37 protein-coding genes and 2 pseudogenes are annotated in these 40,520 nt (G+C 67.8%); 29 read left to right on the forward strand and 10 right to left on the reverse strand.

Annotation, left to right across the window (positions count from 1 at the left end):
• The first annotated feature begins 365 nt into the window (after positions 1-365).
• Positions 366-596, forward strand: coding sequence for a DUF5133 domain-containing protein (locus JHN63_RS11960; RefSeq protein ID WP_200679545.1), 231 nt, complete (start codon positions 366-368; stop codon positions 594-596).
• A gap of 22 nt (positions 597-618) precedes the next feature.
• Here JHN63_RS11960 and JHN63_RS11965 read toward each other — a convergent pair whose 3' ends face one another.
• The 4 genes from JHN63_RS11965 to JHN63_RS11980 form a co-directional block, all read right to left on the reverse strand.
• On the reverse strand, positions 619-1,305 hold the full coding sequence (locus JHN63_RS11965) for an HAD family hydrolase (RefSeq protein WP_200679547.1): 687 nt from the start codon (positions 1,303-1,305) through the stop codon (positions 619-621).
• A gap of 7 nt (positions 1,306-1,312) precedes the next feature.
• Positions 1,313-2,278, reverse strand: coding sequence for an LLM class F420-dependent oxidoreductase (locus JHN63_RS11970; protein WP_200679548.1), 966 nt, complete (start codon positions 2,276-2,278; stop codon positions 1,313-1,315).
• Between the two features lie 67 nt (positions 2,279-2,345).
• Positions 2,346-2,690: a hypothetical protein gene (locus JHN63_RS11975; RefSeq protein WP_200679549.1), complete on the reverse strand. Its 345-nt coding sequence runs from the start codon at positions 2,688-2,690 to the stop codon at positions 2,346-2,348.
• 530 nt (positions 2,691-3,220) lie between these two features.
• Complete coding sequence (locus JHN63_RS11980; RefSeq protein ID WP_200679550.1) at positions 3,221-3,571, reverse strand: PRC-barrel domain containing protein; 351 nt, start codon at positions 3,569-3,571, stop codon at positions 3,221-3,223.
• 311 nt (positions 3,572-3,882) lie between these two features.
• On the opposite strand from JHN63_RS11980, the gene JHN63_RS11985 reads away from it, so the two are divergent.
• The 7 genes from JHN63_RS11985 to JHN63_RS12015 all read left to right on the forward strand — a co-directional run bounded on the left by JHN63_RS11985 (position 3,883) and on the right by JHN63_RS12015 (position 10,358).
• Positions 3,883-5,466: an FMN-binding glutamate synthase family protein gene (locus tag JHN63_RS11985; RefSeq protein WP_200679551.1), complete on the forward strand. Its 1,584-nt coding sequence runs from the start codon at positions 3,883-3,885 to the stop codon at positions 5,464-5,466.
• A gap of 35 nt (positions 5,467-5,501) precedes the next feature.
• Positions 5,502-7,241 (forward strand): thiamine pyrophosphate-dependent enzyme, encoded by a 1,740-nt coding sequence (locus tag JHN63_RS11990; RefSeq protein ID WP_200679552.1) that lies wholly within the window; start codon positions 5,502-5,504, stop codon positions 7,239-7,241.
• 503 nt (positions 7,242-7,744) lie between these two features.
• Complete coding sequence (locus JHN63_RS11995; RefSeq protein WP_200679553.1) at positions 7,745-8,164, forward strand: phage holin family protein; 420 nt, start codon at positions 7,745-7,747, stop codon at positions 8,162-8,164.
• Positions 8,161-8,631 carry a DUF3618 domain-containing protein gene (locus JHN63_RS12000; RefSeq protein ID WP_200679554.1) on the forward strand — a complete coding sequence of 157 codons (471 nt, stop codon included), beginning with the start codon at positions 8,161-8,163 and terminating at the stop codon, positions 8,629-8,631. Before JHN63_RS11995 ends, JHN63_RS12000 begins: the two co-directional genes overlap by 4 nt.
• Positions 8,628-8,894 carry a DUF4235 domain-containing protein gene (locus tag JHN63_RS12005; protein WP_200679555.1) on the forward strand — a complete coding sequence of 89 codons (267 nt, stop codon included), beginning with the start codon at positions 8,628-8,630 and terminating at the stop codon, positions 8,892-8,894. The genes JHN63_RS12000 and JHN63_RS12005 overlap by 4 nt, the downstream gene beginning before the upstream one ends.
• 784 nt (positions 8,895-9,678) lie before the next feature.
• On the forward strand, positions 9,679-9,912 hold the full coding sequence (locus JHN63_RS12010) for a hypothetical protein (RefSeq protein ID WP_019070418.1): 234 nt from the start codon (positions 9,679-9,681) through the stop codon (positions 9,910-9,912).
• Positions 9,912-10,358, forward strand: a complete 447-nt coding sequence (locus JHN63_RS12015) for a type II toxin-antitoxin system VapC family toxin (protein WP_200679557.1) — start codon at positions 9,912-9,914, stop codon at positions 10,356-10,358. The genes JHN63_RS12010 and JHN63_RS12015 overlap by 1 nt, the downstream gene beginning before the upstream one ends.
• 999 nt (positions 10,359-11,357) lie before the next feature.
• Here JHN63_RS12015 and JHN63_RS12020 read toward each other — a convergent pair.
• Positions 11,358-12,128 (reverse strand): alpha/beta fold hydrolase, encoded by a 771-nt coding sequence (locus tag JHN63_RS12020; RefSeq protein WP_158697196.1) that lies wholly within the window; start codon positions 12,126-12,128, stop codon positions 11,358-11,360.
• Between the two features lie 510 nt (positions 12,129-12,638).
• Here JHN63_RS12020 and JHN63_RS52580 point away from each other — a divergent pair.
• Both JHN63_RS52580 and JHN63_RS54240 read left to right on the forward strand, forming a co-directional pair.
• Positions 12,639-13,193 (forward strand): annotated as a pseudogene (locus JHN63_RS52580) (hypothetical protein); the annotation flags it as partial.
• A 138-nt stretch (positions 13,194-13,331) separates the two neighbouring features.
• Entirely contained in the window at positions 13,332-14,708 is a 1,377-nt protein-coding gene (locus JHN63_RS54240) for an RICIN domain-containing protein (protein WP_200679560.1), read from the forward strand.
• Positions 14,709-15,074: 366 nt separating this feature from the next.
• Here JHN63_RS54240 and JHN63_RS12040 read toward each other — a convergent pair whose 3' ends face one another.
• Entirely contained in the window at positions 15,075-15,824 is a 750-nt protein-coding gene (locus JHN63_RS12040; RefSeq protein ID WP_200679561.1) for a hypothetical protein, read from the reverse strand.
• 600 nt (positions 15,825-16,424) lie between these two features.
• Between JHN63_RS12040 and JHN63_RS12045 the strand changes: the two genes are divergently transcribed.
• The 11 genes from JHN63_RS12045 (at position 16,425) to JHN63_RS12095 (ending at position 27,079) form a co-directional block, all read left to right on the forward strand.
• Positions 16,425-17,567 carry an MFS transporter gene (locus tag JHN63_RS12045; protein ID WP_200679562.1) on the forward strand — a complete coding sequence of 381 codons (1,143 nt, stop codon included), beginning with the start codon at positions 16,425-16,427 and terminating at the stop codon, positions 17,565-17,567.
• A gap of 32 nt (positions 17,568-17,599) precedes the next feature.
• Positions 17,600-18,382 carry a M15 family metallopeptidase gene (locus tag JHN63_RS12050; protein WP_200679563.1) on the forward strand — a complete coding sequence of 261 codons (783 nt, stop codon included), beginning with the start codon at positions 17,600-17,602 and terminating at the stop codon, positions 18,380-18,382.
• Positions 18,383-18,485: 103 nt separating this feature from the next.
• Entirely contained in the window at positions 18,486-19,628 is a 1,143-nt protein-coding gene (locus JHN63_RS12055) for a D-alanine--D-alanine ligase family protein (RefSeq protein WP_307781874.1), read from the forward strand.
• 264 nt (positions 19,629-19,892) lie between these two features.
• Entirely contained in the window at positions 19,893-20,765 is an 873-nt protein-coding gene (locus tag JHN63_RS12060) for a LysR family transcriptional regulator (RefSeq protein WP_026178816.1), read from the forward strand.
• A gap of 167 nt (positions 20,766-20,932) precedes the next feature.
• Entirely contained in the window at positions 20,933-21,871 is a 939-nt protein-coding gene (locus JHN63_RS12065) for a hypothetical protein (RefSeq protein ID WP_200679567.1), read from the forward strand.
• A 330-nt stretch (positions 21,872-22,201) separates the two neighbouring features.
• On the forward strand, positions 22,202-23,206 hold the full coding sequence (locus JHN63_RS12070; protein ID WP_200679569.1) for a DUF4331 family protein: 1,005 nt from the start codon (positions 22,202-22,204) through the stop codon (positions 23,204-23,206).
• 163 nt (positions 23,207-23,369) lie between these two features.
• Complete coding sequence (locus tag JHN63_RS12075) at positions 23,370-24,086, forward strand: hypothetical protein (protein ID WP_019070430.1); 717 nt, start codon at positions 23,370-23,372, stop codon at positions 24,084-24,086.
• Positions 24,083-24,673 carry a cytochrome c oxidase subunit 3 gene (locus JHN63_RS12080; RefSeq protein WP_200679571.1) on the forward strand — a complete coding sequence of 197 codons (591 nt, stop codon included), beginning with the start codon at positions 24,083-24,085 and terminating at the stop codon, positions 24,671-24,673. Before JHN63_RS12075 ends, JHN63_RS12080 begins: the two co-directional genes overlap by 4 nt.
• A 3-nt stretch (positions 24,674-24,676) precedes the next feature.
• On the forward strand, positions 24,677-24,913 hold the full coding sequence (locus JHN63_RS12085) for a cytochrome C oxidase subunit IV family protein (protein WP_019070432.1): 237 nt from the start codon (positions 24,677-24,679) through the stop codon (positions 24,911-24,913).
• A gap of 263 nt (positions 24,914-25,176) precedes the next feature.
• Complete coding sequence (locus tag JHN63_RS12090; protein ID WP_200679573.1) at positions 25,177-26,439, forward strand: MFS transporter; 1,263 nt, start codon at positions 25,177-25,179, stop codon at positions 26,437-26,439.
• A gap of 79 nt (positions 26,440-26,518) precedes the next feature.
• Positions 26,519-27,079, forward strand: coding sequence for a hypothetical protein (locus tag JHN63_RS12095; protein ID WP_200679575.1), 561 nt, complete (start codon positions 26,519-26,521; stop codon positions 27,077-27,079).
• 38 nt (positions 27,080-27,117) lie between these two features.
• On the opposite strand, the gene JHN63_RS12100 is transcribed toward JHN63_RS12095, so the two are convergent.
• Both JHN63_RS12100 and JHN63_RS12105 read right to left on the reverse strand, forming a co-directional pair.
• Positions 27,118-27,771, reverse strand: coding sequence for a response regulator transcription factor (locus JHN63_RS12100; protein ID WP_019070435.1), 654 nt, complete (start codon positions 27,769-27,771; stop codon positions 27,118-27,120).
• Positions 27,772-27,905: 134 nt separating this feature from the next.
• Positions 27,906-29,177 (reverse strand): CdaR family transcriptional regulator, encoded by a 1,272-nt coding sequence (locus JHN63_RS12105; protein WP_200679576.1) that lies wholly within the window; start codon positions 29,175-29,177, stop codon positions 27,906-27,908.
• 443 nt (positions 29,178-29,620) lie between these two features.
• Between JHN63_RS12105 and JHN63_RS12110 the strand changes: the two genes are divergently transcribed.
• From JHN63_RS12110 to JHN63_RS12140, 7 genes are all read left to right on the forward strand, one after another.
• Complete coding sequence (locus JHN63_RS12110) at positions 29,621-30,499, forward strand: LysR family transcriptional regulator (protein WP_200679577.1); 879 nt, start codon at positions 29,621-29,623, stop codon at positions 30,497-30,499.
• Positions 30,500-30,835: 336 nt separating this feature from the next.
• Complete coding sequence (locus JHN63_RS52590; RefSeq protein ID WP_234476479.1) at positions 30,836-32,359, forward strand: protein kinase; 1,524 nt, start codon at positions 30,836-30,838, stop codon at positions 32,357-32,359.
• A 647-nt stretch (positions 32,360-33,006) separates the two neighbouring features.
• Positions 33,007-33,240 (forward strand): hypothetical protein, encoded by a 234-nt coding sequence (locus tag JHN63_RS12120; RefSeq protein ID WP_200679578.1) that lies wholly within the window; start codon positions 33,007-33,009, stop codon positions 33,238-33,240.
• A complete protein-coding gene (locus JHN63_RS12125; protein WP_200679579.1) occupies positions 33,240-33,632 on the forward strand; it encodes a type II toxin-antitoxin system VapC family toxin in 393 nt (130 codons plus the stop codon). Before JHN63_RS12120 ends, JHN63_RS12125 begins: the two co-directional genes overlap by 1 nt.
• Positions 33,633-33,639: 7 nt before the next feature.
• Positions 33,640-34,455: an Lrp/AsnC family transcriptional regulator gene (locus JHN63_RS12130; protein ID WP_200679580.1), complete on the forward strand. Its 816-nt coding sequence runs from the start codon at positions 33,640-33,642 to the stop codon at positions 34,453-34,455.
• Positions 34,456-34,589: 134 nt separating this feature from the next.
• Positions 34,590-36,197 (forward strand): restriction endonuclease, encoded by a 1,608-nt coding sequence (locus JHN63_RS12135; protein ID WP_234476480.1) that lies wholly within the window; start codon positions 34,590-34,592, stop codon positions 36,195-36,197.
• A 457-nt stretch (positions 36,198-36,654) separates the two neighbouring features.
• Positions 36,655-37,449 (forward strand): hypothetical protein, encoded by a 795-nt coding sequence (locus JHN63_RS12140; RefSeq protein ID WP_200679582.1) that lies wholly within the window; start codon positions 36,655-36,657, stop codon positions 37,447-37,449.
• A gap of 220 nt (positions 37,450-37,669) precedes the next feature.
• On the opposite strand, the pseudogene JHN63_RS12145 reads toward JHN63_RS12140, so the two are convergent.
• Both JHN63_RS12145 and JHN63_RS12150 read right to left on the reverse strand, forming a co-directional pair.
• Positions 37,670-38,585: pseudogene (locus JHN63_RS12145) on the reverse strand (family 1 glycosylhydrolase).
• Positions 38,542-39,882, reverse strand: coding sequence for a mucin-1 (locus JHN63_RS12150; protein ID WP_200679584.1), 1,341 nt, complete (start codon positions 39,880-39,882; stop codon positions 38,542-38,544). Before JHN63_RS12150 ends, JHN63_RS12145 begins: the two are co-directional and overlap by 44 nt.
• Before the next feature lie 180 nt (positions 39,883-40,062).
• Here JHN63_RS12150 and JHN63_RS12155 point away from each other — a divergent pair.
• A partial coding sequence (locus tag JHN63_RS12155; protein ID WP_200679586.1) for a LacI family DNA-binding transcriptional regulator occupies positions 40,063-40,520 on the forward strand: 458 nt, incomplete at its 3' end.

Below are 40,520 nucleotides of genomic sequence, written 5' to 3' on the forward strand. Positions count from 1 at the left end.
CGCGGACACGTCGATGGCCATCCGTCGGCCGGGCCCACGCAGACAGCGCGCGATGGCCGTACGCATCTGAGGGACGGACTCCAGATCGGCCTCGCCCCGCAACGCGACCGCCGGGCGGATCCAGCGTCCACGCCGCTCGGCGACCTCGAAGGGAACCACCGTCACGCACCTCGGCTCATCGGACCGGCTCATACGGAACTGGCAACACCAGGGGCTTGGGCGCGCTTGAAGGCTACTCCTGGCACGCCATCCGGGGCAGGGCGCGTCTACGCCCCGACCCGCGCATCGCGTGACCTCGCGGCATGGGCAAGCGGGTCGGGGGTATCCGCACCATCGATGACAGGTACACGCGAATGGAGACCCTGGTGCTCTTGGCTCACCCCGCGGTGTTGAAGGACCTGGTCGAGCGGTACGAGACCCTGTGCGCACGTCATACCGAGAACGGCGGCGCCACCGCACGGCGACAAATGGACGATGTCGCCTACACGCTCTGCGTGTCCACCGGCACCCGGACCGTCGAGGACGCCCTCGACGCCGCCCGCCGCCGCCTGCACGGCACCCGCTCGCAAGGCGACGCCGTGCTCACCGGCGGCTGACCTCTCGTTCGCACGCCTCCGCTCACTCCTTGTCGGCGAAGACGCCGGAGTCCAGGTGCGCGAGGAGGTCGGCGGCGTCGCGGTAGACGGCGCGGGCACCGGCGGCCTCCAGGTCCGCGCGGGGGATCCCGCCGGACAGGACCGCCACCGGGACCACTCCGTCCCGTACGGCGGCCTTCATGTCCCAGACGGTGTCGCCCACGAACACGGCCTGATCGCTGGGCACACCGGCGAGTTCCCTGGCCTGTCGGACGGGGTCGGGGGCGGGTTTGCCGTCGGCCACGTCGTCCGCGCTGGCCGCCCCGAGGATGACGTCGTCCGCGTCGATGGCCCGCCGTAGCGCGGCCAGTTCGGCGCCGCTCGCCGAGGTCGCCAGGACGATCGTCCAGCCCCGCCCGGCGAGCGCGCGCAGCAGGTCTCCCGCAGCGGCCAGCGCCGGCAGCCGCTCGAAGTACGTGGCGTAGAGGGCGTGATGGGCCGCAACGATTTGCTCGTCCTCGTCGGGGTCGCGGTCGCCGTCGCCGTCGCCGTCGCCGAGGATGTGGTCAAGCAGGTCGCCGCCACTGAGGCCCACAGCCCGGTGGATCTCCCGCATGGGGACCTGGTGGCCCGTCTGCCGGAACGCCTCCCACCAGGTGACGACGTGCAGGTGGTTGGTGTCGACGAGTGTCCCGTCGACATCGAAGATCGCGGCGCGTTCCGTGCTCATCGCGCGCTCACAGTGCTCGGAGGGCGGGCAGCAGTTTCTGCTCGGCCCATTCCAGGTACGGCTCCTGGTGGTCGCCGCCGATCTGGACCAGGGCGACCTCGGTGAACCCGGCGTCGGCGTAAGGGCGTACGGCCTCGACGACCGCGTCCACGTCGTCGCCGCAGGGGATGGACTCGGCGACGTCCTCGGGCCGTACGAACTGGGTGGCACCCGCGAACGAGGCAGGTCCGGGGAGTTCGGAGTTGACCGGCCAGCCGCCGCCGAACCAGCGGAACTGGTCGTGGGCGCGGGCGATCGCCGCGTCACGGTCGCTGTCGTAGCAGATGGGCAGTTGGCCAACCTTGGGCTTACCCGATCCGCCGTGGGCCTCGAACGCGGTGATCAGTTCCGGCCGGGGTTCCGTCGCGATCAGCAAGTCGGCCAGTCGGCCCGCGAGTTGGCAGGAGCGGTCGCCGGAGACGGCGACACCGATCTGCGGGGGCGCGTCGGGCAGATCCCACAACTTGGCGTTCTCCACGTCGAAATGGGCGCCGTGGTGGTTGACGTTCTCCCCCGCGAGGAGCGAGCGGATGATCTCCACGGCCTCCTCCAGCCGCTCCAGACGGACATGCGCGGCGGGCCAACCACCGCCCACCACATGCTCGTTGAGGTTTTCCCCCGAGCCCAGGCCGAGGCGGAACCGTCCCTGGGAGAGGAGTTGCACCGTGGCGGCCTTCTGGGCGACGACCGCCGGGTGGTAGCGGGTCGTCGGGCACGTCACGTACGTCATCAAGGGAATGCGTTCGGTGGCCTGCGCGGCGGCACCGAGCACGCTCCACGCGTAGGAGGCGTGGCCCTGGGACTCCAGCCAGGGGAAGTAGTGGTCGGACGTGACCGAGAAGTCGAAGCCGGCGCGCTCGGCGGCGACCACATGGCGGACGAGTTCTCGCGGACCTGCCTGCTCGGTCATCATCGTGTAGCCGATCTGCACCATGCCGCTCGTCTCCTCGTGGGTCGGAGTCTCGTGGGTCGAGGTGTCGTGAGGACGGTTCCCCGTCCTGTCACCGCTTCGTCGTGAGCCGCAGGTCGACCTCCTTCTCCTGGTCTCCCGACGCCGCGCCCCAGTGGTCCACCGCGAACGCCGTGCTCAGGGCTTCGAACAGCTGGTCCACGGTGACGTAATCGCCCTGGAGCGTGGCGGAAACCGAGCCCTCCAAGGAGGTCGGATCAGTCGGAATCCGCTCCGGCGTCGGCTCGAACTCCGCGCTCCACACGGCGGAGTTGTCGCCCGGTTGCTCCTGGGGCACGTCGTCCGCGGAACGGTCGGTGGGGAACGCCGTCCGCAGGACGCCGAAGACCGTGGCGGCGTCCTCCTTGGTCGCTCCGGTGAGAGACACGGTGGCCATCAGGCTCACTCTCCTCGAACTTGAATACAGCGGGACGTGGATGATCGGACGCACCGTTCACGGGTGGCGGCGCCACATGGCCGGGCGGACCCCGCCCGGTTCCCCCGGCGCGGAGGTCAACCCGTCGATTCATCGGGCACGGGGTGCCCTGGACGTGTGCTGCCGGAATGCGTGGCGCCTTTCCGCCCGGTGCCGGCCTCGTCCGTGTCGGGGATCCTCGGATCGGAAACCTCCCGATCGCGCCCCTCCGGCTCGCGCTGTTCGTCGGCGCCGGCCTGCTGATCAGGCGGGTCCCTGGGGATCGGCTTGGGTTTCGGCCCCCCTCTGTCGGCGGGGGCTTCCGGGCGGCGCTCGCTCACGGTGTTCTCGCTTCCTCGCGAAGGGTCGGTGGGTGTCAGGCGCGGGTACCCCGAAGGCCGACGAAGATGCGGACTCCGGCGCTCCGGCCCCTGGGGTGCGGGACCGGGCACGGCGAAGGGCGGGCACCGGCAGAACGCCGGTGCCCGCCCCTGTGTGCCGCGGCGAGGCGGTCAGGCTCGGCGGTCTCCGTAGTAGCCGCCGACCTGCTCGTGGTAGCCGGCGTCACCGATGTGCTTGTCCTTGTCGAACTCGGGGGAGTTCTTGATCTCTTCCTTGGTACGGCCGACATGGACGGTCCGCTCGGCGACGTCGATGGTCGAGACGACACCGGCAGGGAGCAGAACCTGCTTGCCGAAGATCCACACTCCGGTGTCGACGACGATGTACGCGGCCCCGACGTCCTCGGAGTGCTTGTCGACCTTGCCGATCGAGCCGTCGCTCGCCTCGACCTTGAATCCGGTCAGATCCGTCCCCGTCTGGTGGCCCGACTCGGCCTGGTAACCCCACATGTTGTCCGTCATACAAAAACCTCCCCTTGCAGTACGTGAAATACCGAGGAAGCCCGTCCGGAAATTCGGTGGGCGACCCTCGGCAAGTCGAGTGCCCACCGTTTTCCGTCTCACACGACCACCCACCACAAAATATGGATCGAGAATCCTGCGTCACCCAAAAATCAGCGCGATAAGAAGTACAAGAATCAACACAACCATGCGCCGATTCCCCTTTTCCGAAAGGCCGCGGTGCCTCCTGTGCCGTATGACATGCGGGCCTTCTCAGCCAGGTCGACGCGGCCGGTCCGCATGACTCGGCGCGTGCGGGTTACTCGGGGATCGTGCTGAGAACCGGAATCGTCGCGGTGGTCGTGGGTGCCGCACTGGCAGTGGTCGGTGTGGCCGTCGTGGTGTCCCCCTGGTGGTGGACGGCGGCGGTGCCGCTGGCCGTGCTCGGTGCGATCGGTGTGTGGGACCTGATCCAGCGACGGCACTCGGTGCTGCGCAACTACCCGGTGATCGGACACGCCCGCTTCCTGCTGGAGCGCATCCGTCCCGAGCTCCAGCAGTACTTCGTCGAGCGGAACTTCGACGGCCGACCCTTCGACCGGGACATCCGCAGCATCGTCTACGAACGCGCGAAGGGCACCGCAGCCGAGGAGCCTTTCGGGACCGAGCGTGACGTGTACCAGGCGGGATACGAGTACCTGGTGCCCTCGATGGCACCGCACCCGGTGCCCGAACACCCGCCCCGCGTACGGATCGGCGGCCCCGACTGCACCCGGCCGTACGACATGGCCCTGCTGAACGTCTCCGCGATGAGCTTCGGCTCACTCTCCGCCAACGCCGTCCTGGCGCTCAACCGGGGTGCCGCGGCCGGGGGTTTCGCGCACGACACCGGTGAGGGCGGGCTCTCGGAGTACCACCTGCGCCCCGGTGGTGACCTGGTGTGGGAGATCGGCACCGGCTACTTCGGCTGCCGGACGGGCGACGGAGCGTTCGACGCCGGGGAGTTCGCCGAGAAGGCGTCCGGCGAGAGCGTGAAATGCGTGTCGCTGAAGCTGTCGCAGGGCGCCAAGCCCGGGATCGGCGGGGTGCTGCCCGGGGCCAAGGTGAACGCCGAGATCGCCAAGGTGCGGGACGTCCCCCAGGGGAGGACGGTCATCTCACCGCCGTACCACAGCGTGTTCTCCACACCCCGTGAACTCGTCCGATTCATCGCGCGGATGCGGGAGTTGTCCGGCGGCAAGCCGGCCGGCTTCAAGCTGTGCGTGGGGTCGCGGCGGCAGTTCCTCGCGGTGTGCAAGGCGATGATCGAGGAGGGCACCGCGCCGGACTTCATCATCGTCGACGGCGCGGAGGGCGGCACCGGTGCCGCACCGCTCGAATTCGCCGACCACATCGGCACACCGCTCACCGAGGGCCTGATGACCGTGCACAACGCGCTGGTCGGCGCGGGCCTGCGGGACCGGATCAGGATCGGCGCCAGCGGGAAGATCGCTACCGGGGCGGACCTCGTCAAACGACTGGCCCAGGGCGCGGACTACGGCAACGCGGCCCGCGCCATGATGTTCGCGGTCGGCTGCATCCAGGCCCAGCGCTGCCACACCAACACCTGCCCCGTCGGCGTCACCACCCAGGACCCGCGCCGGGCCCGCGCGCTGGACGTCGGCGACAAGGCCGAGCGGGTGCGCCGCCTCCAGGAGGCCACCGTCGGCAGCGCCCTCCAGATCATGGCGTCCATGGGCGTCACCGACCCCACACAGCTCCGCCCGCACATGCTGCGCCGACGCGTCGACCCGCAGACCGTGCGCTCCTACGACGACCTGTACGAGTGGCTCTCCCCCGGACAGCTGCTGGTCGAGCCGCCTGCCGACTGGGCCGCCGACTGGAAGGCCGCCGACCCCGACCACTTCACCGTCTGACCGACCGTCGACCCGCTTCTGACCTGGAGGAACCCGTGGCACGAACCGTCGCCCGCGTCATCGTGGACGCCCTGAGCGAACTCGGCGTCCGCCAGGTGTTCGGCGTCGTGGGAGACGCGCTCAACCCCCTCACCGACGCCATCCGCACCACCGACGACGTCGAGTGGGTCGGCTGCCGCCACGAGGAGGCGGCAGCCTTCGCCGCGAGCGCCCAGTCCCAGCTCACCGACCGCCTCGGGGTGTGCATGGGCACGGTGGGTCCCGGTTCCGTCCACCTCCTCAACGGTCTCTACGACGCGGCCAAGAGCCGTACGCCCGTGTTGGCCATCGCCGGCCAGGTCCCCCTGTCCGAGCTGGGCAGCGACGCCTTCCAGGAGATCGACAACGACCTGCTCTTCCGTGACGTGGCGGTCTTCCGCGCCACCATCACCGACCCCGACCAACTGCCGCAGCTCCTGGAGACGGCGGTGCGCAACGCCCTGGGCCACAAGGGCGTCGCGGTCCTCACCGTGCCCGGCGACATCGGCGACCGCGAACTGCACCACGACCGCCCGGCCCGCTTCTCCCTCACCACACCCACCACCCGCCCCGAGGCGTCCGCCGTACGACAGGCCGCCGAGCTCCTCTCCCAGGCGGACCGGATCACCCTGCTGGTCGGACAGGGCGCCCGCGCCGCCCGCGAGGACGTTCTCGCGCTCGCCGACCGCCTCGCGGCCCCGATGGTGCTGACGCTGAAAGCCAAGGAAGGCTTCGAGGGCGACAACCCCTTCCAGGTCGGCCAGACCGGACTGATCGGCAACCCAGCGGCGGCCGGAGCCATGCACTCCGCGGACACCCTGCTCCTGCTGGGCACCGACTTCCCCTACCGCGACTGGTATCCCGAGGGCCGCAAGGTCATCCAGGTCGACACCGAACCCGCCCACATCGGGCGCCGTGTCCCGGTGGACATCGGACTCGTCGGCGATGTCGGCGCCACCGTGCGCGACCTGCTCGACGAGTTGGGCGGCGCACGCGACCGTGGACACCTGGAGCAGGCCCGGAAGCAGTTTCTGAACTGGCGCGAGGGCCAGGCACGTCTGGCCGACCCCGCGCACGACAAGAGCCTGGTCGGCAAGGTCCGCTCCGCACTGGACAACCGCGAGCACGGCATCCGCCCGGAAGCACTGGCCGCCGCCGTCGACCGCAGCGCCACGGACGACGCGATCTTCACCTCGGACACCGGAATGGCCACCGTCTGGCTCTCACGGTTCGTCGAGCTGCGCGGGACGCGTCGGCTGCTGGGCTCCTACAACCTGGGCTCCATGGCCAACGCGATGCCGCAGGCACTCGGCGCGCAGTACCTCGACCGGGACCGCCAGGTCGTCGCCTTCTGCGGCGACGGCGGCCTGAGCATGCTCCTCGGTGACCTCATGACCCTCAAGTCCTACCAACTGCCGGTGAAACTCGTCGTCTTCGACAACCGCCGCCTGGGCATGGTGAAGCTGGAACAGGAACAAGCCGGTCTCCCCGAGTTCGGAACCGTCCTGGACAACCCCGACTTCGCCGCCGTCGCCACCGCCATCGGCCTCACCGGCATCCGCGTCACCGACCCCGCCGACCTCGACGACGCCGTACACCGGGCCTTCGACACCCCCGGCCCCGTCCTCCTCGACGTCCTCACCAACCCGGACGAGATCGCCGTCCCCGCCAAACCCACCGTCGAACAGGGCTGGGGCTTCGCCGTCGCCAAAATGAAGGAACTACTGCGCAGCCACGACGACGAAAGCAGCCATTGACCGCCGCCGGACGCGACCATGCCCGCCCAGAGATCCGGGGCGGGCTGTGGTCATGGCTGACCGTGCGGTACAAGAGGAACAGGTCAGCGGCGACGCAGCATCATGACGACAACGACGATGACAATGATGAGGACGACAGTACCCAGACCGATGTACACGAGTTTCTCATTCCTTCGGGGAACAGCACCCATCGGTGCGGCAGAGACCCGAGTACCCCCGTCCCATCAATTCACCCCATGCAGGTGAATAAAGTCGGTCACGGGTCCGCTTCGTCCAATAAAAAAACTGGAACCATAAACACGCCGAATTAGCAATCACGGTGTCGGAGCAGCGGTGAGGCGCCGTTGCCCGGGTACACGGACACAGGATCGAACGGTGGCGACGGCGGCAGGAGAAGGCCGGCTGGTCGCCGTCCACGGCGGTTCACGACCTCGGGCGAGCACGAACGGACGCCGAACGTCACAGGACCTGCCGCCACACCGACGAAGGACAGGTGAACACCCATGACCGCAGAGGGTCCCCCGCACGCCGACAGCGGAGCACAGGAACCGATCGGCGACCTGGTCCAGCGTGCCTCGCATCAGTTGTCACAGCTCGTCCGCGACGAAATGCGCCTGGCACAGGCGGAGATGGTCGAGAAGGGCAAGCGGTTCGGCAAGGGCGGCGGCCTGCTCGGCGGCGCCGGACTGGTGGGTGTTCTCACGCTGCAGGCACTGGTGGCCACCGTGATCGCCGCGCTCGCGCTCGTCATGGACGTGTGGGCGGCAGCGCTGATCGTCACCGCCGTCCTGGCCGCCGTCACCGCCCTGATGGCAGTTCTCGGCAAGCGGCAGATCAGTGAGGCAGCCCCGCCGACACCGGAACAGACCATCGACAGCGTCAAGGCCGACGTAGCCGAAATCAAGGAGAAGGCACACCGATGACCCAGGACAAGCCGTACACGGGCGATGAGACAGCACCCTCCACGGAGGAACTGCGCTCGCAGGTCGAGGCGACCCGCGAGGAACTCGGCGAGACCGTCGAGGCGCTCGCGGCCAAGGCCGATGTCAAGGCCCGCGCCCAGGAGAAGACGCACGCCGTCAAGCAACAGGTCGAGGAGACGACGGCGCAGGCCGAGGCCCAACTGCGGGACAAGGCGTCAGAAGTGATCCACGTGATACAGGACAGAACCCCGGAGCCGGTGCGAGCCAAGGCCGCAGCGGCCACGGAACAGGTCCGCGACCAGGCAGCTCACGCCGGTCAGCTCGCCTGGGAGAACACCCCGGAGTCGGCACGCGAAAAGGCCGCCCAGGGTCTGCGAGCGGCACAAGCCAACCGCGCCCCGCTGCTCGCCGCGGCCGGCGCACTCATCGCGCTGCTGCTCATCCGCCGCTCCAGGAAGCACCGATGAAATCAAGCAAGATCGCTTACAAACCGCTCGGAATGGCCATGGGCGCCCTGAGCGGCATGCTGGCCGGTGCAGCGTTCAAGCAAGTCTGGAAACGACTCGGCCGCGACGACGACACCCCCAACGCCACCGACGAACACCGCACCTGGCCCGAGGTCCTGTCGGCGGCTGCCCTGCAAGGAGCGATCTTCGCCGGCGTCAAAGCCGCCGTCGACCGCGGCGGCGCCACTGCCATCCGCCGACTGACCGGCACCTGGCCCGGCTGACAACTCCCCTCGGCGCCCCCGGAGCCCGCAGCTGGGCGGACGCCGACGGGCAGTCAGCTTCCAGACGGAGGACACCTTCCGCCTCTTCCCTTCGCGATGCCCAACTTGCGGTTGACGGGCCTCTCCCGTCTTCGAACAACCTGGCAGAGAACCGGAAGCCGACGAAAGACGTCGACAAACGCCTACCGGCCCAGACATGCTTCTGCGCGTGCTCCTGCAACGGCGTCCTTGCGGTCAACGCCGACTTCCCAAGATCAGCTATCCGTCGGCCGCCAAGAGGGGTCCTACACGCCTCCGAATCAACGGCGTGCCCATAGCCTGCCCATAAGACCGGTGAACCACGGTCAACAACGGTGCGATTCCGTGCCGCCTAGCGCCACACAAGAACACATACGCCCAGTTCAGAAGCTACCCGCCTCCCCAAGCGCCGTCGCTTCCCAAGCTGAGAGTGCGAGTTCGATTCTCGTCACCCGCTCTCCTCGAAGCCCCAGGTCAGCAGCCTGGGGCTCTTTCATGGCGGGCTCTCAGTCGCATTTTCCGGCGCACAAGGCACCCGAAGATTGGGCACGCGGAGGGCACGAGCGCTTGCCGAGTGCCACCAACTCGCCACTCCCACTGCCGGAACACGCCGCTGACCTGCCGTTTCATGACACTCACCGCAGCGGTCACCGATGAGAGCCCTCAGCCTGCCGCCCCCTGCGGACCAACTGGCGCTTTCCTGCACTGTGAAGGGGACAGCAGTCTCAGGCTTGCCATGTAAGACAGATCGTCTTACATTGGTTTCATGGCTGACACCATCACGATCCGCAGCGACTCGGAGACCGAGCACGCTCTGGACGTTCTCACCCATGACGGCAGTTCACGCTCGGCAGCCATCCGCCAAGCCGTGCTCGAAGCCGCCCTACGCAAAGAGCGGGCCGCCGCGATGCGTCGCGCCGTCCTGCGTATGCCGCTTGGTGAACCGGACGGCATCGACATCGCCGCGGAAATCGCCCACAGTCGCGAGGACGAGCGCTGATGATCTATCTCGACTCGGCCGCCGTCGTGAAACTCGTCCACGCCGAGTCCGAGTCGCAGGCTTTGCGCGACTGGCTCGACGAACGAGCCGAGACCGGATGGACGAGTTCGGTTCTGGTGGAGATCGAGTCGTCGCGGGCCCTTGGGCGCTACGCCCCGGAGGCTGTCGCCCGGCTCCACCCGGTCCTCGACCTGATCGAGTTGGTGGAGCTGGATGCCGGCATTCGCATCTTGGCCCAGACCGTCAAACCTGTGACCGTACGGAGTCTGGACGCCATCCACCTGGCAACGGCTCTCCGTATCCGCTCCCAGCTGACCTCCTTCGTCACGTACGACAAACGACTGGCCGATGCTGCTCAAGCAGCCGGACTGACCGTCGACATGCCCAACTGGGACATCTCTTCACCGTCAGGGCCCGGCAGAGGCTCCCGGCCTATGGATACCTGAGGCGTCGCCCGAGCAAAGCGTCAGGCCACCGCTCAGCAAGCCTTCGGTGGAACACACGTCGACGTCCCGCTGAAGGCGCCCGCATCGACCTCGCTTCAACCGCGTGCCCCATCCGTGCCCTTCAGGGCGGACGACAACGGCCACCAAAGGTGCGATCCCGACCCGCCCACGGGGCCTGACCTCACGTTTCCACAGGTCAGTACAGTAGTCGGCGAGCAAGCTCCGTCGCTTCCCAAGCTAAGAGTGCGAGTTCGATTCTCGTCACCCGCTCCGTGCGAAACCCCCGGGTCGATCACCCGGGGGTTCTTTGCTGTCCAGTCCAATGTGCGGTTTCCGCGCCCCCCGCGTGCCCCGAGTGCAGGTGGTCCCCCACGAGTCGACCCCGCTCGCGTCCCATCTGGCGTCCATCCTCCGCCCGGCGACGTCGTCCTCGTGAAGGCGTCCCGCGGCGGACAGCTTTGGCAGATCGCCCAAGCGCTCACCGGACAGCCCGTCACCGGCCTGTGAGCAGCCGTCGGACCATCACTTGTCGAGCAGCCATGGGCGCGATCAAACGGAGCAGCCGACCTCCGCGATGAGTTCCGGGCTGTCCCTCGTGAGAACCGAAGCGGCGCTTTCGCGGGTCAGCGCATCGCCCTACGCGAACACACCACCATTTCCTGCGCCGCCGACCGCTACACACTCCAAGTCGACTTCAGCGTAATCGCGAGGTCATGGCTACTGACTAAATAAACTCGCCGAATTGAAGCGGGCCGAATTCGGTCTGCGGGTATCGCCGCTTCCCTTATGGGACGAAGGGCTCCCGCAAGCCGAATACTTGCGGGAGCCCTTCTGCCCTCGGAGTGCGCGCGGAGCGCGGCCTGCGGTAGCGAGTCCCTCCCCGTCCTGCGTGGTCGTGGGGGCATCGCGTGTGCCGGTACGACGGCGAAGCAAGCCCATGGCACAGCCGCCGCCAGAAGCCCCGCGCCGATCAAACAGGCGCCCTGCTACTGGGACGGATCAGTGCACGGAGTTGGCGGCGGCGACGATGGCGCGGTCGACCGCTCCCGGGCTGATCGAAGGAACGTCGTGTCCCGAGCGGGTGTAGGTGATGTGGGCGCCCACCCGGTTGGCCTGGAACTTCTGGGCGGCCGTCGGCACAGCGTGGTCCTCCGTCGAGATGACCGCCCACTTCGGCGTCTTCGCCGGCGGATTCACCGTGGCCTTGTCGGTGAAGGCCGAAAGGGCGACCGGCTCCTGAGTCACCGAGGCGACGCTGATGGCCGACTTCGACAGCCCGTTGCCGTACACGGTCCCGAACTTGTCCGCCTTGAGGTACACGTCGGTGTCACCGCCGGGCAGCGGAACGGTGCGGAAGTTCTCCGAAACGAGCTGCGACCCGGGGAACTGTCCGATCAGTGAGCCGGCGGCTTCTCCCGCCTTGGGGATGAGAGCCGCCACGTAGACGAGGGCCTTGACGTTCGACGTCGTCGCGGCGACCTGGCTGACGACCTCTCCCGCGTAGGAGTGGCCGACCAGCACCACGGGACCCTTGACGGTCTTGACCTGCGCCTCGACATAGGCGCTGTCGAAGGCCAGGCCGCGCAGCGGGGTGTCGATCGCGAGGACCGGGTAGCCCTGCTGCCGCAGGTAGCCGATCTCGCTGCTCCAGCTGGAGGAGTCGGCGAACGCCCCGTGGACCAGGACCACCGTCGGCTTCGCGCGGTGCGCCGTCTGCGAGGCGACGGCGTGATCGTTCGCCCTGGTCGTGACGGCGCTCGCGTTCGTCACGGCAAGCGAGGCTACGACCGCGCCACTCACCAGCCCGGCAGCCACCAGCGTTTTGATTCGAACGGTGGACTTCATTTGTTGTTATTCCTCTCGAAGTTGTCCAGCCGAATCGGCAGAGGAAGCGCCATGGTCCGCATGAACACGGAAACCTTTTCTCTTGCGGCCTGCGGCGCTTCGCCAAATCAACTATGGCGGTCGCTTCGACGGAACGCTAATGCCAATCCCGCTCCCGTCCATGTCGATCCGGCATGAGCCGGCGAACGACATTTCCAGCACCGAATTCCTGACGTTTTAAGTGCGCGGAAATACAGAGAATGAGGCACTGCGACGGGTACGAACGGGCACGGTCGCCACAGGACTGCGGTCGTCCCGGTGACCGGCCGACGATCATGTGAAGCCTGTGACGTCAGCACGCCGACAGCTGATGTCACAGGGTTCGAACCCCTGCCGTTCATCCATGACTTGGAGCCTCAGTGCACTACGGACTCATCGCTCCGAGCGCGCTCGCCACCGCCCCACAGCAACGGTGGATACGACGTCTCCCATTACGACCTGCGGCTGAAGTACCAGTCGGCACGGACGAGTTGGCGGGGACTCCCAGGACGGGGTTGGACCAGGGCGCGGACATCACCGTCGTAGTGCGCTACAGCGAGACACCCGCGTCGAAGCACGCATACGGATTCACCGCCTGGCTGCACACGGCGGACGGCGCGGTCACGGCCAACGAGCCGGAGTCGGCGTGGTGATGGTTCCCCATCCGTACGACGCGCTCGGCGGCCATGTGCCGGACGTGCCCACCGGTTTCGCGCTGGAGACCCGGACCCGGCCCTTCTACAGCCCCCCGAGGGGGGCCGCAGAAGCACACCTACAGCAACGCGTCGGTCGTGGACCTTCCAGCGGTACGCCAAGAAGGTGTCCCGCAGGGAGCTGGGCGCGCTGTTCGACACATGGCTCTTCAAGCTGGCCAAGCCGGCGGTGCCCGCCGCGGTCGGCAGGTCTTCCCTTCCGGTTCGGCCCAAGTCGTGGAAGCAGATCGAGGCGACGAACGAGGTGCACGAGCACTGAGCGGTGGGCAGCCCTCGTCTTCCCCCGTCACCATCTCGGCCCTGTTCGGCTGAGCGGCGGACCGCCGGGCCGGCCACAACGGTCACGGCACACCCCGTTCTCGGGCGCCGTCATGTGTACATCCAGATAGGACAAGTAGTGCGCATACACAAGCTGGGCTCTGCCCTGGTCGGAGTCGTCGCCATGCTGGCGCTGACCACCGGATCACCTGCTTCCGAAGCAGCCGCTCCCGCCCAGCCGGACTCCGGCTCACCCGCGCCCGGTGCCCTGCACAGCGAGCACGTGGTCCCCGGCAAGACGGGGTCGGCGGTTCGGAAGGAACTGCCTGCCGAGGTCTCCCGGCGGTTCTACGAGCTCAACTTCGCCGGGCACGTCGGCTCGGTCGGCGTCGCCGAGGACGCGCCGAACGCCGCGGATGCCACCACGAGCGCCCTGTCCTCCTGGACGGGGAAGTTCCACGCCTCCTGGGGCGTCTCCCCGACCAGCGGAACCATGCACGGAGCGCAGGCCACGCACAGCGTGAACCTCTCGGCCCCGGTCACCGGCGACGACACGGTCTACGCGCCGACCCTGGACCCGAGTTACGCAAGCTGCATCGAGATGACCACGATCTACTTCCGCAGCTCGATCTGGGTCGGCGCGTGGGACTGGTGTGCGGCAGCCCCGGGCTGGGCGAAGACCACGGTCGCCGACTCCGCCTTCCTGGACACCTACACCAAGAAGGTGAACGGCCGGCCGTCGTACTCGGTCCAGGACATCCAGACCAATGCGACGACCAACGAGTGGACCTCGTACCTCTACAACTACGACACGCACGCCTGGGAGCCCTTCTTCCAGAGCGCGAACACCAGCAAGCTCGGCAGTTCCGGCGGCGGCTGGGACATGATGGAGGTCTACACGAACTACGACCCCACGACCGGTGAGGGCCAGTACTGCGCGGAGACCAAGGGCGCGGCGTACCAGACCACGGGACTCCAGTACCAGTCCTCCTACGGCGGCGGCTGGACGGCAGCCACAGCGGCCAACTCGACCGTGCCGACCACCGTGAAGTCGTCCGACCTCGGTTGCTCGGATCTGTCCTACGCGGTGCTGACGGCGAACAGCGGGTTCTCCTTGACCAACGAGAAGAACCCGACGGGCCCCATCAGCAACTCCGCCGGGATGTGTGTGGACAACCGCTCGGGGAACACCACGAACGGCAACCCGATCCAGCTGTATTGGTGCAACGACACGAACTCGCAGCAGTGGACGCTGAACCTCAACGGCACGCTGACGGTGGAGAACAAGTGCATGGCCGTCAAGGGCGGAGGCACGGCCGACGGCACCGCCGTGGAGCTGGACGACTGCGACGGCTCCGGCGGCGGGACCTGGCAGACGCGCGCCGACGGCACGATCTACAACCCGCAGTCCGGCAAGTGCCTTGATGCCACCGCGAATTACACCACCGCCGGCACGCAGCTCCAGATCGCGAGCTGCACCGGTGCCGTCAACCAGAGGTGGAACCTGCCCACCTGACACTGCGTCGAGGCGGCCTGCCGAAGCGTGCTCACGCACCCGGTAGGCCGCCCTGTGGTGGGATCCCTCGAAGTCTCCGGTGGGGGCCGGACCTGCTCGGACAAGAGCGCGCGAGGGCCCATGGCACCGGACGCGACGATGTTCCCGCCTCCCGTCCGTCTCTTCCGCCGCCCCCTGCCCTCCAGGCGTCCAGAAGCGCGGCCCGGACCGCCTCCTCCGACTCCTCCGGTTCCGTGTCTTCGCCGGAAGTCGCCGCTCGCTCGTCCATGTTTCGTCTCTCCGTCGGTCTGTTCGCCTCGGTCGGCAGTGGGCGGTCCGGGCTGTCGCATCGAGCTCCGGGTCCGTAGGAGCCGTTCAGTCGTCACTTCAGTGCCTGCCGCGCTTCGCCGGCCCAGGCGTTTCCCGGGTCTTTTCGACGACGCCCATGAACGTCGTGCGCCCCCATTGGGTCGTGCAGTCGACCGACAGTCCACGCCGTGCGAGGCGCTCGTCGAGCCGTACGATCCTGCCGTGCAGCGCTCGGCGGCTCATCGGTTCCCCGGCGGTACCGAGCAGCAGGCACAGGTCGTGGCAGCACCAGGGCCGCGAGGCGGAACAGAGGACCTCGAACAGCACCTGCTGGGAGTGCTGTTGGAGGCCGACCTCACGGAACGCTGGCGAATCCTCGGCTTGCCGCTGCCGCGTGGGTCTCATGTCCAGCCATCGCCGCTCCGCGGTGATTCTGCTCGCGAGTTCCCTGGGCGGCGAGTCGCGGAGGAGGACGTTGGCGGCGCCCGCCAGGAGAAGCCCTACGGAATCCGTGTGATCGGGTACGAGCACGACCACGGATGAGATGTTGCTGAGCGCGCGCACACGTTGCTCAAGACCGTCGCTCCACTGCGCCCCGGGTACGTCCAGGACGGCGAGGCGAGTGCCGGCCTCGTGCAGCAGCGCGCCGTAAGCCCGCTCGGAGCCCCAGTTATGAGTCCGGGCGGGCAGCACATGCTGACTGCGCAGGGCGCGGAGCAAGGACGCCGTCCGCTCGCGCTGAAGCGTGAGCACGGTGCTCACCGGATAGGTGACTTCCTCCTCTTCTATGAGGCCGATGGGACCGTGGCCGATGCTGAGGTCGGTCATGTTCGACGTTCGCCCTCCGGGGTTGCGGAGCCTGGACCTGGGCTGGAGGCGTTGGCGAAGGCCGGCCCTCTCGGACGTCAGCGGGTCGGCGGGCGACAGAGGCGGACCCGCCCCGCCCGCCGATTCTCGGTCAGGCTCCGCCGATATCGCCGATACCGACTCGGGCCGTTCTGATGCCGGATCGGCATGTGCCCAGCTCCCCGACACGCCATTCGCACAACTGCCGTGCCGCAGTGTCTGTTCGGCCCCTGTCGAGGTCCTGTTGGTACCCGATGCGCCACGGCAGCCGTGAACACGTCACCCGGACCCCTACGTTGGTCCACGTCGGCCTCCCCCGGTCCCCCTCGGTGGGAGGCCGCGCCGATGCCCGTCGAGTCGCCTTCGGCGTCGGAGTCATGGAGAGCGCGGCCTGTCGAAAGGCCAAGTGACGTGCGCCCTGTGGGTTGCCGCTCGCCCTTCCCGTTCCGCCCTTCCCGTACAGAGAGCCGAACAACGATACTCGAAGAGCTTCATGTCCAGTCCGAGGCAAGGGACAGGCGGCCCGGCAGGCGGGCCGACCATGCGGTTTCTCACCGAAGGTCGGCTGTCTTCTTATCCGCCGTGCTGACGACGTTCCTTGCCGCCTCCAGTGCGCCCACTCCGCTCTACCGCGTCTACCAGGCGAGTTGGCACCTCTCCTCCGGCACGGTCACCGTGGTCTACGGCGTGTACTGCCTGAGCGTCCTGGTCGCGCTCCTGACCGTCGGGGCGCTCTCCGATCATGTCGGCCGGCGGCCGGTCATCGGCGTCGCTCTCGCCCTCGAAGCACTGTCCATGCTGCTCTTCCTGCAGGCCGGCGGTGTGGCCTCGCTGATCCTCGCCCGGACGCTCCAGGGGCTGGCCACGGGTGCCGCGACGAGTGCGCTGGGTGCCGCCCTGCTCGACGTGACCAAACGGTGGGGGCCCCTGTTCGTCAGCGTCGCTCCGCTCATCGGCATGGCGTCGGGGACGCTCGGTACGAGCCTGCTCATGGACCTGATTCCGGCTCACCTCGGCAGCGTGTACACGCTGCTGTTCAGCGCGCTGGCCGTCCAGATGCTGGGTTTGGCCTTCCTCCCGGAATCGAGGCTGCCGAGCCCGGGAGCCTGGCTTTCGGTGCGACCGCGGATCCGCGCTCCCCGGTCCAGCCGCCGAGCCCTCCTTGTCACCGCACCCGTGTTCGTGGCTGTCTGGGCCCTGGGCGGTTTCTATCTGTCCCTCGGACCCGATCTGGTCCAGGGCATCACCGGATCGGCGTCGTCGACCGCCGACGGCCTGATCGTGTCCCTGCTGACCGCCAGTGCGGTGCCCGCAGTGCTGCTGACCCGACATACGGACGCCGGCCGGACGGCTTTGGGCGGCTCCCTGCTTCTGACGACGGGGGTGGCCGTCACGCTGCTGGCCGCGCACCGCGACTCCTCCACAGCTCTGTACGTGGGGACCGCGGTGGCCGGTGCGGGATTCGGCCCGGCGTTCCAGGGCGGCGTCCGTCTGGTGACGGCGAACGTCCTCGCGACGGAACGGGCGGGCCTGATGGCCGCCATCTACACGATCACTTATACGTCGATGTGCGTTCCGGTACTGGTCACGGGTTTACTCGTCGGCGAATACGGTCTCCTGCACTGCACCTTGTTCTTCGGTATTTTCGTCATGGCGCTCTCGCTGACGCCGTTCGCGGGTCTGGGGAAATTCTCCGCCCATATATCAAGTAGGGGTACGGCATAGTGAAAATCAAAAACGCGCGCAGACGCGCACCCATGCTGCTGGCATTTCTGGCGACCGTCCTCGGCACAGTTGCGAGCACCTCGGTCACCGCACAGGCTGCCGACACGGACAGTAAGGCGCCCGCCGATTTCGTGGCGCTCCACGACGTGGCCCCCGCGATTCTGCAGGAAATCCGCTACGCCACCCCCCACAATTTCATCGGCACGCCGATAAACGGCTATGTCGAACCGCTGTGCATCGTCACCGCCCCGACGGCGCAGGCCCTGGCGAAGGCCGAGCGCCACTTCCTGGCGCAGGGCTACACGCTGAAGGTCTACGACTGCTACCGGCCGCAGCGCGCGGTGGACCAGTTCGTCGACTGGGCGCAGGACCTGACCGACCTGACGATGAAGGACGAGTTCTATCCGCAGGTGGACAAGGCCAACCTATTCACCGACGGGTACATCGCGGCGAAATCGGGACACAGTCGCGGCAGCACGATCGACCTCACGCTCGTGAAGCTGCCGGCCCACCCGACGCGTCCTTACGTCCCCGGAGAAAAGCTTGAGCCGTGCTACGCGCCGGCCGCGCAGAGGTTCCCGGACAACTCGATCGACATGGGCACCGGATACGACTGCTTCGACACGCTCGCGCACACCCTCGACCCGCGCATCGTGGGAGTCCAGCACAGCAACAGACTGCTGCTCAAGGACGAGCTGGAGTCACTCGGATTCGTGAATCTCGCCGAGGAATGGTGGCACTTCACCTTCGCCGCCGAGCCCTACCCGTCCACCTACTTCGACTTCCCCGTCTCCCGATCCTCACTGACCGGCTGACCGGACAACCGAGACCTTTTTCGGTCCACCGACGTGCGGCGCCGTCCTTCCGACCGGGAGGGCGGCGCCGCTCAGCGAAGGAAGCAGAAACCATGACCGAACGATCCGCCTCCCCTCCGTCGGATCCCGCCGCAGGCCGCTGGTGATACTTCTCTTCGGTGGCCGGAGCTCCGAGCACGGCGTCTCCGTCGTGACCGCAGGGGCCGTACTGCGAGCCATCGACCGGACGAAGTACGACGTCCTGCCTGTCGGCATCACCCGGGACGGCCGGTGGGTCCTGACGTCGGACGATCCTGGGCGCATGGTGATGGTCGACCGGCGGCAGCCCACGGTCGAGCAGCTCGCGGACACGGACCGGGGCAACATCGTGGTCTCCGTCGACCCGACCGATCGGACCGTCGTCCGCGGCGAACGCGGCGCGGCGCCGAAGGTCCTCGGCGAAGCGGACGTGGTCTTCCCCGTACTCCATGGACAGTACGGCGAGGACGGCACTGTGCAGGGCCTGCTGGAGCTGTCCGGCATCCCCTACGTCGGCGCGGGCGTTCTCGCCTCGGCAATCGGCCAGGACAAGGAGTACATGAAGAGGGTGTTCAGCGCGTTCGGTCTGGCGGTCGGGCCGTACTTGGTGATCAGGCCCCGCGAGTGGCACTCCGACGCGGCGGGCGCCCGCGCGCGGATCAGTGGCTTCGCCGACGCGTACGGCTGGCCGCTGTTCGTGAAACCCGCACGCGCCGGCTCTTCGATCGGTATCACCCGGGTCGACGGCAGGGAGGGGCTGGAGGACGCGATCGCGGAGGCGCACCGACACGACGCGAAGATCATCGTGGAGGCCCTGGTGCAGGGCCGCGAAATCGAGTGCGGCGTGCTCGAATTCCCCGATGGACCGCGGGCCAGCGTGCCGGCCGAGATCCCGGTGCCCGACGCACACGCGTACTACGACTTCGAGGCGAAGTACCTCGATTCCACCCCCGGAGTGGTGCCCGCGGCACTGACCGACAGCCAGACCCATGAGGTGCGCCGACTGGCACTCAAGGCGTTCGAGGCGGCTTCCTGCGAGGGCCTGGTCCGCGCGGACTTCTTCCTCACCGAGGACGGACAATTCGTGATCAACGAGATCAACACCATGCCCGGTTTCACCCCCGTCTCGATGTACCCGCAGATGTGGCAGGCCAGCGGCATCGGGTACGAAGACCTGGTGGACCGTCTGCTCCAGGCGGCGCTGCGGCGGTCCACCGGCCTCAGATGATCGGAGGCTCCCAGCCCGCAATGGGAGTACCGGCTGTACCGGGCCGACTATTCGCCTGGTCTTTCGTGCTGAAGGAGTCCGGTTTGAATGGACGTCACCGGAGACTTCGGTGGCCACTTTATGTCAGCCAATCATGGCCGTGGATGCCGAGTGGTGCCAATGCCGTTTCGCGAAGAAGTTATGCCGGTTGGGCATCACCAAAGCCCAAGGAGTTTTTCCGGCAGGCAGTTCGACAGGAAAAGCAGCGTGGCTAACATGGCCGTCATGGATATCGATCTCCGGCGTCTCCGCTATTTCGTTACGGTTGCCGAAGAGCTCAGCTTTGTGCGTGGCGCCGAACGCCTGAACATGACGCAGCCCGCGCTGAGTCGGCAGATCCGCGCCCTTGAGGACGATCTTGGAGCGTCGTTGCTCCAGCGCGGTCCGCTGGGTACGGCGCTCACACCGGCCGGTGGTCAGCTGCTGGAGGACGCACGGCCACTGCTCGCGGCATCGCTGGCTTTACAGCGGCGGGTCCGCCTCGCCAGCCGTGAGGGGCACCACTTCACCATCGGTTTCATGCCAGGGGTCATAGTCACGCCGATCGTCAGGCAGTTCCGGGCGCTGGCGCCGGAGGTCAATGTGCAGGTGCTGCACACGGCGCCCACCGACCAGGTCGACTATCTGCTCGACGGCCGTGTCGACGTCTGCTTCGTCCGGCTGCCGCTGCCGGTCGACACCTTCGAGATTGTTCCCCTGTTCCCCGAACCGCGCGTCGCGGCACTCTCCGACGAACATCCGCTGGCGCAGGCGCAGATCGTCGACATCGCGGAGCTGACGCCGTACCGCTTGCTGCAGGACTCCGATGACGTACCGGAGTGGCGTGGAACCGGCTTCCACGCGGCAGCGGTGCGCGACCGTCGGGAAGCCGACCGGCCCACCTCGATCGAGGAGAGCCTGGAAGCTGTCGCGTCCGGCACCGGGTTCATCGTCGTCCCGGCCGGCCTCGCCGATTTCTACCGTCGCCCCGACATCCGCTACGTCCAGCTCGCGGGGGTCGCCCCGCGCATGGTGGCGCTGGCGTACGCCAAGAACCGGAAGATGCCGTCCATCGACCAGTTCGCCAAGATCGTGATCGCGGCGCTCGGTTCGACGTAGAAGCGTCAACGGCCGACAGGCATGACTTGGGGCTTCCAGGCGTCATGCCCGATCGGCATGACGGTTCGGGCAATCGGCATTGGCGTGACAAGTCGTGGGCCGCAAGGCTCGGTTGAAGGCGTAACCCTCTGCCCGACGGAGGGCCCGAACATCGAGAAGGTTTTCATATGCCGAGCACTGAATGGCGCGAAGTCTTTCTGCCCGACGAGAGCACCCGGCACGCCGACCAGGCGCGCGTTTTCACTGAACTGCAACGCAAACGTCTGAAGAAGCAGGGCCACGGGAGAGCTCTGCATCGCAACGGAGTGGCCGCCCTGAAGGCTGTCCTCGCGGTGGAAGGAGATCTTCCCGAATATGCGCGGCAAGGGATTTTTGCCACTCCTTCTGCCTTTGAAGCACATGTTCGGCTGTCCAATGGAAACTTCTCCCTCGACCGGGCTCCGGACATCCGCGGTTTCGCGATCAAGGTGCTCGGCGCCTCTACGCCGTCGTCCACCGGCGTCGAGCAGAACTTCACCCTGGTCAGTCAGGAGACCCTGAAGGTCAGCGGTAGTGCGGACGTCGTCGGGATCGTCGATCTCTCCACGAGTGCGCCCGGCGCCGCGCTTCGAAAGGTCGCTACGAAGCCGCAGCTCACACGCAGCGCTGTCGTGAACTTCCGGGACATGGCGAAACCGTTCAGCGGATTCGCCACGCATGACTTCTTCAGCATCATGCCCATCACGTTCGGCGACTACGCCGCGCGGTTGAAGCTGTGCGCCGCCTCGACAGCGGTCAACAAAGAAGCACGCAAGGATCTCGCCGCCGACATCTTCGGGCGACTCGCCGACGACGACCTGGAGTTCCTCTTCCAAGCCCAGTTCTTCGAGGACGAGCGGCGCACGCCGATCGAGGACTCCTCGGTCCGCTGGGACGCGCCGTGGCTCACCGTGGCGTGCCTGCGCCTTCCTCGGCAAGCACCTGACGAGGCGTTGGCCGAGACCATCGAGAAGAGCAGCTTCAACCCGTGGATCGCGGCCACCGAGCATCGGCCCCTCGGAGAGTTGATGCGTGCCCGCCAGGCCGCGTATGCGCTCAGCTGGCACAACCGGGGCGTAGCGCCCTGACCGTGATCCATCCCAAAATCGCGAACCTCGTCGGCAACTCCACGTGCCCGCAAGAGGGTTGATGCCGGACCGGCATGCCGAACCCCCGGATAGGCATTGGCGCCGCGTGATCGGCCCGGGCCAGGATGTTCGACGTGCCCCACTTCGACCTCGGGGTCCCGGCGCGGCTGCGGTAACGCACTGCGTGGCGAGGACCCTGCGCGCCTGAGCGCAGCGATCGTCGAGCCGGAGCCGCTCAGACGGAGCGCGCGTCAACGACGGCACACCAACTCCCAGTCGGCGAGGCATCGCCATGCCTTGCCCTGCCCATCCCTCACGAAAGGCCCCTCGATGTCCCACCACCAGGATTCAGCCGCCGCGAAACAGGACCCTCGTCTGGACATCAGCGATGTCTACCTGTTCAAAGGGCGCAACGGCACCGTCTTCGTCATGAACACCAACCCGGTGTCGGCCGACAAGGGCTTCCACCCCGAGGCGCTGTACGAGTTCCACATCGACACCGACAACGACGCCGTGCAGGATCTGACGTTCCGGTTCAGATTCCTCGCGCCCGAACCCGACGGTCGGCAGGCTTGGGTGCTCGACCGGCTGACTGGTGCCGAGGCCGCCGACCGCAACGCCCCGGGGACTCCCGTGGCGACCGGCAGTACGGAGGAGATCGTCACCACGCCCGATGGCCTCAAAGCCTTCGTCGGCCGGGCCGGAGACCCGTTCTACCTCGACGGCACCGTCATCACGGCGGTCGTGACCGCGCTCCGGAACGGCGAAGCGGTGGACCTCTCCGCGTTCGACCCGCAGCGGGCCTCGAACCTGTTCGCCGGCACCAACGTGACCGCCATCGTCCTCGAAGTACCTGACGACCTCGTCGGATCGGACACGATCGGTCTCTGGACCACCACCGCGCTGGACGACCACCACGGTGGCTGGCTGCAGATCAACCGGTGCGCGAAGCCACTCGTCAGCACGCTGTTCGACGTCACCGAGGCCGGCTTCGACGACTACAACGCCACCGATCCGCGGGACGACCTCGACAACTACGGAGACCTCGTACGCCGGAAGGTCGCGGCTCTCGTGTCCGCCAACGACACGCACTCCGATCCGCAGGGCTACGGCGCCGCGACGCGGGACATCATCTTCCCGGACGTCCTGCACTACCAGGTGGGCACCGAAGCCGGCTTCGGTGCGAAGGCCCGCAACGGCAGGGGACTCACCGAGTCCGTTCCCGAAGCGATGTTCGAGATCGTGCTGAACGCTCCCGTCTCCATGGGCTTGGACGCCGGTTACGCCACTGGGACGCTGCGCGCCGAGTTCCCGTACTTGAGCGCACCGGCCTGATGCAACCAGGGCATCGGCCGGACGCCGAGCCCCGAACCTCATGGCACCCGGCCCGGCGGCCCTTTCCAAGTCGATCGCCGGGCCGGCTGCCTCACCACGTCCTCAGGTCCGAGCGGCGAAACCCGCTCCGTACCCGTCCCTTCCGGAACGAGGAAATTCCACCATGTCCCGCCGAATCCTGATCGCCTGCGCGAGCTTCGGTTACCTGTTCATCGCACTGTTCTTCGCTGCCCTGCTGATCGCCCACTGGATACCGCCGATGGCGCCGAACTGGTCGGCGGAGCGGGTGGCGGCCTTCTATACGGACCACGCGAACTCGATCCGTACCGGCCTCGTGGTCATGCTCGTCGGCGCGGTGGCGACCGCCCCCTTCGTCGCGGCGCTGTCGAGTCTGATCCGGCGTATCGACTCGCGGCTGGCGCCGTTGGCTGCCATACAACTCGTCTGTGGTGCCGCGAATGTGGCCGCGATCTTCGTACCGGTCCTGATCTTCACCGCGACGGCTTACCGGCCGGACCGTTCGCCCGACATCACGATGGCGCTCAACGACCTGGGCTGGATCAGCTTGGTCATGAACGCCTTTCCGGCGATCGGACAGGCCACCGTGGTCGGAGTGGCGATCCTGGCCGACAAGCGCCCCACGCCGCTTCTGCCCCGCTGGGCCGCGTACCTGAACTTCTGGATGGCCTTCCTCTTCCTGCCGAGCATCCTGCTGACCTACTTCAAGACCGGTCCCTTCGCCTGGAACGGCATCCTCTCGTTCTGGGTCGCGGCCAGTGCCTTCGGCGCCTGGTTCCTCGTCATGACGTACCTGATGGTGCGGGCCGCGAGCCGGGTGGACGACGACCGGGCCCCGGCCGTCCTCGAACCCGTGGCATGACCGCCACCGCGGCCGAGACCGAGCACTCGGCACCCCCGCACCACCGCCACATCCCTGGCGAGCCGGGTCTGTGGATCTTCCTCCTCGGCGACATGATCATGTTCTCGGTGTTCTTCGGCTTCATCGCGGTACTGCACGGCCGCCACCCGAGGATGTTCCGGGCCTCCCAACAGGCCCTCCATCCAGACCTGGGACTGCTGAACACTCTGCTCCTGCTGACCGCCTCGGCGCTGGTGGCCCGCGGGCTGCGACAGCTGCGATCCGGCAGACCCGCGCGAACACTGCCATGGGCGCTTCTGTGCGCGCTCGGCTTCGCCGCCGTCAAGGGTTGTGAATACGCGCTGGTGATTCGCGACGGGCATACACCGAGCAGCAACGACTTCTTCATGTACTACTTCGTCTTCACCGGAATCCACCTGGCCCACCTGACGATCGGGATAGGCGCCCTGGCGGTCCTCGTCGTCCTGTCCCGTCGGCAGGCCCTGAGCCCGGGCCACCTGCTGGTCGCCGAGGGGGCGGCTGCGTACTGGCACATGGTGGACCTGCTCTGGCTCGTCCTCTTCCCACTCTTCTACCTGGTGGCGTGACACATGTGGGTCTTTCCGGCACTCGTCCTGGCCACGCTGTCGAGCTGGCTGCTGGGCGTCGAAGGCAGCACGTCGACCGCGATCGGCTGCGCGGTCGTGGCGATCGCGCTGATCAAGGTACGCCTGGTCGGCCTGCACTTCATGGAGCTACGCAATGCCCCGGCGGCCCTCCGCGTCGCCTTCGAGATCTATGTCGCGGTCACGGGCACCACCTTGCTCACTCTCTATCTGGTCCTCTGAAAGGTCAATGCCCATTCGGCATGAGCGGCGACATCATCGGCATTGGCGATATTCGACGAATTCCTCAATAATTTCCTCAGCGACTCCCCAATAGAAGGGAGTTGACGAGAATCGGAGGTGAAAAAATGAGGAAGCAGCACTCCTGGTAAATCGACCGACCGCTCCGGTTCCCTTTCATCGGTTCCGGAGCGGTCGCGCATTCCGCGCAATATCCACCATCGCGAGAAACAGGATCCATCACCTTGCGGGCCCCACGTCCTACGATGCCGGCGCCGCTGCGCCATTCCGCATTCAGAAAACTCTGGTCCGCCACCACTCTGGCCGCCCTGGGCGATGCCATCTCCTCGGTGGCCCTGCCGCTGGCCGCGATCGAGGTCCTGGACGCCGACGCCGTCCAAAGCGCGGTTCTGTCGGCCGTGATCTGGCTCCCGAGCCTGTTCCTGGCCATACCGGCCGGCTCCTACGCCGACCGGACGGGATACCACCGCAGACTCCTGGCCGGTGCCAATCTCCTGCGGGTCGCCGCCCTGAGCAGCGTGCCGATCGCAACGGCCTTCGGCGTGCTCTCGCTCATCCAACTGGCCTTCGTCCTGGCCGTCATCGGCCTGTGCTCGGTGCTGTCGAATGTCAGCGAGAGCGGCCTGTTCGCCACCACCCTGCCGTCCGAGCTCTACGTGGCAGGGCAGGCGGCCTCCTACACAGGCCAGACCGCCGCGATCCTGACCGGTCCTGCCATCGGTGGATTGCTGGTCCAGCTCGCGGGTGTACCGGCAGCGGTAGGAGTGGACGCAGCCACCGCCGTCACGGCCGCCCTGTTCCTCCTCCGGCTGCGCCCGGTCGAGCGCCACCACGAACCCGACTCCACGCAGAGCCGTGACCGGCGGCCGGGTCTGGCCTTCATCCGGCGAAATCCGCTGATCAGAACCGCCCTCTTGGTCACCGCCACCGGCAACTTCTTCAACATGCTCTTCCTGTCGGTGCTCGTCTGGTACTACGTCCACAAGCTGTCCCTGACCAGCGCCCAGATCGGGTTCGTCTTCAGCGTGCAGGCCATCGGGGGACTCGCCGGCGCGGCGCTGGCCTCCCGGCTCGCCCGCCGCATCGGCCTGGGCCGGATGCTCCTGGTCGGTTGCGTGCTGTCACACGCTCCGCTCCTCGTGATCCCCGCCGTCGGCGCCACTGGCAGCCTCGTCTTCGCCCTGGTCCTGGCCTCGACACTGCTGGGGGGCGTCGGTGAGTCCGTTCAGGACATCTCCGTCGGCTCCGTGTTCGCGCTGGTGGTGCCCCCACACCTCCGGTCACAGACCCGGGGCGCGTACCAGACCGTGAGCTTCGGACTCCGGCCGCTGGGCTCGGTCGCCGGTGCCCTCATCGCCGCGACAGCGGGAATCCCCGTGGCGCTGTGGGTCGGCGCGATCGGCGGAACCCTTGCCTGCCTCTGGCTTCTTCCCTCACGCCTGCTGTCGTTCCGCGGACAGGGCGAGACGTCCGAGCAGCCGGAAGGCGCCACCGCTCTCTCGCAATGACGCGGGGAACCCCAGGGCGGGCGGCACGCCTGACCCGAGTGGGTAAAGTCCCGGCGAGCCGAACGGAGCCGGGGGCGGTATGAGTAGCTCAATCAGCCAGATCATGGTCGTGATTCTGGGGATCGGCGGCACCCTCGCGTCCGCCTTGCTCACCCAGCGCAGCGCCAACCGCGCCAGGGACCGTGAGCTGCAGCATGCGAGACAACTCCAGGCGGATGAGCGCGAATACGTCACTCGACAGACTCAGCTCGAAACGCGGCGCACCTGCTACGCCGCTCTCAACGCCGGCACTCGCGACTTCGTCAACGTGATGACGAAGCTCGTCCATGCTCTGGACAGGGACGAGGTGACCGAGGAACTGCGGGCAGAACTGGACCGATCACGCCGGGACCATCGCTTGCGTCACGCGGAGGCCCAGATGGTCCTGCCTGACGCCGTCATGGCGGCAGCCAGCACCGCCAACCGTCATTTTGGTGATCTCTACGGTCTGTTGATGCGGCTTGACAGAGGTATCGCCGAACCGGGAGAGAGCGTCGAAGCCGCCCGGGAGAGCATGAACCGGCTGTGGGACTCCCTATGGAAAATGCGCCACATCATGCGCGTCGACCTCGGGATCACACCACCCGATCCGGGCTCGTAGACCTGTTTCCACAGGCCATCACGGCCCACTGGGCAGGCTCATATGAGTTTGTTGCGGATGGCGTAGGAGACGGCGTGGACGCGGTTGCGCAGTCCGAGACGGTTGATGACCCCGTAGAGGATCTTCTTGATGTTGCGTTCGGAATAGCACATCGTGTCGGCCACCTCGGCGAGGTCCAGGCCCTGCGCCACCAGGCGGAGTACGTCGATCTCCCGGGTGCTCAGGCCGGACGACGTCAGGCCCCTGGGTACCAGCACATTGCGCTGGAGGCGGTCCGCCTGGTCGAGCAGTTCGCCCTGTACCGCGGACGGCAACAGCGCTTCGCCCGCGGCGACCGCCAGCACGGCACGGATCAGGACCTGCGGCTGTGCCTCGGCCCGCCAGAGCACGGCCCGTATTCCGCACTGGGCCGCCACCGTCAAGTCGGCGTACCAGCCGTCGCTGACGACGAGCACGATCCGTGTCGGAGGCGGCATGGGCAGGCTCCGCAGGGCTTCCAGCGTGGAGTTGTCGGCGGTCTGGACCGCGGCCACCACGACGTCCGCCTCCGCCACCGTGGTGAGCGCCATTTTCGGTCCGCGGCTCAGCCCGGCCGCCAACCCGGCGTGTGTCACCGGGTCCGCGGCGTCCACGGCCACCGAGACCGAGGTCGTGGGCAGCTGTCTGACGACGTCTGCACGCGGCCGGAGCATCGGTCTGCTCGCATTCTGCGGACGTCTGATCCTCGGCGAGTCGGTGGCTGCCGGGCCGATCGGGGGACGCCGGTCCGTTTCGGCCTGGCGCTGCGTCGGCACCAGCCGTGCCGGGGCTCCCGTCGAGTGGCTGCTCATCGCTGCTCGCTTTCTGAAGTGAACGTGCCTGTCGGGTCAGCGCCGTTGGGCGCGGCCGACAGCCAGTGGGTGGACACCGATCGCGATCCGACCGGTCGGGAGGAGACCTGCGCCCAGACGACCGCGAGCCACACCAGCGCGCGGTCGCTGTGTCTTTGCAGGTCGAGGCCGGTGAGCTTCTCGATCTGCCTGATCCGGTACAGCAGGGTGTTGCGGTGCAGATGAAGGGCGGCCGTGGTGGAGGCGTTGTCGAACTGGTTCTCGGCCAGGCAGGCGAGAGTCGCCGTCAGTGCGCCGTTGTCCCCGCCTGTCAGCGGGCCGAAGACCCGGCGGGTCACCGCGTCCGCGAGTTCGGGAGAGTGCGCCAGAAGCAGTTGGGGCAGGAAATCCTCGACCCGGACCCGTCCACGCCGGTTGGACCGCGACGCGACAGCGACCAGGAGACGCAGATTGTCGACGGCGGTCCGAAGGCCGGTCCGGCCGGTCGGCAAGTCCTGTGCCAGGAGCAGCCGTTGGTCTGCCACGAACGCGGACCAGTCGAACGTGAGGCTGGTGAGTCCGGTGACGCGGGCGTCCTCGACGAAGGCCAGGGCTCCGGCGCCGCGCAGACGGGCCGCCAGTTCGGCGCGCTCGGCGGGGGCGGACTTGTCGAGCAGCACGACGAAAGGGACGTACGGAGGTGTCAGGTCGAAGCCGAGCCGAGCGGCACGTTCTTGGTCCTCCACCGTGATGGGCAGGTCGGCGCAGAGCCGGTCGAAGACCGTGTGCGCCCGGCGGTCGCCTCGCGCGGACGGCAGGTCGGCCTGGTCCTCGTATGCCTGCGTGTACATCCGCGTCACCATGTCGAGGTAGCTGTCGAGGTGACGCAGCCCCTGGTCTGTCCAGTCCGCCGGCTGCGCGCGTTCCCTCTCGGTGGCCAGGCCGAGCACGGCGTCCCAGAAGGCGCGCACGCCCCTGCGTTGGAGCAGCAGGCCGCCGTCCAGCGGCTGTCCGGCGGCGGCGCACTCCCGCGCCCGCTCGTACATCTCGGACAGGACGTACGGGTCCGGGGGCGTGCCCCTCACCATCCAGTGCAGGAGCAGGCCGACGTGCCGGCGCAGCGAGGCACGAAGAGCGGAAGCCTCGCAATGGCGCGCCAAGCGCGCGTATTCGGGCGTATGGCGAAGAACGGGTTCCATGCGCTGGGCCACGGCATCGGCGTCGAGATGTTCCAGGACGTCACGCAAAGCCGCTGTCGCGACGGCGGCGTGCTCGGATCTGTCGGTCATGACGGACGGGCACGAACCGGGGAGAGGAGCGAGCGCCACGCGGTGACGTCGTGTGCCACAGCGCTCGGGGTGTGCCCGGTGGACGGCGTGGCCCTTCCCCGGTGCCGGCGCGATCCCATGGTGATTCCTTTCGTGGGGCACATCCGCCCCGCAAGCCCGACGTGGGGCCGATGCCCGAAGGCGTGAACGAGCTTCCGCGAGCAGACGGTCGTATGGCCGTGTCCGCGTTTGCCACGCGAAGGCCCGCTCGATCGACGGCGCTCGCCGGCTGTCCTCGCGTGCCGGGCGTCGTGCACAACTGCTGTGGCAGCAGCGGCTGTTGCTGCCCTTCGCACCGGTCTGACCATGGTGGACCGGTCGGGCGCGACCGCGCCAATGCCTATCTGTTCGATTCTGAAGCCGTTTCGGCATATGCCGTGATGGGCGTGGCTACGATGAGCCTCATGGACCTCGACATACGCCGGATGCGCTACTTCGTGGCCGTGGCCGAGGAGTGCAGCTTCGTGCGGGCGGCGAGCCGTCTCTACATGACCCAGCCTGCGCTCAGCCGTCAGATCCGCGCACTGGAGGAGGATCTGGACGTGGTCCTCTTCCTGCGTGACCGGCAGGGCACCGTACTCACGCGGGCGGGGCACCAGTTGCTGGAGGACGCCCGGCCGATGCTGGCGATGGCGCAGGCGGTGCAGCAGCGGGTGCGGACGGCGAACCGGGAGGTGAACCAGTTCACCATCGGCTTCATGCCGGGTGTCACGGTCACCCCCATCGTGCGGGAGTTCGCACGCATGGCGCCGCAACTCGACATCGATGTCGTGCACACGTCGATCACCGACCAGGTCGACTTCCTCCTCGACGGGCGGGTCGACGTCTGCTACGTCCGACTGCCCTTGCCAGAAGGCATGTTCGAGGTCGTCCCCCTCTTCCCGGAGCCCCGTGTGGTGGCGCTGTCGAGTGAACATCCCCTCGCGGAACTCAAGGCGGTGCACGTCGAGGAACTACGGGACATGACCTTGCTGCAGGACCCGCGGGACGTACCGGAGTGGCGGGGGCGTGTCCCGCGCGATCCGGTGACGCCGCAGGGGGACACCGGACGCTTCCCGGCGACGATCGAGGAATGCCTGCAGACCGTCGCCTTCGGGTCCGGTTGCTATGTCATGCCGGCCGGCACAGCCGGCTTCTACCACCGTGACGACGTCGTCTACCTGACGCTGGAGGGCGTCGCTCCGCGCATGGTCGCCCTGGCCTACTCCAAACACCGGACCATGCCCGAGCTGCTCCAGTTCGCGGAACTCTCGCGTCGCATGCTCGGCCCGGGCCCGGAGTAACGCCCGGCTCCAGTTCCTCACAACAGGGCGCGTGATCGGTGAACGCACGCCACCGGCAAGGTCGTTGTGCCGGTGCCCAAAGAATCGAGATCATGCTGGTCCTGTGCACGTTGCCCACGGCTGTGTCACGCGGCGAGACTGACACACAGGCATCTGCGGTCGTGGGACCCGGCATCTCGGACGGGCGCGCGGCAAGGTGCCCTCACCGTCTCCGCGTCGCGAGGGGGTGACCGGCACCGGACGTCGCTCACGGGCGGCGCAGTGGGCAGGCGCCGAGTCCGCCGTCTCCTGGTCCGGTCGAATGTCGAACGGCAACTGCGCTGGAGTTCCGCCCTCATGTCAACACTCGTCACTGTCGGACGTCACCGCCTGCAGCGCCTTCTTGGCCGCGGAGGTTTCGGTCTGGTCTGGCTCGCCCATGACGACCTGCTCGACGCCCCGGTCGCGGTGAAGGTCATGGCGGAGAAGTGGGTTCACCGGGCCGATCTCCGGGAGCGTTTCCTGGACGAGGCCCGGCTGCTGCGCCAGGCCGCGTCGGATCGTGTGGTCCAGGTGTACGACATCGGTCAACTGCCGGACGGGCGGCCGTACTTCGTCATGACCTACGCCGACGGGGGAACCCTGGCCGACCGCGTGGCCCAGGGGCCTCTGGGAGTGGACCAGGCGCTGCGGTTCGCGGTGCAGGCCGCACGGGGCGTGGCCGACCTGCACGCGGTCGGCATCGTGCACCGTGACATCAAGCCGTCCAACATCCTGCTCCAGACGGTGTCGGGCGGCCGTGAGCGGCTGCTGGTGGCCGATCTCGGCCTGGCCAAGAGTCTGGCGCAGTCCGCGGGACTGACACAGGGCGTGGGATCGCCCGGCTACATGGCTCCGGAGCAGGTCCCGGAGGACATGTTGGTCGATGTCGACGAGCGGGCCGACGTCTACGGTCTGGGCGTACTCACCTACGAGTTGCTGACCGGGACCCTGCCGGGCTCGACGGAACAACTCGACTGGCCCGGACCGCCGCACCCCCAGGTGCCGACGCCAGTCCGGCGCGTGACGCGACGCGCCCTCGACCCCGAGCGGGAGCGGCGCTGGGCAGATGCCGCCGAGTTCGCGGACGCACTCGAAGCCGCTGGTGCCACGACCACCCGCAGCCGCCTGTCCCGAACCGCCGCAACCGGCAAGCGCACCCGCGCACGGAGAGTGGGGGCCGCTCTCGCCGGGACCGCCGTCCTCGTGACCGCGGGGCTGGCCACACGCGCGGCCTTCGAAGCGGACTCCGCCGCCGACACGAAACCCCGCGCGGGGGCCGGCGGCACAGCGATCGCCGAGCCGTACGCGAACTCCTCCACGGCCTCGACATCACCGTCCCCGCACCGGGCACCCGCCGTTTCGGCTTCGTCGGCTTCACCCACACCGTCGGCCACACGGCCATCAAGCCCCTCGGCGGGACTGGGCACCCAAGCGACGAAGACGACGAGTCCTACGGGCAAGGCCGCAGCCCCGGACCCGAGCAAGCCGGCATCGACCCCGCCCGTATGGACGACGCTGACCGTGCGTCATGACCAGCAGTTGATGCCGGGCGAGTCCTGGCAGACCAACCGGACGACCATGACGATGGAGACCGACGGCAACCTCGTCATCTACGACGAGGACCACCACCGACGCTGGTCCTCGGGCACCACCGGCACCGGATATCGCGCCATCATGCAGGCCGACGGCAACCTCGTCGTCTACGACAAGGACACCTGGGGCGTCTGGAGCTCCGCCACTTCCGGGCACGACGGCGCCTACCTGTACTTCGGCACCGACGGCGACGTCAGCGTGGTCTACCAGGGCACCACCCTTTGGTCTGCCGACACCCGGCACTGACCCGGTGCCGGTCGTCATGCCTGGGGCGAGCCGAGGCAATCGCCTCGCACCGCAAGGGATGTGCCGTATGCGGCTGCAACGTCACTTCAACGCCTGGTCCAGGAACAGCGCAGCCCATGCGCGGTCGCACCGTAAGCAGCGCCGCCCTTTGCCCCTCCGAGGTTCCGTGCCCTTCGCGTGCCCATACGGACGGAAAACCACGGTCAACAGCGGTACAACCCACCACACACGGCCCCCCAAAGAAGCAGGCGTATGTGCTGGTCAAAGCCATATTTCCCACCCAAGCACCGTCGCTTCCCAAGCTGAGAGTGCGAGTTCGATTCTCGTCACCCGCTCTTATTGAAGCCCCAGGTCAGCGGCCTGGGGCTCCTTCGTGGGAGGCCCTCTGTCGCATTTTCTAGCACACGAGGGTCCCTGAGATTAGGCACGCAGAGGGCACGAGTTGCTTGCCGAGGGCCACCCACTCACCACCCCGGTCGCCGAAACGCGCCACTGACCTGCTGTTTCATGGCACCCACCGCGGCAGTCCCCGATGAAAGCCCTCAGCCTGCCGTGCCCTCCGCCGGACCGGCTGGCGGTTTCATTGCCACGGAGGGGGCGCGAGCCTGGACCTTGCCGCGTAAGACATTTTGTCTTACATTGATTGCATGGCTGACACCATCACGATCCGCAGCGACTCGGAGACCGAGCACGCTCTCGAGGTTCTCACTCATGACGGCAGTTCACGCTCGGCGGCCATCCGCCAAGCCGTACTCGAAGCCGCTCTACGCAAAGAACGGGCTGCCGCGATGCGTCGCGCCGTCCTACGTATGCCACTCGGCGAACCGGACGGCATCGACATCGCCGCTGAGATCGCCCGCGGCCGCGAGGACGAGCGCTGATGATCTATCTCGACTCAGCCGCCGTCGTGAAACTCGTCCACGCCGAATCCGAGTCGCAGGCATTGCGCAACTGGCTCGACGAACGGGCGGAGACCGGATGGACGAGTTCGGTTCTGGCGGAGATCGAGTCATCGCGAGCCCTGGCACGCTACGCCCCGGAAGCCGTCGCCCGGCTCCACCCGGTCCTCGACCTGATCGAGTTGGTGGAGCTGGATGCCGGCATTCGCATCTTGGCCCAGACCGTGAAACCGACGACCGTACGGAGTCTGGACGCCATCCACCTGGCAACGGCTCTCCGCATCCGCTCCCAGCTCACCTCATTCGTCACGTACGACAAACGACTGGCCGATGCCGCCCAAGCAGCCGGGCTGACCGTCGACATGCCCGCCTAAGACGTCGTTGCAGTACAGGCGTGGCCCGGACTCGACCGGTGTGCTGCTTCGGGGCAAACCCGACGCCATCACCGCCGTACTGGCCGCACTCGACGACACCCCCTTCATCGACCTCTCCGCATCCGGCGACGAGATACACGCCATCTCCTGGGCCGAGCCCGGCTCCCGCGACGCCCTGGTGTTCCGTCGGCTCCCCTCTCCCCGGGCGGTCACCTCGGTGACAGCCTCCACAGTGCCCCCCGTCTTCTCGGAAGCGACCGACTGGCGCCACGACGTCCTGACCACGGCGGAACCGGCGGCCCTACAAGAGGCCGTCACCGCAACCGAGTTGGACGAGGCCGACCACGCCATCCTGGCGGAGCTGCGCGACGACGCACGCGCCTCGGCCTCGGGCCGCTCGCACCAGCTACCCCGACTCCACCCTCCGACGCCGCATCACCCGCCCGACCACGGGCAGCCAGTTGCTCACCCACATCGTCATCGACCCGAAACGGCTCGGGCTCACCATCAACGCAACATCATGATGCGCGTCGCCCCGGACCGCCTCGACGCCGTCGGACGCTCCCTGGCGGCCCACCCCTCCATGCACCGAGCCCTCGCCACCACCGAACCGTCCGACCTGCACATCGCCGTCTGGATCCCCACACCGGAGAGTTTCTACCGATTCATCAGCCACGACCAGGCCGGACTCAGCGTCACCAGCGCGGAGACCGTCATCGTCGGCCAGGCAGTCAAACGACCCGGCTCGCTCACCACCACTCGTCACGGGGCCGGGCTCTCGCTCTTCATGGCGGCCTTCGTCCTCCGGGCCACCGCACGCTGATCCAGCACTGCCTCCACCGCGATCGGGAGCCGCCGGAAGGTTCAGCCGTGGAGTGGCCGGGCAGTGCACGCCAGAAGGCACCTTCGGCAAGTGCCTGCTGACGCCATCGACCTGGTACGGGATACTGCGGAACGTTGCGAACTGACGATCAATCACTGAGCTGGGGGCAAACAGTGGCGGGCGGGAACGATCCTTACGCGCGGGAACTCGCGAGGCAGGCCAGAGAGCGGGAGAAGGCCCAGAAGGCCGCCGAGGCCGAGGCCAAGCGGAAGGCTCGCGAAGAGAAGCTGGCGTACGAAGCAGCCCGCGCCCAAGAGGCTGTCGACCGTACGAGCGTGGCCGAGCACGATGCCGAGCAGCTTTCCCGGCTGCTGCGTACGTCAGTCTTGGACGGGCATCCGCTGACGTTCGAGCGGTTAAGGCAGCAGTTCACTCCCGCGCCGTTCGTACCGCCCAAGGGCCGTGCCAAAGCCGCGCCCTTGCCCAGGTGGGAGGAGTACGAGCCGCAGCCGCCACGGGGGCTGCTGGGTGCTCTCGGATTCGGACGAAAAGGGTACGACGCGGAGGTCGAAGCCGCTCGCAAGCAGTTCGACAGGGCGCTGCGAGACCACGCGCGCGACGAGAAGAAGCGCGCGGAGAAGCTGCAGAAGGCCCGCGCACAGCACGAGAAGGAAAACCGGGAGGAAGCTGCCCGGGTCGAGGCGTGGAACGCCACTCTTGAGGGGCGCCATAACGCATACCAGGACAGGGATGTCGACGCTGTCGAATGGTTCGCCGACCAGGTCCTGGCAGCCTCCGTGTATCCGCACGGTTTCCCGAGGAGCCACCAGGTCTCGTTTCAGGCGGACACCGGTGACTTGCTGATCGAGATCGACCTACCACTGGAAGACGTGGTGCCTGCGGCCCGTGCGTACCGGTACGTGAAGACCCGTGACGAGATCACAGCCGTCCCGAAGCCGGACAAGGAGCGCAAGGAACTCTACGCGTCAATCCTGGCCCAGACGGCCCTGCGTACCGTCCACGAACTCTTCGCCGCCGACACCGAAGGCGTAGTCCAGTCCGTCGCCTTGAACGGGCATGTGGCCACGATCGACCGCGCCACGGGGCGCAACGTCCATCCGTGCCTGATCACGCTCCAGGCTGATCGGGCCGAGTTCGGTGAGCTGGTCCTGACGCAGGTGGACCCGCGGGCCTGCCTGAAGCGGCTGCGTTCACTGATCTCGCCCAACCCGTACGAGTTGGAGCCGGTAAGGCCGTTGGTCACGTTCGACCTGTCCAAGTTCCGCCTCATGGACAGCCTGGACGTCGTGGCCGGCCTGGACAGCCGCCCCGTACTGATGGACCTGACCCCCACAGAGTTCGAGCACCTCATCCGGCAACTGTTCGAGGCCATCGGCCTGGACAGCGTGAACACACAGCCGTCGAAGGACGAAGGTGTGGACGCGGTCGCGATGAACACGGACCCGGTCATGAAAGGGCTGTGCATCATCCAGGCCAAACGCACCAAGAACGTGGTGCCGTTCGAGACCGTCTCCGCTCTCGCCGGCGTCGTGGAACACAAGCGTGCGGCCAAGGGCATCCTGGTGACGACCTCATGGTTCGGCCGGGCGAGCGAGGCATTCGCCAACGAGCACGGGAGGCTCGAACTCCTCGACGGCGCCAACCTGGTCCACCTGTTCAAGGAGCACATGGACCTCGACGTCATCCCGGGCCCGACGCCACCGAAGCGGCGCCCGCGGTAAGCGCCACGGGCGTCGGCCCCGCTGCCCCTGCCACCGAATTGCCGAGAGAACCGCACATCGCGGTGAGTACGGTCATCACCACCGCTTCCGATCACGCACGGTGCCAGACTGAGCCTGGGGAAAGGGGTGCGCCATGGGGTTCGGGTTCCGAGTCGGGGTTCCTGGGATGAGTGTGCGGGTCTCGACGCGCGGGGTACGAACCTCGGTGGGTCCGCGTGCGGCAAGACTCAGCGTGGGCACCGGCGGGGCCCGGATGTCGTCAGGGCTCGGCCCCTTCTACGTGTCGAGTTCTCTGAGCGGAAACCGACGGCGAACGACTACGCGGCGGGCCTCGGGTCCCCGCACTGTCGTCCCGTCCGCTGCTCACCTGGACCGGGTCCGGCGTCAGGCGGAGCGAGCGCAGCAGGAGGCCGAGCGCAATGCGGCCGTCACCCGGCTACGGGAGCTACGGCAGCAGATGACGAGCGTGCATCTGCAGCCGTTTCCCGCAGCTCACCCGCCGGAGATCCCAGCGGTACCCGCGTTGGGCCTGCCCTGGGCGCTCGCCGAGGCGCAGACGTTCCATCTGCGGGGGTTGGGCCGACTGGCCCGGGTCGAGCGGGCCGCGGCGAAGCAGCGCGCGCAACAGGACGCGTCCGTGTACCTGGCCGCAGAGTCGGCACGCCTGGAGGCGGTGTGCCGGCGGTTGTCCGGCGAGGCCCAGGAGTGGTGGCAGGCCCTGGTCTCCAACGACGAGGCGACGGTCTGCGAGGCGGTGAACACGGCCTTCTCCGACAACCCCGCCGCGGGCTGTGCCGTAGGAATGGACGGCTCGGTGCTGTCCGTTGTAATGCGGCAGCAGGACCTCGACTCCCTGCCCACCCAGACAGCCGGGCTCACGCCCAACGGGCGCCCGACCCTCAAGAACCTCACCAAGCGCGACCGGCTGCTGTGGTGGCTCACCACTATGGGCTCCAACCTCGTCGCCACGCTCAAGGAAGGCTTCGCCACCGCCCCTGGTGTCACCGCGATCGACCTCGCTGTGCTGACCCGCCTGCCGAACACCCAGCGTCTCGGCGGTGCCAACACGCCGTCACGCCTGCCAGCCCCGAACGCATCTGCGCAGGTCAGCTGCCATGCCACCACCCAAGCGCCGTCGCTTCCCAAGCTGAGAGTGCGAGTTCGATTCTCGTCACCCGCTCTTTTTGAAGCCCCAGGTCTGTGGCCTGGGGCTTGTGCTTTTGTGGGGTTTTCGTGCCGTTGCGGCAGGTGAAGCCTCGGAAGATCGGGCACGCGGAGGGCACGAACTCCCGGGGCATGTCGCGGAGTCGGCCAGCGGGAGGCCGCTGATCTGCAATGTTGCTCGAAGGATCGGCATGTTCGCCGGTGAAAGCCCTCAGCTTCGCCGTCACTCGACGCGGTCCGCCGCTTCTGCCGAGGCTTCCACGGAAGCGGGCCGGGCTTTCCGCCTCGCCCTTGCCGTGCGGGGCGCTTCAGTGGTGCGCTCTCGGCATCATTCTGGTGCGTCCCAGGTTCCCCAGCCGGGCGGCGGAGAGCTTGGGGGTGCGGTGCGTTCGAGAGTGTCGGGGTCTACGGCGATCAGGCCGAAGGTGGGTTGGTAGGAGCCCCCATTCATAGGTGTCGAGGGCGCTCCGGGCCAGATGGCCGCGGATGTCGAGGCCGTCCTCCAGGGCGGCGGCGATCGTGGAGAGGGCGTCGGCACCGTAGTCGACGCACCGGCTGTCGTCGGCGGTGGCGATGGCGTCTCGGTGACGATCAGCGGGACGTCGCCGATGATGGCGGCGGTGTGACGCCGAGCGTGGTGGATGGCCTCGGGGTAGTGCTCCCAGCCCGTGAAGTGCGCTCGGCGTCGTCGGGGGTCGGGATCGGGCCGTCCACGCCGATCCTCGTACGCGTGGAGGACCGGACTCCGATCCAGTCGTCGTCGCGGGCGGCTTCGATGAAGACGTCCTCTCTGGGGTTGCCGTAGGCGGCGGTCGCGGCTTCCGCGCCGGGCATCGCCTGCTGATGGACCTGGTTGACGGCCTTTAGGGCTATGGAGGGAGGCCGATCTCCACCTTGGAAAACCCGGCGGGGGCAAGTTCGACGCGCGCCCGTTCGATGCTGAACCGGTAGTCGGTGAAGCCCGGTTCGGCGAGCAGGTCCATGTCCTCGCGCCGGCGGTGGTAGCTGTCGCAGGCGTCACCACTGGGGTTCGGGGAGCGTGCTGTCCGCTTCGTGTTCCCGGTGTCACCAGTCGCTGTTGACGTTGTTGCCCTCGAGCCGGTGGGCGGCGGTGAAGCTGCCCCGGAGGGAATCGGCGGGGAAGGGTGACCTGTGGAAGGGGTTTTCACGGCCGGGCCGCTCAACTCGTGGTCGGTCCGGGCCAGACGGCGGACGCGTCGTCACGACCGGGATCGGGCAGGCGGACCGGGCGGACCGGGACGGTGCGGGTGTGCCCTTCCGTCACCGTCGTCCAGCGGGCGGGGCGTCCCGCATAGCACAGGGCGGTCAGAACGAAGACGCCGTCGGCGTAGACCTCGACGTACTCGCCGATGGTGAGTACACGCAGGGTGGTCGCGGGCTCGGTCAGGACGGTCTCGCCCAGTGGCGCGCCGGCGGGACCGGTGATCCAGAGGTTCTTGCCGTCGCAGCCGACCACCAGGGCCGGACCGTCGTCGCCGGTGCGAAGGGTGACCTCCACACGCCCGGAGACAGCGATATCGCCGACCGCGTGCAGCGCCGGGTCCGTCGTCTCCTCCAGCAGCCAGGTGTCGAGGCCGGGCCACCACTCCAGGCGGGGTGCCGAACCCTCGCGTATGACAAGGGACTTGGGCTGGGCCAGCATGCCGCGGCAGCGGTCACCCGCATCCTTCAGATCAACCCGGCGGGGTGTGGTGTGCAGGACGACGCGGGAGCCGTCAGGAGCCGTGATGACGCGGGGAGCGTACGAGCCGGTCGGGCCCAGTGGGCCACGGCGGGTCCACGGTCCCCGCAGCCGCGGCGCGGTCCACGCCTCGAAGCCGCGGGTCGCGCCGAGCGAGCCGATCAGCAACCAGCTTTCGTCGTCGAGGCGTTCGAGGACCGGGCACTCCAACTCGTCCACGTCACCGGGTGAGATGAGCGGCGGGTGGACCGTCCAGTGCTCCAGGTCGTCCGAAGTCGCCCACCCCACACAGCCGCTGGCCTCGACGGGAAGCGACGCGTCGGCGGCGCAGACGACCATGACCCAGCCGTCCGACTCGTCGTCGCGCACCACGAACGGGTCGCGCCAGCCCATGCGTTCGCCGGTGCGGTACCAGCGGTCGTCCGCCTCGGCGACCGGCCCGGTGCCGTGGCGGCGCCAGCCGGTGCCGTCCGTGCGGTCGGAGTACGCGAGGCCGACGGACTGCAACGGCCAGCCGCCGTCGGTCAGTCCGCTGACGCCCGTGTAGAACATCGCCGAACCGGCCCCCTGTCGTACGGGGTGCATCGTCCACACCGCCTGCTGGTCGAATCGGCCGGGCAGGCCGTTGCCGAAGGCGGTGCCCTCGGGCCGCCAGGCGACCAGGTCGGTGGAGGTGGCCCTGCCGTAGGAGGTCTCCATCCTCAGGTGGTCGAACTCGCTCGTCCAGGGGCCCTGAAGGTGCAGCACGGTGTAGGTGCCGTCGTCGTCGCGGAGCAGGGCGAAGTCGTTCACGCAGAGGCCGGGCGGGGCGTATCGCATGCACAGTTCCTGTCGGCTCGCAGCGCGCAAACGCGTGCGCTGACCAATGATCTCGAAGGTCTCGCTTGAGAATCGGCCCCAGTAAAACTGAACGCAAACGCTTGCGCAACAACGAGGCCGGGTTTACGGTCACGTCACCCACAGATCACACCGACGTGAAACCGACGGGAGAAAAGCGCTGTGACCGTCAGCATCACCGATGTCGCCCGCACCGCCGGAGTCTCGGCGTCCACCGTGTCCCGTGCCCTGCGCGGCCGGCCGGGTGTCTCCGACGAAGTGCGGGCACAGATCACGGCCGTCGCCGCACAACTCGGCTATACGGCGTCCCGCTCGGCCTCCAGCCTGGCCAGCGGGCGGACCTTCACGATCGGGGTCGTGGTGCCGTACGTGGGCCGCTGGTTCTTCGGCACCGTGCTGGACGCCGCCGAGCACGTGTTCAGCGCCGCCGGCTACGACGTCCTGCTGTACAACCTGGGCTCCCCGGAGACACGCAAGCGCTTCTTCACCAGGATGCCGGTCCGCAAGCGGGTCGACGCCGTGCTGTCGCTGCTCATCCCCGACGAGGAGGAGTCGGCGGCGCTGCGGTCGCTCGGGGTGCCGCTGGCCAGCACGGTCGGCGGTGCCCGGCCCGGCTTCAC

The organism is Streptomyces sp. MBT65 (genome assembly GCF_016612545.1).
Taxonomy (GTDB): Bacteria; Actinomycetota; Actinomycetes; order Streptomycetales; family Streptomycetaceae; genus Streptomyces.

Coding starts and splice junctions, on each gene's coding strand:
- JHN63_RS12065 (WP_200679567.1), top strand. CDS start 20,933: ATGCCGAGCACTGAATGGCGCGAAGTCTTTCTGCCCGACGAGAGCACC.
- JHN63_RS12090 (WP_200679573.1), top strand. CDS start 25,177: ATGCCGGCGCCGCTGCGCCATTCCGCATTCAGAAAACTCTGGTCCGCC.
- JHN63_RS12015 (WP_200679557.1), top strand. CDS start 9,912: ATGATCTATCTCGACTCGGCCGCCGTCGTGAAACTCGTCCACGCCGAG.
- JHN63_RS12150 (WP_200679584.1), bottom strand. CDS start 39,882: ATGCGATACGCCCCGCCCGGCCTCTGCGTGAACGACTTCGCCCTGCTC.
- JHN63_RS12070 (WP_200679569.1), top strand. CDS start 22,202: ATGTCCCACCACCAGGATTCAGCCGCCGCGAAACAGGACCCTCGTCTG.
- JHN63_RS12125 (WP_200679579.1), top strand. CDS start 33,240: ATGATCTATCTCGACTCAGCCGCCGTCGTGAAACTCGTCCACGCCGAA.
- JHN63_RS12100 (WP_019070435.1), bottom strand. CDS start 27,771: ATGCTCCGGCCGCGTGCAGACGTCGTCAGACAGCTGCCCACGACCTCG.
- JHN63_RS12050 (WP_200679563.1), top strand. CDS start 17,600: ATGCTGCTGGCATTTCTGGCGACCGTCCTCGGCACAGTTGCGAGCACC.
- JHN63_RS12095 (WP_200679575.1), top strand. CDS start 26,519: ATGAGTAGCTCAATCAGCCAGATCATGGTCGTGATTCTGGGGATCGGC.
- JHN63_RS12105 (WP_200679576.1), bottom strand. CDS start 29,177: ATGACCGACAGATCCGAGCACGCCGCCGTCGCGACAGCGGCTTTGCGT.
- JHN63_RS12140 (WP_200679582.1), top strand. CDS start 36,655: ATGACGAGCGTGCATCTGCAGCCGTTTCCCGCAGCTCACCCGCCGGAG.
- JHN63_RS12060 (WP_026178816.1), top strand. CDS start 19,893: ATGGATATCGATCTCCGGCGTCTCCGCTATTTCGTTACGGTTGCCGAA.
- JHN63_RS52590 (WP_234476479.1), top strand. CDS start 30,836: ATGTCAACACTCGTCACTGTCGGACGTCACCGCCTGCAGCGCCTTCTT.
- JHN63_RS12075 (WP_019070430.1), top strand. CDS start 23,370: ATGTCCCGCCGAATCCTGATCGCCTGCGCGAGCTTCGGTTACCTGTTC.
- JHN63_RS12010 (WP_019070418.1), top strand. CDS start 9,679: ATGGCTGACACCATCACGATCCGCAGCGACTCGGAGACCGAGCACGCT.
- JHN63_RS12080 (WP_200679571.1), top strand. CDS start 24,083: ATGACCGCCACCGCGGCCGAGACCGAGCACTCGGCACCCCCGCACCAC.
- JHN63_RS12005 (WP_200679555.1), top strand. CDS start 8,628: ATGAAATCAAGCAAGATCGCTTACAAACCGCTCGGAATGGCCATGGGC.
- JHN63_RS11970 (WP_200679548.1), bottom strand. CDS start 2,278: ATGGTGCAGATCGGCTACACGATGATGACCGAGCAGGCAGGTCCGCGA.
- JHN63_RS11965 (WP_200679547.1), bottom strand. CDS start 1,305: ATGAGCACGGAACGCGCCGCGATCTTCGATGTCGACGGGACACTCGTC.
- JHN63_RS12040 (WP_200679561.1), bottom strand. CDS start 15,824: ATGACCGACCTCAGCATCGGCCACGGTCCCATCGGCCTCATAGAAGAG.
- JHN63_RS11995 (WP_200679553.1), top strand. CDS start 7,745: ATGACCGCAGAGGGTCCCCCGCACGCCGACAGCGGAGCACAGGAACCG.
- JHN63_RS11975 (WP_200679549.1), bottom strand. CDS start 2,690: ATGGCCACCGTGTCTCTCACCGGAGCGACCAAGGAGGACGCCGCCACG.
- JHN63_RS12110 (WP_200679577.1), top strand. CDS start 29,621: ATGGACCTCGACATACGCCGGATGCGCTACTTCGTGGCCGTGGCCGAG.
- JHN63_RS11980 (WP_200679550.1), bottom strand. CDS start 3,571: ATGACGGACAACATGTGGGGTTACCAGGCCGAGTCGGGCCACCAGACG.
- JHN63_RS12000 (WP_200679554.1), top strand. CDS start 8,161: ATGACCCAGGACAAGCCGTACACGGGCGATGAGACAGCACCCTCCACG.
- JHN63_RS12085 (WP_019070432.1), top strand. CDS start 24,677: ATGTGGGTCTTTCCGGCACTCGTCCTGGCCACGCTGTCGAGCTGGCTG.
- JHN63_RS12120 (WP_200679578.1), top strand. CDS start 33,007: ATGGCTGACACCATCACGATCCGCAGCGACTCGGAGACCGAGCACGCT.